General features: G+C 42.9%; 45 protein-coding genes, 1 pseudogene and 2 riboswitches (2 of these 48 running past the window's edge). Of the genes and pseudogenes, 36 read left to right on the top strand and 10 right to left on the bottom strand.

Annotated features, from left to right (window positions below):
- From BM294_RS03390 to queF, 22 genes are all read left to right on the top strand, one after another.
- On the top strand, nucleotides 1–254 hold the end of the coding sequence (locus tag BM294_RS03390) for a LacI family DNA-binding transcriptional regulator (RefSeq protein ID WP_091204912.1). It extends 808 nt beyond the left edge of the window; the window shows 254 of its 1,062 coding nt (coding positions 809–1,062); the start codon falls outside the window, past its left edge; it ends in the stop codon at nucleotides 252–254.
- A gap of 80 nt (nucleotides 255–334) precedes the next feature.
- On the top strand, nucleotides 335–1,672 hold the full coding sequence (locus BM294_RS03385) for a type 2 periplasmic-binding domain-containing protein (RefSeq protein ID WP_091204911.1): 1,338 nt from the start codon (nucleotides 335–337) through the stop codon (nucleotides 1,670–1,672).
- 65 nt (nucleotides 1,673–1,737) lie between these two features.
- Nucleotides 1,738–2,670, top strand: a complete 933-nt coding sequence (locus BM294_RS03380) for a carbohydrate ABC transporter permease (RefSeq protein ID WP_091204909.1) — start codon at nucleotides 1,738–1,740, stop codon at nucleotides 2,668–2,670.
- A gap of 138 nt (nucleotides 2,671–2,808) precedes the next feature.
- Nucleotides 2,809–3,663 (top strand): carbohydrate ABC transporter permease, encoded by an 855-nt coding sequence (locus BM294_RS03375; RefSeq protein ID WP_091204908.1) that lies wholly within the window; start codon nucleotides 2,809–2,811, stop codon nucleotides 3,661–3,663.
- 176 nt (nucleotides 3,664–3,839) lie between these two features.
- Nucleotides 3,840–5,849, top strand: a complete 2,010-nt coding sequence (locus tag BM294_RS03370; RefSeq protein ID WP_091204906.1) for a glycoside hydrolase family 3 protein — start codon at nucleotides 3,840–3,842, stop codon at nucleotides 5,847–5,849.
- A gap of 254 nt (nucleotides 5,850–6,103) precedes the next feature.
- The gene (locus tag BM294_RS03365; RefSeq protein ID WP_091204904.1) at nucleotides 6,104–8,029 is read left to right on the top strand and encodes a sialate O-acetylesterase; all 1,926 of its coding nucleotides are present in this window, start codon (nucleotides 6,104–6,106) and stop codon (nucleotides 8,027–8,029) included.
- A gap of 384 nt (nucleotides 8,030–8,413) precedes the next feature.
- Nucleotides 8,414–10,393 (top strand): alpha-glucuronidase, encoded by a 1,980-nt coding sequence (locus BM294_RS03360; protein WP_091204902.1) that lies wholly within the window; start codon nucleotides 8,414–8,416, stop codon nucleotides 10,391–10,393.
- Nucleotides 10,394–10,521: 128 nt separating this feature from the next.
- A complete protein-coding gene (locus tag BM294_RS03355; RefSeq protein ID WP_091204900.1) occupies nucleotides 10,522–11,880 on the top strand; it encodes an ABC transporter substrate-binding protein in 1,359 nt (452 codons plus the stop codon).
- Between the two features lie 155 nt (nucleotides 11,881–12,035).
- The gene (locus BM294_RS03350) at nucleotides 12,036–12,905 is read left to right on the top strand and encodes a carbohydrate ABC transporter permease (protein WP_091204898.1); all 870 of its coding nucleotides are present in this window, start codon (nucleotides 12,036–12,038) and stop codon (nucleotides 12,903–12,905) included.
- Nucleotides 12,906–12,909: 4 nt separating this feature from the next.
- Entirely contained in the window at nucleotides 12,910–13,827 is a 918-nt protein-coding gene (locus BM294_RS03345; RefSeq protein ID WP_242944404.1) for a carbohydrate ABC transporter permease, read from the top strand.
- A 7-nt stretch (nucleotides 13,828–13,834) separates the two neighbouring features.
- Nucleotides 13,835–14,635: an AraC family transcriptional regulator gene (locus BM294_RS03340; protein WP_091204896.1), complete on the top strand. Its 801-nt coding sequence runs from the start codon at nucleotides 13,835–13,837 to the stop codon at nucleotides 14,633–14,635.
- Between the two features lie 57 nt (nucleotides 14,636–14,692).
- The gene (locus tag BM294_RS03335) at nucleotides 14,693–16,699 is read left to right on the top strand and encodes a right-handed parallel beta-helix repeat-containing protein (protein WP_091204894.1); all 2,007 of its coding nucleotides are present in this window, start codon (nucleotides 14,693–14,695) and stop codon (nucleotides 16,697–16,699) included.
- 48 nt (nucleotides 16,700–16,747) lie between these two features.
- Nucleotides 16,748–18,214, top strand: a complete 1,467-nt coding sequence (xylB, locus tag BM294_RS03330) for a xylulokinase (protein WP_091204892.1) — start codon at nucleotides 16,748–16,750, stop codon at nucleotides 18,212–18,214.
- A 157-nt stretch (nucleotides 18,215–18,371) separates the two neighbouring features.
- The gene (locus tag BM294_RS03325; protein ID WP_091204890.1) at nucleotides 18,372–19,862 is read left to right on the top strand and encodes an L-fucose/L-arabinose isomerase family protein; all 1,491 of its coding nucleotides are present in this window, start codon (nucleotides 18,372–18,374) and stop codon (nucleotides 19,860–19,862) included.
- A 63-nt stretch (nucleotides 19,863–19,925) separates the two neighbouring features.
- The gene (locus tag BM294_RS03320) at nucleotides 19,926–20,789 is read left to right on the top strand and encodes a transketolase (RefSeq protein ID WP_255407180.1); all 864 of its coding nucleotides are present in this window, start codon (nucleotides 19,926–19,928) and stop codon (nucleotides 20,787–20,789) included.
- A complete protein-coding gene (locus BM294_RS03315; protein ID WP_091204887.1) occupies nucleotides 20,777–21,718 on the top strand; it encodes a transketolase family protein in 942 nt (313 codons plus the stop codon). The genes BM294_RS03320 and BM294_RS03315 overlap by 13 nt, the downstream gene beginning before the upstream one ends.
- A gap of 79 nt (nucleotides 21,719–21,797) precedes the next feature.
- Complete coding sequence (locus BM294_RS03310) at nucleotides 21,798–22,847, top strand: aldose epimerase family protein (protein WP_175494476.1); 1,050 nt, start codon at nucleotides 21,798–21,800, stop codon at nucleotides 22,845–22,847.
- A 246-nt stretch (nucleotides 22,848–23,093) separates the two neighbouring features.
- Entirely contained in the window at nucleotides 23,094–23,513 is a 420-nt protein-coding gene (gene queD / locus BM294_RS03305; RefSeq protein WP_091204884.1) for a 6-carboxytetrahydropterin synthase QueD, read from the top strand.
- A gap of 1 nt (nucleotide 23,514) precedes the next feature.
- Nucleotides 23,515–24,168, top strand: a complete 654-nt coding sequence (queE, locus tag BM294_RS03300) for a putative 7-carboxy-7-deazaguanine synthase QueE (RefSeq protein WP_091204883.1) — start codon at nucleotides 23,515–23,517, stop codon at nucleotides 24,166–24,168.
- Nucleotides 24,169–24,741, top strand: a complete 573-nt coding sequence (gene folE / locus BM294_RS03295) for a GTP cyclohydrolase I (RefSeq protein ID WP_091204881.1) — start codon at nucleotides 24,169–24,171, stop codon at nucleotides 24,739–24,741.
- A gap of 367 nt (nucleotides 24,742–25,108) precedes the next feature.
- Nucleotides 25,109–25,792, top strand: a complete 684-nt coding sequence (gene queC / locus BM294_RS03290; RefSeq protein WP_091204880.1) for a 7-cyano-7-deazaguanine synthase QueC — start codon at nucleotides 25,109–25,111, stop codon at nucleotides 25,790–25,792.
- Between the two features lie 54 nt (nucleotides 25,793–25,846).
- Nucleotides 25,847–26,329, top strand: coding sequence for a preQ(1) synthase (gene queF, locus BM294_RS03285; protein WP_091204878.1), 483 nt, complete (start codon nucleotides 25,847–25,849; stop codon nucleotides 26,327–26,329).
- A gap of 228 nt (nucleotides 26,330–26,557) precedes the next feature.
- Here the strand turns inward: queF and BM294_RS03280 are convergent, their stop codons facing one another.
- The gene (locus BM294_RS03280; RefSeq protein WP_242944403.1) at nucleotides 26,558–26,941 is read right to left on the bottom strand and encodes a VOC family protein; all 384 of its coding nucleotides are present in this window, start codon (nucleotides 26,939–26,941) and stop codon (nucleotides 26,558–26,560) included.
- 236 nt (nucleotides 26,942–27,177) lie between these two features.
- Here BM294_RS03280 and BM294_RS03275 point away from each other — a divergent pair, with 236 nt between their 5' ends.
- The 11 genes and pseudogenes from BM294_RS03275 to BM294_RS03220 all read left to right on the top strand — a co-directional run bounded on the left by BM294_RS03275 (nucleotide 27,178) and on the right by BM294_RS03220 (nucleotide 43,761).
- On the top strand, nucleotides 27,178–27,939 hold the full coding sequence (locus BM294_RS03275) for an alpha/beta hydrolase family protein (protein ID WP_091204876.1): 762 nt from the start codon (nucleotides 27,178–27,180) through the stop codon (nucleotides 27,937–27,939).
- Nucleotides 27,940–28,146: 207 nt separating this feature from the next.
- Complete coding sequence (locus BM294_RS03270) at nucleotides 28,147–29,319, top strand: iron-containing alcohol dehydrogenase (protein WP_091204875.1); 1,173 nt, start codon at nucleotides 28,147–28,149, stop codon at nucleotides 29,317–29,319.
- Nucleotides 29,320–29,445: 126 nt separating this feature from the next.
- Entirely contained in the window at nucleotides 29,446–31,944 is a 2,499-nt protein-coding gene (locus tag BM294_RS03265) for a bifunctional diguanylate cyclase/phosphodiesterase (RefSeq protein ID WP_091204872.1), read from the top strand.
- 380 nt (nucleotides 31,945–32,324) lie between these two features.
- A pseudogene (locus BM294_RS16200) lies at nucleotides 32,325–34,052 on the top strand (carboxylesterase/lipase family protein).
- A gap of 85 nt (nucleotides 34,053–34,137) precedes the next feature.
- A complete protein-coding gene (locus tag BM294_RS03250; RefSeq protein ID WP_175494474.1) occupies nucleotides 34,138–35,808 on the top strand; it encodes an amidohydrolase in 1,671 nt (556 codons plus the stop codon).
- 21 nt (nucleotides 35,809–35,829) lie between these two features.
- A complete protein-coding gene (locus BM294_RS03245; RefSeq protein WP_091204865.1) occupies nucleotides 35,830–37,479 on the top strand; it encodes an amidohydrolase in 1,650 nt (549 codons plus the stop codon).
- A 7-nt stretch (nucleotides 37,480–37,486) separates the two neighbouring features.
- Nucleotides 37,487–39,457: a carboxylesterase family protein gene (locus BM294_RS03240; RefSeq protein WP_091204864.1), complete on the top strand. Its 1,971-nt coding sequence runs from the start codon at nucleotides 37,487–37,489 to the stop codon at nucleotides 39,455–39,457.
- A gap of 46 nt (nucleotides 39,458–39,503) precedes the next feature.
- Nucleotides 39,504–39,731 (top strand): response regulator, encoded by a 228-nt coding sequence (locus tag BM294_RS03235; RefSeq protein ID WP_091204862.1) that lies wholly within the window; start codon nucleotides 39,504–39,506, stop codon nucleotides 39,729–39,731.
- A gap of 370 nt (nucleotides 39,732–40,101) precedes the next feature.
- On the top strand, nucleotides 40,102–41,733 hold the full coding sequence (locus BM294_RS03230; protein ID WP_175494472.1) for an amidohydrolase: 1,632 nt from the start codon (nucleotides 40,102–40,104) through the stop codon (nucleotides 41,731–41,733).
- A gap of 15 nt (nucleotides 41,734–41,748) precedes the next feature.
- Nucleotides 41,749–42,108 (top strand): amidohydrolase family protein, encoded by a 360-nt coding sequence (locus tag BM294_RS03225; protein WP_091204857.1) that lies wholly within the window; start codon nucleotides 41,749–41,751, stop codon nucleotides 42,106–42,108.
- A gap of 48 nt (nucleotides 42,109–42,156) precedes the next feature.
- Nucleotides 42,157–43,761, top strand: a complete 1,605-nt coding sequence (locus BM294_RS03220) for a carboxylesterase/lipase family protein (protein ID WP_091204855.1) — start codon at nucleotides 42,157–42,159, stop codon at nucleotides 43,759–43,761.
- On the opposite strand, the gene BM294_RS16775 is transcribed toward BM294_RS03220, so the two are convergent.
- On the bottom strand, nucleotides 43,754–43,996 hold the full coding sequence (locus tag BM294_RS16775; protein ID WP_242944402.1) for a TetR/AcrR family transcriptional regulator: 243 nt from the start codon (nucleotides 43,994–43,996) through the stop codon (nucleotides 43,754–43,756). The genes BM294_RS03220 and BM294_RS16775 overlap by 8 nt on opposite strands.
- Nucleotides 43,986–44,375: a site-specific integrase gene (locus BM294_RS15635; RefSeq protein ID WP_139225843.1), complete on the bottom strand. Its 390-nt coding sequence runs from the start codon at nucleotides 44,373–44,375 to the stop codon at nucleotides 43,986–43,988. The genes BM294_RS16775 and BM294_RS15635 overlap by 11 nt, the downstream gene beginning before the upstream one ends.
- Nucleotides 44,376–44,851: 476 nt before the next feature.
- Nucleotides 44,852–44,929, top strand: a riboswitch (Fluoride riboswitch).
- A 48-nt stretch (nucleotides 44,930–44,977) separates the two neighbouring features.
- On the opposite strand from BM294_RS15635, the gene BM294_RS03205 reads away from it, so the two are divergent.
- A complete protein-coding gene (locus tag BM294_RS03205; protein WP_036609092.1) occupies nucleotides 44,978–46,174 on the top strand; it encodes a cation:proton antiporter in 1,197 nt (398 codons plus the stop codon).
- A 353-nt stretch (nucleotides 46,175–46,527) separates the two neighbouring features.
- On the top strand, nucleotides 46,528–46,842 hold the full coding sequence (locus BM294_RS03200) for a hypothetical protein (RefSeq protein WP_036609095.1): 315 nt from the start codon (nucleotides 46,528–46,530) through the stop codon (nucleotides 46,840–46,842).
- Between the two features lie 470 nt (nucleotides 46,843–47,312).
- Here BM294_RS03200 and BM294_RS03195 read toward each other — a convergent pair whose 3' ends face one another.
- The 3 genes from BM294_RS03195 to BM294_RS03185 form a co-directional block, all read right to left on the bottom strand.
- The gene (locus tag BM294_RS03195) at nucleotides 47,313–48,296 is read right to left on the bottom strand and encodes a P1 family peptidase (protein WP_242944401.1); all 984 of its coding nucleotides are present in this window, start codon (nucleotides 48,294–48,296) and stop codon (nucleotides 47,313–47,315) included.
- A 78-nt stretch (nucleotides 48,297–48,374) separates the two neighbouring features.
- Complete coding sequence (locus BM294_RS03190; RefSeq protein WP_091204853.1) at nucleotides 48,375–48,719, bottom strand: DUF5684 domain-containing protein; 345 nt, start codon at nucleotides 48,717–48,719, stop codon at nucleotides 48,375–48,377.
- A gap of 22 nt (nucleotides 48,720–48,741) precedes the next feature.
- Nucleotides 48,742–50,544 (bottom strand): S41 family peptidase, encoded by a 1,803-nt coding sequence (locus BM294_RS03185; RefSeq protein WP_175494470.1) that lies wholly within the window; start codon nucleotides 50,542–50,544, stop codon nucleotides 48,742–48,744.
- A gap of 354 nt (nucleotides 50,545–50,898) precedes the next feature.
- Between BM294_RS03185 and BM294_RS03180 the strand changes: the two genes are divergently transcribed.
- Nucleotides 50,899–53,064 (top strand): clostripain-related cysteine peptidase, encoded by a 2,166-nt coding sequence (locus BM294_RS03180; RefSeq protein WP_091204850.1) that lies wholly within the window; start codon nucleotides 50,899–50,901, stop codon nucleotides 53,062–53,064.
- 131 nt (nucleotides 53,065–53,195) lie between these two features.
- On the opposite strand, the gene ribH is transcribed toward BM294_RS03180, so the two are convergent.
- From ribH to ribD, 4 genes are all read right to left on the bottom strand, one after another.
- Nucleotides 53,196–53,669: a 6,7-dimethyl-8-ribityllumazine synthase gene (gene ribH / locus BM294_RS03175; protein ID WP_091204849.1), complete on the bottom strand. Its 474-nt coding sequence runs from the start codon at nucleotides 53,667–53,669 to the stop codon at nucleotides 53,196–53,198.
- 170 nt (nucleotides 53,670–53,839) lie between these two features.
- The gene (locus tag BM294_RS03170) at nucleotides 53,840–55,075 is read right to left on the bottom strand and encodes a bifunctional 3,4-dihydroxy-2-butanone-4-phosphate synthase/GTP cyclohydrolase II (protein WP_175494468.1); all 1,236 of its coding nucleotides are present in this window, start codon (nucleotides 55,073–55,075) and stop codon (nucleotides 53,840–53,842) included.
- A 138-nt stretch (nucleotides 55,076–55,213) separates the two neighbouring features.
- Nucleotides 55,214–55,915, bottom strand: coding sequence for a riboflavin synthase (locus BM294_RS03165; RefSeq protein WP_091205049.1), 702 nt, complete (start codon nucleotides 55,913–55,915; stop codon nucleotides 55,214–55,216).
- 144 nt (nucleotides 55,916–56,059) lie between these two features.
- The gene (gene ribD, locus BM294_RS16190; RefSeq protein WP_242944400.1) at nucleotides 56,060–57,337 is read right to left on the bottom strand and encodes a bifunctional diaminohydroxyphosphoribosylaminopyrimidine deaminase/5-amino-6-(5-phosphoribosylamino)uracil reductase RibD; all 1,278 of its coding nucleotides are present in this window, start codon (nucleotides 57,335–57,337) and stop codon (nucleotides 56,060–56,062) included.
- Nucleotides 57,338–57,599: 262 nt separating this feature from the next.
- Nucleotides 57,600–57,671, bottom strand: a riboswitch (FMN riboswitch); it runs 42 nt beyond the window's last position.

Raw genomic sequence — 57,671 nt, 5'->3', positions numbered from 1 at the left:
GGATACCGGAGGACATATCTATAGTAGGTTACGATGGTATCGAACTTGCCAGAAGGATAAGCCCAAGACTCACAACTCTGGTTCAGGACACCAGAAAGCTGGGATCTCTTGCCGCCGAAAAGCTGATTGCTCTTATCAACAATCCAAAGGGAACACTTATAGAACACCTTTTGGTGGATGGCAAGCTGGATGAAGGCGAGTCAGTGGCAAAAATTGAAAATCAGAACACGTCAGGGCAACCTGATGAAATATAATGCAGAGACATTTCTGAAAAGGAATCGGATATGTCAACGCAAAGGATAACGTTAAAAAAATAATGGAGGCAAATGTAGTTATGAGAAAAACAACTCTCGGATTGTTACTGTCAACAACCATGGTACTGAGTGCACTTTCAGGATGCGGAAGCAAAAGCACACCTGAAGTCGCAGGAACAGGAAAGGTTCTTAATATCGCAGCCTGGAATGAGGAATTCAAGTCACGTCTCATTGATCACTATCCGGGATATGAGGAAGTAGACGGAACAACAGGTAAGATCGGCGATATTACTGTTAAGTGGCATATCACTCCAAATCAGGAAAATGCTTACCAGAACAGACTTGATGAAATCCTTCTTGCCCAGGACAAGGCAGCACAGGATGAAAAGCTTGACCTCTTCCTTGTTGAAGCTGACTATGCGGTTAAGTACACAGATACACCATTCACAGTTCCTCTTACTGATCTCGGCATCACGGCTGATGACATGAAGGATCAGTACAAGTACACACAGGATGTTGTAACCGATTCAAAGGGTGTCATCAAGGGAACCTCATGGCAGGGCTGTCCGGGTGTTATGATCTACAACAGAAAGGTAGCGGAAGAGGTATTCGGTACACAGGAACCTGAAGAAGTTCAGAATTACTTCTCTGACTGGAGCAAGTTCAACGAGTCAGCAGCAAAGCTCAAGGATAAAGGCTACCATACAGTTGCTTCTATGGCTGATACATTCAGAATCTACCAGAACAACGCAAAGCTTCCATGGGTTGATGATGATATGAAGATCCAGGTTGATGACAACCTTATCAAGTGGGTAGAGGATTCCAAGAACATGGTTGACTCAGGTTACTGCGATACATTTGATCAGTGGACAGATGACTGGACTAAGGGATTCTATCCTGAAGGAAATGTATTTGCTTACTTCGGACCGGCATGGCTCATCGACTTCTCAATGGCCAAGGATGTTGAAGGTTCAATCGCTCATGATGGCGGCTGGGGTGCTATCGAAGGTCCTCAGGGCTTCTATTGGGGTGGTACATGGATCTGTGCTGCAGCCGGAACAGATAATGCTGATCTTGTTGCAGATATCATGAAGAAGATGACTTGTGATCCTGAAATCATGAAGGACATCGTTCTCAAGGACAATGATTTCGTAAACAACAAGCCTGTTATGGAAAAGCTCGCAAACGATGATTCTTACAAGAACGAAGTTCTCGGCGGACAGAATCCTCTTAAGATGTTCTGTGCAGGCGCTGACAAGATCGACATGGCCAACCTTACAGCATACGATCAGGGACTCCTTCAAGACTTCCAGTCAGCTATGGGTGACTACATCAAGGGCAACTACAAGACCATCGATGAAGCTATGGAGCAGTTCTACACACTTGCCACAACAAGATATCCTGATCTTAAGAAATAAAAAATCATTGCCTGTCGGTTATCCGGCAGGCAATTCTAAAAAATGCTATTACATGGAGGTTTCAAATGGTTAAGAAGAAAGCCGGCACGGTACAAAGGTATAATCGCTGGGGATATATATTCCTCATACCTTTCTTTCTGGTATATGTGATTTTCAGTTTCATTCCTTTGATGTCAACTATCTTTAACAGTTTTTTCGAAAACTACTATTCAGGTCTGCTTCAGATAGGCCCCAGATTCATCGGTATCGAAAATTACATTAATCTTCTTACCGCTCCTGAAATCTGGAAATATCTCGGAAACACACTTATCATGTGGATCGGTGGTTTCATTCCACAGATAACTGTGGCACTTATCCTTGCATACTGGTTCTCAGATCCAAGTCTGAGACTCAAGGGACAGAGATTTTTCAAGACAGTAATCTACATGCCGAATCTTATCATGGCATCAGCATTTTCCATGTTATTCTTCGCACTCTTTGCAGATGCAGGTCCTATAAACCAGATCCTCATCAGTCTTCACATTCTTAAAGAACCTTTTAAGTTCATGAACAGCGTTGCAGCATCAAGAATTCTGATAATGCTTATGAACTTTCTTATGTGGTTCGGTAATACCACCATACTTCTGCTTGCAGGTATGTTGGGAATCGACGGTTCTCTCTATGAAGCGGCAGAGGTTGACGGAGCAAGTGCTTCTCAGATTTTCTTCCGTATAACAATGCCTATTCTTCGTCCGATCTTCATATATGTGCTTATCACATCTCTTATCGGCGGTCTTCAGATGTATGACGTTCCTCAGATTCTTACAAATGGTAAGGGTACACCGGCAGGTTCAACTACAACAGTTATCATGAACCTGAATCAGTATCTGACAAGTAAAAACTTCGGAATGGGCGGCACTCTTTCAGTTTATATGTTTATCATTACATTAATACTCAGTCTCGTAGTATTTAAGATAAACAGTGCAAAAGACGAAAAGCCTGCTAAAAGATTTTATTAAAGAGTACCCTGATACAGTCAGATCCGGTCTGAAGATATCTATCTGATCCGGTTCAATAAGAGAAAGGAGTTTAGTGTGACTAACAGTAGTTCTATAGCCATCAGGCTTAAAGAGAATTCGCACGGAATGGAGAATAGTATGGAAACTCATAAAAGTAAAGGTTTGCCGGTTGGGACAAGACGAATCATAGCATATACTGTGCTTTCAGTATTCACTTTCCTGTGTCTCATCTGGTTTTACATCCTTCTTATAAATGCAACAAGATCTCACGCTGAGATGACCAGAGGCTTCACCATGCTTCCAAGTACTCATGTATTTGAAAACTGGGAGAACCTTATAAACGGAACCATCCCTATAGCTATGGGTTTTGTTAACAGTCTTACGGTTTCCGTATTCGCATCAGTTCTTTGCGTTTACTTTTCTGCTATGACTGCTTACGCTATCAATACCTACAGATTCAAGGGAAGAGATGCTATCTCAGCATTTATACTTGCCATCATGATGATACCTGGACAGGTAACCATACTCGGTTTCATCCAGCTCATCAACAATATGGGTATGGATGATTCGCTGCTTCCGCTTATCATTCCTTCGGTTGCTTCACCTGTAACATACTTCTACTTCAGACAGTATATGGCCAGCAATCTTCCTATGGAACTGATTGAGGCTTCGAGAATTGACGGTTCCGGCGAGTTCAGAACATTCAATACCATCATACTTCCGCTTTTAAAACCGGCCATCAGTGTACAGGTTATATTCAGTTTCGTCGGAAGCTGGAACAACTACTTCACACCTGCACTGATACTTCATACAGATTCCAGAAAAACGCTTCCTGTACTTATCGCACAGCTTCGTGGTGCAGACTGGTTAAGATTTGATATGGGTCAGGTATATATCATGATTGCCGCATCTATATTCCCTGTAATCGTTATCTACCTTATCCTTTCAAAGTATATCGTTGGCGGAGTTACTGCCGGTGCCGTAAAGGGTTAATATAGATTTATTTTAAATTAAGTATACGTGCACATATGTGCAGGTTGGTTTAAATCAGTGAGTAGCAGAAATATATGATACTCACTGATTTACTTAAGTAAACAAGAAGTATGAAAATCAGATATTCGCCATGATGTTTCAGTACATTGGTGATATGACAAAGTAAGGATAATAATATGACAAAAGAACAGTTACTTGAAATTGTAGATAAAATGACTCTGGATGAAAAAATCGGCATGGTCCACGGAAGCGGATTCTTTCATAACGATGGAGTCGATAGACTTGGAATCCCGGACATTATGACATCAGATGGACCTATGGGTGTAAGAGGAGAGTTCTTCGACAGCAAATGGATATCTCTGAACTATCAGGATGATCTTGTCACATATCTTCCCTGTAACAGCGCTCTCGCTGCAACTTTCAATCGTGAAATGGCTCACAGTGAAGGTTCGGTTCTCGGAGCCGAAGCCCGTGGCAGAGGCAAGGATGTGATACTTGCTCCGGGCATAAACATTAAGCGCAGTCCGCTTTGCGGCAGAAACTTCGAGTACTTCAGTGAGGACGGATATCTCACAGCTGAACTTGCGATAGAGTTCGTCAAGGGTGTTCAGGAAAATGATGTTGCCTCATGTGTCAAGCATTTTGCGCTTAACAATCAGGAAACAGAGCGAATGGCTGTGGACACCGAAATGGACAGGGACATTCTGAAGGATACTTATCTTGAGGTATTCAGACGAGTCCTCACAGAGGGTAATGCCTATTCCGTTATGGGTGCCTATAACCGAGTATTTGGCGACTACTGCTGCGAAAACAAATATCTCCTTGATGATGTCCTGAGAAAAGAGTGGAACTACGATGGTGTAGTAATATCCGATTGGGGCGGAGTACACGATACATACAAGGCGGCTGTGGCAGGATGTGATCTGGAAATGTCTGTGACAGATAATTTCGATGAATACTGCTTCGCTGAGCCTCTTAAGAAGATGGTATCAGAAGGAAAAATCCCTGAAGATGTAATAAATCAGAAGGTATACAGACTTCTTCTTATGATGGACAGGCTTCATATGCTTGACAAAAAGAGACAGAAGGGTTCATATAACTCACGCTCACATCAGGAAACTGCCTATAATGTAGCATCCGAGTCCATTGTTCTTCTTAAGAACGAAAGCAAAGTCCTTCCTCTTGATGCTGAAAAACAGAAGAGAATACTTGTGATTGGTGATAATGCTATCAGACAGCACTCCCTGGGCGGCGGCAGCGCTGAGATAAAGGCACTTTACGAGATAAATCCGCTTCTCGGACTTAAAGAATATCTGGGAGGCAATACAAAGATAGACTATATCTCAGGATATGATGCAGATATAGCTCCTGACAGTACAGAAATCAACTGGCAGGAAAACAGTCTTGAAAAGGTTAATGTTGAAGAGAATGAACAGCTCAAGAAGGTTTCCATCGAACGCCGTGAAGAAGTTCTCAATGCTCTTCGTACAAATGACTATGACAGCGTCATCTATGTAGGCGGTCTCAACCATGTACTTGACAGGGAGGGCTTTGACAAGCCTGATATGAAGCTTCCTTACGGTCAGGATGAACTGATAAGTTCTATACTTGATATCAGAAAGGATGCTGTAGTCATTCTCATCAGCGGAAGTTCTGTTGAGATGAGTTCATGGATAGACAAGGCTGATACTGTTCTCTGGTCGTATTATAACGGCTGTGAAGGCGGCAGAGCCATAGCTCATACCCTGTTCGGAGACAATAATCCATCAGGAAAACTGCCTGAGACCTTCTATTTGAAGCTTGAAGACTGCTCTGCATTCAGTGTGGGTGAGTTTGGACGAGAGGACATAGTTCATTATAATGAAGGCTATGAAATCGGTTATAAATACACTGATAAGCATGGAATCAAAGTTCAGTTCCCGTTCGGATACGGTCTTTCATATACAAGCTTTGCATATGAAGATGAAAAAATATCTTCGGACAATGTTCTGACTGTCACTGTAACAAATACAGGTGATATGGATGGCAAGGAAACTGTTATGGTCTTCGGAGATAACCTTAAGAGCAAAGTGAGAGAACTTATCGGATTCGAAAAGGTCGCTATCAATGCAGGCGAAAAGAAAAACGTAACTGTAAGCTTTGTTTCCGGCTATAAAAATGTAAGCACACAAAGGATACCGGAATAATTCGAAAAACAAGACAGGGAAACGTGTTCTGACGTCTCCCTGTTTTTTATTTTGAGGAGATATGATGGCAATTATAATATTTCATAAAAACATGACAACTTTTTCACACAAAAACTGATAACTGTTATATAGAGTGCTACAATACAGAACATGGAATAAAAATTTCTTCCGAAATTGTCGCGTCTGCTTTTCGTTTATGATGCAACACATCAGTGAGTTACAACGCACACATTATAATAGCAAGAGGAATCATTATGGGACAAAAAATGAATGAATCTGGCACAGGCGAAACGATACCTTTAAAACTATCAAGATTTCTAAGTGACGGTGCCGTGCTGGAACATAAAAAGCCAATTCATATCTGGGGATACGGTACACCTGAATCAAAGATAACTGCAGTTTTTGACGGAATGACAGAAACAACGGAAATCAATACCGAAGGTCGCTTTGATATCGATTTTCCCATTCATACAGCCGGGGGACCATATATACTCACAGTATCTGATGATCAGAATCACAGTATCACTGTCAAAGATATCATGGTAGGCGCTGTCTGGTACTGTTCCGGACAGTCCAATATGGATCTCATGATGGAACGTGTCCGTGACAGCTATCCGGATATACTTTCTGATTGCACAGACGATGGCATCCGTAATTATAAACTTGCAACTTCCGTAAACTATCATGGCCCGCTTGAGGAACCGGAAAGCGGAGAATGGAAAAAAGCGGAACCAAACAATATCATGGCTTTTTCAGCTACTGCTTATTTCTTTGCAAGAAAACTTCGCGAGAAAACCGGGCTCACCGTAGGAATCATACATTCATCTCTGGGTGGTTCCAGAATCCATGGTTGGCTTTCCCGGGAAATGCTTGATGGCTATGATGAACTGCTTTCGGAAGCTGAACCCTATGCTGATGATGATTATCTGGCAGGTCAGATAACCAAAAATGAAACTCAGTCTAAGAAATGGCATGAGGAATTGGATTCCAAAGATGAAGGTGTGAAAAAATCCTGGCAGAACGGTTTTCCGGATGGTTCAGAAAAATCCCTAATGCTTCCTGCAGTGTTTGAAGATACTGAACTAAAAGATTTCACAGGAAGTATCTGGTTTGAAAAAGAATTTACTGTTCCCCGAGAGATGGCAGGACAACCGGCTCACTTGTGGATGGGGACCATGGTCGACTCCGATACCGTGTATCTGAACGGTCAGAAAATCGGAGAAACGGGATATCAGTATCCACCGAGAAAATATCTTATTCCGGAAGCTACGCTTCATGCAGGTACGAATACACTTGTAGTCCGTTTAATCGTAGAAAACGGTAAGGGTCGTTGGACTCCGGGAAAAGGGTACTTCCTGTTCAATGATCAGGGAGTCATCGATCTCAAGGGTGAATGGAAATATAAAACAGGCGCGGTAAGTAAAGCTATTCCGGAAACAGATTTTGTAAACTGGAAAGCAACCGGTTTATTTAATGCCATGTGTGCTCCATGTACACATTATCCCATCGAAGGTATCGTATGGTATCAGGGAGAAGAAAATGCTCCTCTTAAGTGGGATTATCTCGACCTCACGAAAAGGCAGATAAAAGGATACAGACGACTTTGGAAAGACGATAAGCTTCCTTACCTTTTCGTACAGCTTCCAAACTTCACTGAAGATCTAAGGGATCTTCCCGGAAAGTGGCCTGCACTTCGTGAATGTCAGAGAATGGCATCTACAGAGCCATATACAGGAATGATAGTAAGTATGGATCTTGGTGAGGATAATGATCTCCATCCTCATGGAAAACGTAGAATAGGTGAACGTCTTGCATCTCAGGCACTTCATATGGTTTATGGAAGAGATGAAGAATATACAGGACCTGTTCCGGAGAGCTACAGCTTATCCGAATGTAAAAACGGAACTGAGATTCTGATTACATTGGCTCATGCAGAGGGGTTACATTCATCATCTCTGGATAAAGGAGACGAACTGATGGACTTCTCTGTGATTGATATCTCAGGAAATGAAGTACAGGCTGAAGCGGCAATTGAAAACAAAAACATAAGATTAAGGGTACCGCTTCATACGACGGATATAAAAGAAATCAGATATCTTTACAAAAATACAAATCATGGCGGATTGGTATATAACAGAGATAAGTTCCCGATGAGTCCATTTGTTCTAAGAAAACACTGATTATATCAGTGCTTCCTTAGAGTCTCCGGCGGGTGGCATGGATTTTCAAATGAAATTGATGCTTCATATCGAAAGAGCGGCCGGAGAAACGCTTTAATCAGAGTTTTCCCAAAGAAACACTGGGCAAATTAAGCCGTTTGTGTATTTACATGAATATGCCATAACGTAACATGAAAATGCTTAAACGGCTTTATTTTTTTGCGTATTTCACGAGCATATATTTGGACAAATCAAAGTATTTTTAAGTGTGCAAAACAAGCATAAAAAAATCTTTGATTTTTACAAATGAACATTGTTTTTTCCATTTATCATAGAGACTTCATTAGTTATATTATAGTAAAAGTAAACGAAATGCAGAAACATTTAATCGAGGTTTTGTGAAAAATGGAGACAGATTTTACTACAAAAAGGGATAAGTGCTGGCTAAGTCAAAAGATCACAAGCGGATTTCCGACATTTTCCATAAATGATTTTTCAGGTAGAAAATCAAAGCTGATCCACCAGACTATATGTTCGGAATTATCGAGATTATTTCCAAATTCAAAAGAATCAAAGACGGAAGATCCGGCACTGCAATTTGCAAAAACAGAAGATGATCTCAATGAAGGCTTCTGCATTCTGCGATCAGAGGATGGAAAGATAAAAATACTTGCATCGGAAGAGATCGGATACTTACATGGATTATTTGCTCTTTATGAGATTCTTGCAGGAGGAAGAAACGTAAGCTTTCCATACGTTTCGGTTCCGGATCAAAGCATTCGTATGCTGAACCACTGGGACAATTTTGACGGATCCATCGAAAGAGGATATGCAGGGAATTCGATTTTCTATAACAACAATGAATTCCGCAACGATTTCGACCTGTTGACTCAATATGCAAGACTTCTTTGCTCGGTCGGAATCAATGCGGTTTCCATAAACAATGTAAATGTTCATCATCTGGAAGCCTTCTTTATCGAGAAGCCTGCACTATCTGACATAAAAAATATAGCAGACATCTTTTCTTCATATGGTATACGGCTGTTTCTATCCATTAATTTTGCAGCTCCGATAATTGTGGGAAAGCTTCATACAGCAGATCCATGTGATCCGGATGTCAGAAAATGGTGGTCCGGTATAGTTGATTCCATATATGAAGAAATTCCTGATTTCGGAGGATTCCTGGTAAAGGCTGATTCAGAGGGCGAACCTGGGCCATTTACATACAACAGAACTCATGCGGACGGCGCCAATATGCTTGCAAAAGCAATTGCACCTCATGACGGCATCATCATCTGGCGCTGCTTCGTATATAACTGCCAGCAGTCATGGAAAGACAGAAGTCTGGACCGGGCCAACGCCGCATACGATCTGTTCATTACATTGGATGGACAATTCGAAGATAACGTTATACTTCAGATCAAAAACGGTCCTATAGATTTTCAGATCAGAGAACCTGTTTCACCTCTTTTCGGTGCACTTCATAAGACAAATCAGATTCTCGAATTTGAGATCACTCAGGAATATACAGGTCATCAGATCGATCAGTGTTACCTTCTCCCTATGTGGAAAGAAGTCATGGACTTTGATACACGGTATGAAGGTGAGTCACTTGTAAAGGATATAGTTCGTGAGTATTCACCTGTAACGAAAAACAGTGGTATTGCTGCGGTTGTAAATGTAGGTATGGATGAAAACTGGACCGGAAACAAGATGGCCCAGGCAAACCTTTTCGGATATGGCCTCATGTGCTGGGATAATACATTATCCTCCGAAGAAATCGCGAGACGATGGGTGAATTTAAGCTTCGTCCTCGATAATGAGGATACAGATGAGATGGTAAACATGCTCATGACCTCCCGTAAAACCTATGAGAATTATACCTGCCCCTTAGGCGTTGGCTTCATGTGCAGACCTAATATTCATTACGGAGTAGATGTTGACGGTTATGAATACGATCGTTGGGGAACTTATCACTACTCAGACCGTAACGGAATAGGACGTGAACGGAGTCTTTCATCAGGAACAGGTTATACGAGGCGTTATTCAGACAGCCGTTTTCTGGAATATGAGAACCTGAATTCATGTCCGGACGAGCTTTTGCTTTTCATGCATCATGTACCATACGATCATGTTCTTCATTCCGGGAAAACAGTTATACAGCATATTTATGACTCGCATTTTGAAGGAGTTGAGGCTGTAGAACATTACATAGAATTTATAAAAAGACTTAAAGGAAAAATCAGTGATTCCGATTACTCAAACATTCTTGAACGTGCAGAACGGCAACTTACTTCAGCTATAGAATGGCGGGATACCATCAACACTTATTTTTATCGTAAATCCGGTATAGAAGATTCAAAACACAGAAAGATATATGAATAAAGTGTATCGTCTGATCTTTAAATAATAATCTGATTTTCGAATCATTGAGAAATAAAATGATCCGATAAAAATAACCTGACTCAAAATAACGATTCTACATAGAACCAATCTAATGGAGGAAAACAAAAATGAAAAGACAAGTAGCAGGATTTTTGGCAGCAGCGACCGCTGTATCACTTTTGGCTGGATGCAGCACAACCAATGAAGTACCATCAGCTTCAACTGCAGGCAGCGGAACACAGGCAGCATCTGCAGGAAACGGCAGCGGTGTTCAGCTACGTTTTTCCTGGTGGGGCAATGATGACCGCCATCAGGCTACACAGAAGGCTATCGATAGCTTTAACTCTACAAATACATCCGGCATAACAGTCAGCGGAGAGCCTTCAGGATTTGATAACCTGCAAGAGACATTTGCAACACGTTATGTAGGCGGTACCAATGCTGAAGTTATGACACTCAACTTCGACTGGCTGGCTACTTTCGGTTCAAAGGGCGACGGATTCCTTGACTTAAGCACCATCAAGGATACATTTGATTTTTCACAGTACGATGAAAACTTCCTTAAGACAGGTATGATGAACGGTGTTCAGGAAGCTATCCCATACGGACAGAATACCATGGGATTCTATCTTAACAAGACAGCATTTGAAAGATATGGCATAACAGAACTTCCGAAAACATTTGAAGATTATGAAAAGGATGCAGCTATCGTAACTGCCAAGGATCCTGATAATTACCTTCTCGTAAGTCCTACCATCCGTTTTGCCGCAACATATTATCTCCAGCAGAAGACAGGCAAAGCCGAATTCAATGATGATTACACCATGAACTGGACAGCAGAAGATTATACAGATGCAGTTAAATGGTACAAGGATATGGCTGATAAACATGTTTTCTGCTCAAGAGAAGACTATGTAGAAAATGTAGGAAACGATCCTGTATCTGTAGCCCAGAATGAAAAGTTCCTTAATGCAGGTTACCTCGGTGTTATGGAGTGGACCGGCGGTGTAGCATCCAATGAAGCAACATTAAAGGAAAAAGGTGATACTCTTGTCATCGCAGAACTCCCGACAATCGATGGTGCTAAGTTCAAGGGCACTATGGCTAAGCCTTCACTTCTTATGGCAATTGACAAGAATTGCAAGAATACAAAAGAAGCAGCAGAGTTCCTTCAGTATATTCTGAATGATCCTGAAGGAGTAAAGATCATGGGTACAAAGAGAGGAATGGTTGCTTCCAAGGCAGCACAGAAGACTCTTGAAGAAGATGGTCAGATCACAGGAATCGTAAAAGAAGCTTATGATTTCACAGCAAAAGCAGATGTCATCAATGAGGTAGCATTCTTTGAATCTGCAGATTTCAACAACGCTTACCAGCAGAATTACGAGCAGTTTGAGTATGGTCAGATTTCAGCAGAAGAGTGCGGTCAGGCAATATATGATGCAAATGTGTCAGCGCTTGATTCTCTTAAGGCTCAGAACCAGTAATTATCATATAACACAACTCGCGTCACATCTTTGCTAAATGCAGGGTTAAACAACCTTCTATACTCCCGGCTCTTACTTAAATAAATACAATAGAGCCGGGAATATAAAAATTAAACTTTAAACGGGTTGATGTTCCCAATCTCAGGAGAATACCTATGAACAAGAGTAAAGTCGGCCTTTTATACATCCTTCCATGGTTGATCGGATTTATATTTCTGACAGCCTATCCATTCTTAAATGCTTTGGCAACAAGCTTTACCGATTATAATCTCATCGGTTCAGCCCACTTTGTCGGCATCGAAAACTATCTTACTCTTTTTGAAAAAAAAGATTTCATGAAAACTCTTAGCAACACATTTGTGTATACACTCTTAACCGTTCCTCTTCAGCTTGCTTTCTCACTTTTGGTTGCTTTTATTTTGAATTTCGAATTGAAAGGTATCCGTTTTTACAGAACGGCTTATTATATTCCTTCAATCCTTGGAGGTAACGTAGCGGTTGCAGTCCTTTGGAGATTTATGTTCCAGCAGAATGGTGTCGTAAACTTCATTCTCAGCCGTTTCGGAATAGCTCCCATCGGCTGGTTTTCCAGACCTGCCGGAGCAATGACCATCATTATCCTTTTGAAGATTTGGCAGTTTGGTTCTTCAATGCTGATATTCCTTGCGGCATTAAAGAATGTTCCCAAGGAACTCTATGAAGCGGCAGATGTGGATGGTGCAAAAAAATTCCGTCAGTTCTTTACTATTACCATTCCACTTATAACACCAACTATTTTCTTCAATCTGGTAATGCAGCTTAATAATGCATTTCAGGAATTTAACGGTCCATACCTTGTAACAGGAAACGGTCCGTTAAATGCAACCTATATGACTTCAATGTTCATTTACGATAATGCTTTTAAATACTACAAGATGGGTTATGCAAGTGCTGCCAGCTGGGTTCTGTTTAGCATTATTGTTTTGATTACACTTGTTCTGTTCTATACACAAAATAAGTGGGTATTCTATTCAGATGAGGGTTAATGAGATGAGAACAGTACAGATGAGAGCCAGAGAGATGAGTACAGTTAAAAACAGAACTATATCCAGAGAACAGCGTAGATACAGAAATGCACAGATCAGTAAAGCCATCCGATACATCGTTCTGACGGCCGGAGCATTCATCATGATCTATCCGATATTATGGCTCATCGGTGGTACATTTAAGGATAACAGTGAGATATTTACATCCATCAATTTCATTCCGTCTCACATAGATTTTAAAGCCTACGCAGATGGATGGCATACAAGAACTCAATATAATTTCGGTCAATACTATCTTAATACCTTTAAGTATGTAATCCCGAAGATTTTCTTCACAATTGCATCAAGTACTCTGGTGGCATACGGATTTGCAAGATTCGAATTTCCTTTCAAAAAGATTCTTTTTGCACTGTTCATGTCAACACTGTTTTTACCTCAGGTAGTCATCAGAATCCCTCTGTATCTCATGTGGAAGAAGTTCGGTCTCCTTGATACCTATGTTCCGCTGATTGCAACATCTGTATTTGCCAATGAGCCGTTCTTTGTGTTCATGATCATTCAGTTCCTGAGATCCACACCAACATATCTTGATGAAGCTGCAACACTTGACGGATGCAATTCATTCCAGCGTCTGATCTTCATCATCCTTCCGGTACTGAAACCTACTATCATAAGCTGTTTTATTTTCCAGTTTATCTGGAGTTTCAATGACTTCCTCGGACCGCTTATCTACATCACAAGTCTTGCAAAATATCCGGTATCCCTGGCGCTCAAAATGTCTGTAGATACATCAAGCGGTGTAGTAGCATGGAATCAGATTCTGGCAATGTCTTTCATTGCACTTCTGCCGGCTATCATTCTCTACTTTGTTGCACAGAAATATTTCACAGAAGGAATCGCTGCTTCCGGTGTAAAGGGTTAATAACAATATGAATGTCTACAATTACAGCAATCTCGTTCCTGAGGTACATTACTTTATTCACAGAAAATGTACTCCGGAATGGTGTATCACACCGATGACCATCCCTTTTACAGATTTCACATATGTTGTAAAAGGTGCAGCGGTCTATCACATCAACGACAAGACCTATATAGCAAAAGCAGGAGATATAATCTACATTCCCAAAGGATCCAGACGACAAGCCGAGTGCGTCGCTGATGATCTGATGGAATGCTATGCTGTAAATCTGATGTTTAAAGATACCGAAGGCCAGGATGTCAAGCTTCCGCTTGATACCATTACAAATATTCGTCAGCAGCCTAAGGTTCTGGAAATTCTTCATGAACTTGAGGAAGTATGGACAGCGAGAGAATCAGGATATCAGTTAAAAGCCCGCGGACTTGCATGTCTTTATGTGGCAGAGGTAATGTCTGTTTATGAAAAAAGGCTTTGTGAACAGGCCGATCCCCGTATCACAGAAACCATCAAATATATGAAACAGCATTATAAAGAGCCGCTGACCATTACAGGTGCTGCAGAGCACTATGGACTTCATCCGAACTACTATGGAAATATATTCAAAAAAATCACCGGTGTAAGTTTCAATCAAAAGCTCATGGAGATCCGTCTTGAAATGGCCAAGAATATGCTTTACAGCGGAGAATATAATGTATCAAAGGTTGCGGCAGAATGCGGGTTTTCCGATATTTACTATTTCAGCAAAGTATTTAAGAAATCTGTAGGTGTGAACCCGTCCATTCTGATTCCGGGCTGGACGGAAGCTGTGTAAGCTATTACGAAAATAATCACTAATCTATGAATACTAACGTAAGAAAGAGGCACTAGAATGACATATTATGTTTCACAGGAAGCATATCGCAGTGGTGACGGTACAAAAGAACGTCCCTTCAAGAAAATATCCGAAGCTGCGAAAGTAGCAAAACCCGGTGATGAAGTTATCGTCGCACCGGGAGTTTACAGAGAATATGTGGATCCTGCCAATGCAGGTACACCTGAAGCACGAATCACCTATCGTTCGGAAAAGAAGGGCGAAGCAGTGATAACCGGTGCTGAAAAGCTCACGGGATGGAAGCTTTTCGAGGGAAATACATACGTAACCCGTGTAGGAAACGGTATTTTCGGTAACTATAATCCCTATACCACGATGGTAAAGGGAGACTGGTATTTTGCAGAACTTCCTGTACACACCGGCGAAGTATATGTAGATGGCGTGCAGCTCTATGAAGTGATGAAAAAGGAAGAGGTTCTGAACCCTGAACCCGCACCTATGTCATGGGAGCCTAAGGAGGTTTCTGTACGTAAATGGTACACTGAACAGGATGGTTCGGATACCCTGATCTATGTCAATATCGGCAGTGATCCGGATAAACACAATATGGAGTTTAATGTCAGGAGAAACTGCTTCTATCCTTCCAAAGAGGGAGTCGGTTACATCACCGTATCCGGTTTCACAATCAAACAGGCAGCAACAACCTGGGCACCACCTACCGCATATCAGGATGGAATGATCGGTCCGCACTGGTCAAAAGGCTGGATCATAGAAGACTGTGAGATAAGTGATTCCCGTTGTTCAGGTATAAGTCTCGGAAAGTATCTCCAGCCGGAAAATGACAACAAGTGGACACGATTCGGACTGAAGGACGGTACTCAGACACAACGTGACAATGTAATGCAGGCTATCAATGAAGGCTGGTCTAAAGAGACTGTAGGTTCTCATATCATCCGCCGCTGTCACATCCATCATTGCGGACAGACCGGTATCGTCGGACACATGGGCGGCGCATTCTCAATAATCGAAGACAATCATATCCATAACATTAACAACAAGCAGGATCTTGCAGGGGCAGAGATCGGCGGCATCAAGATGCATGCTGCGATCGATGTAATATTCAGAAGAAACCATATCCATCACTGTACAAGAGGTATGTGGCTTGACTGGCAGGCACAGGGAACACGCGTATCACAGAATCTGTTCCATGACAATACACCGCCTAAGGGTATCAAAATCACAAGTCTTCTGGGACTTGGAGAGGATATCTGGGTTGAGGTTTCACACGGACCTACACTTCTTGATAATAACCTGTTCCTTTCACCTTTGTCCATGCGAATCAGTGCCCAGGGTATCGCCTGTGTACACAACCTGATCTGCGGAGCCATCACCTGGGTTGATGCCGGAGTAGAAAACGGAGGTGCATACCTTCCTACACCGAGATACACTCCATACCATGTACCTCACAAGACTGATGTGGCAGGCTTTATGACCTTCAACCACGGTGACATGCGATTCTACAATAACATTTTCATTCAGCAGGATATCCTCAAGGATTATAGGGACTACGCAAAGGACACAAATACAGAAAAGGAATATAATTTCGTTTGCGGTCTTTCTGTCTACAACGGTTATCCAACAACAGAAGAGTACCTGAAGAATTTCGGTCCATGGAAGTTTTCCGATGAAGGTGCCAAGGATAAATATTATGAGCACTTCCCTGTTGATGCCGCAGGAAATCTGTACTTCAACGGTGCAAAAAATGGCGACATGGAGACAGATGCTTATGTCGACGATAAGAACAAAGTTACTCTTTCTTTAAGCGGAGATGATAACCCGGTACTTGAAACCAATCTCTATGAAATACTTCCGGATAAAACAGAAAGAACTGTTTCGACCGCTGTTTTGGGTAAAGCATTTGAGCCTGAGATGTGTTTTGAAAATCCTGACGGCAGCGAGATCATCTTCAATGAAGACTACTTCGGAGACCATAGAGAGGCCAGTCCTATCGCCGGACCTTTTACAAACGGGGATCAGTTAAAGAAACAGCTCTTTGCCATTTAATGACGTGAGTGTCAAAAGTGTTTTGTAGTGAAAGAATAGGTTAAATGTATGTATTATATCGGAATTGATCTTGGAACCTCAGCTGTAAAGCTTCTTTTGATGAGGGAAGACGGCAGGATACAGAATGTGGTTTCAAGAGAATATGAACTTTCATTTCCTCATCCCGGCTGGAGTGAGCAGAATCCTGAAGACTGGTACAGACAGACTCTAAGCGGATTAAAAGATCTCATCTCAGTGGTGGATGCAAAAGAAATCAGCGGCATAGGTTTCGGAGGTCAGATGCACGGGCTTGTGGCACTGGATGAGAATGATAATGTCATCAGGCCTGCCATTCTCTGGAATGATGGCAGAACAGAAGAAGAGGTAAAGTACCTTAATGAACAAATTGGTAAGAAAGTAGTTTCAGGGTACACCGGAAATATCGCTTTTGCAGGATTCACAGCACCTAAGATTCTTTGGATGAAAAAGAACGAGCCTGATCTTTTTGCAAGAATAAAAAAGATAATGCTTCCAAAGGATTATCTGGCATACCGCCTGTCGGGAAGTTTCTGCACAGATTATTCCGATGCATCGGGAATGCTTCTTCTGGATGTAAAGAACAAGTGCTGGTCATCTGAGATGCTGAAGATTTGCGGAATCACAGAGAATATGCTGCCAAAGCTTTACGAAAGCTATGAAGCAGTTGGTTACCTGAAGCCGGAAATCGCAGATAGTTTTTCAATGAAACATAATGTAGTGATCGCAGCCGGTGCCGGAGACAATGCAGCTGCTGCGGTTGGTACCGGTACTGTAGGAAAGAACAAATGTAATATTTCCCTCGGTACAAGCGGAACCATCTTTATCACTTCGGACAGTTTCCGTGTTGATACCAACAATGCTCTTCATGCTTTTGCTCATGCAGACGGCAGATTCCACCTCATGGGATGTATGCTTTCTGCGGCATCCTGCAACAAATGGTGGATGGATAACATCCTTTTGACCGACCGCTATAAAGAAGAGCAGGAAGGTATTAAAACACTCGGAGAAAATCATGTTTACTTTCTACCGTATCTCATGGGAGAGCGCAGTCCATGGAACGATCCAAAGGCCAGAGGCGCGTTTATCGGCATGAATCTTAATACATCGAGAGCTGAAATGACACAGGCAGTTCTTGAAGGTGTAGCATTTGCCACAAGAGATATGTATGAAGCGGCCAGATCTGCCGGTGTAAGCCTTGAACGTTCCATGATCTGCGGCGGAGGTGCAAAGAGTCCTTTATGGCAGAAGATGATCGCCAATATCCTGAACATTTCCATTGATATCCCGTCCTGTGAGGAAGGACCGGGAATGGGAGGAGCGATGCTTGCCATGGTTGCAGACCATAGGTATAACTCTGTAGAAGAAGCTGCAGAAGCCATCGTGTCTGTGAAGAGTACATGTGAACCTGAACCTCTGCTGGTGGAGAAGTATGAAGAAAGATATCAGAGTTTCCGTAAACTGTATCCGACATTGAAGGATGTCTATGGGGAGCTATGAGATTCACCCCTGATTCAGAGTATAGAATAGTATAAAGTTATTTTACGTGACAATGAACACTGATAATGAGTTAAAAAATCGATGAATGGAAAAGGATTTTGACATTCATACAGAAATATATGCCGCTATATGAATGGCGACAGAATGGAGATCAATTATGAGTTTTGCAAATATTCCTGAAGTTAAAGTCGGAATTGTTGCGGTAAGCCGTGACTGCTTCCCTGAGAGTCTTTCCGTAGAGCGCCGTAAGGCTCTGGTTGCTGCATACACCACAAAGTATGACAAGAAAGATATATATGAATGCCCTGTATGTATCGTTGAGAGTGAGATACAGATGGTTGAGGCACTTGATGATATCAAAAATGCCGGCTGTAACGCCCTTTGCGTATATCTCGGAAATTTCGGTCCTGAAATCTCTGAAACACTACTTGCTAAACATTTCCAGGGACCCAAGGTATTTCTTGCAGCTGCAGAAGAAACACAGGATTCATTGCTTGATGGAAGAGGTGATGCTTACTGCGGACTTTTGAACGCAAGCTATAACTTAAGACTTAGAAACGTAAAGGCATTTATCCCTGAAAATCCTGTTGGAGATGCAGAAGATCTTGCAGACGAACTCCATAAGTTCATACCTGTCGCCAAGGCCATGATCGGACTTTCAGATCTTAAGATCATTTCATTCGGTCCACGTCCTCAGAATTTCCTTGCTTGTAATGCACCAATCAAGCAACTCTATAATCTTGGTGTTGAGATCGAAGAGAACTCAGAGCTTGATCTCTTTGAAGCATTCAATAAGCATGAATCTAACGAAAGAATCGACGAAGTTGTAAAGGATATGGAGAAAGAACTAGGCACAGGAAACAAGAAGCCTGAAATTCTCCGCAAGCTTGCGCAGTATGAGCTTACACTTCTTGACTGGATAGACACTCATAGAGGCTATCGCAAGTATGTAGCCATTGCCGGTAAATGCTGGCCTGCATTCCAGACACAGTTCGGTTTTGTTCCATGCTATGTCAACAGCCGTCTCACAGGACGAGGTATTCCCGTAAGCTGTGAGGTTGATATCTACGGTGCTCTTTCAGAGTTCATCGGAACATGCATTAGTGATGATGTTGTAACCCTTCTTGATATAAACAACTCGGTACCAAAGGATATGTACAGAGAATCAATTGAAGGTAAGTTTAATTATAAGCACAGTGACACATTCATGGGATTCCATTGCGGCAATACATGTTCTAAGAAGATGTCTTCCTGTGAGATGAGAAACCAGAAGATCATGGCACGTTCTCTTCCGGAAGAGGTTACAAACGGCACACTTGAAGGTGATATAGCTCCTGGTGAGATCACATTCTATCGTCTCCAGAGCACTTCTGACGGACTGCTCCGTGCGTATGTTGCAGAAGGTGAGATTCTTCCTGTCGCAACACGCTCCTTTGGAAGCATAGCTGTATTTGCAATACCTGAGATGGGAAGATTCTATCGCCACGTACTTATCGAGAAGAACTATCCTCACCACGGTGCGGTAGCATTCGGACACTATGGAAGCGCTCTTTATGACCTCTTCAAGTACATAGGTGTTCCTGTTCAGGACCTGGACTACAATCATCCTGCATCATTACCATATCCAACAGAAAATCCATTCAAATAAGTTAAGTATGCCGCACACAAACTAATGTAAGTGTGCATATAGCAGGAATCCTTACATCATTACATTTCAAAGAAGAAAGAGAGACATATGGAAACGATAGATTTACAGAGGATGGCAGTCAATGTCAGAAAAGGTATCGTATCTTCAGTACACAGTGCCAAAGCAGGTCATCCGGGCGGATCACTTTCAGCGGCAGAGATATTTACATATCTTTATTTTGAAGAAATGAATATCGATCCCAAAAATCCAAAAGATATGAACCGTGATCGTTTTGTCCTTTCAAAGGGACATACAGCACCAGGATACTATTCAGCTCTTGCCAACAGAGGTTATTTCCCTACAGAGGATCTTCTCACACTTCGTCATCTTGGAAGTTATCTTCAGGGACATCCTGATATGAAACATATACCGGGCGTGGATATGTCATCAGGATCTCTCGGTCAGGGAGTATCGGCTGCTGTAGGTATGGCTCTGGCCGGAAAGCTTTCCAACAGAGATTATCGGGTTTATACATTAACAGGAGACGGAGAGATACAGGAAGGCCAGATCTGGGAAGCCGCCATGTTTGCGGGCCACAGGAAACTGGATAATCTCGTTGTAATCGTTGACAACAACAATCTTCAGATAGATGGTGAAATTGGTGATGTATGTTCTCCATATCCAATAGATGAAAAATTCAGAGCGTTCAATTTCCATGTAATAAATGTTGAAGACGGTAATGATTTTGACCAGCTTCGTGCAGCATTTAAGGAAGCAAGGGAAACAAAGGGTATGCCAACGGCTATAGTGGCAAAAACCGTAAAGGGCAAAGGAGTTTCCTACATGGAGAATCAGGCCGGATGGCACGGAAAAGCCCCTAATGATGAAGAATTCAGGATTGCCATGGAAGAACTTGAGAAAGCAGGTGAAGCCTTATGTCAGAAGTAAAAAAGATCGCTACCAGAGACAGTTACGGAAATGCATTGGTGGAACTTGGAAAGAAGCATGATAATCTGATCGTTTTCGATGCGGATCTTGCTGCTGCAACAAAAACAGGAACATTTAAGAAGGCATTTCCTGATCGTCATATCGACTGTGGTATCGCAGAATGCAACATGACAGGACTCGCTGCAGGACTGTCAACATGCGGATTTGTACCCTTTGTAAGTTCTTTTGCAATGTTTGCAGCCGGACGTGCTTTTGAACAGGTAAGAAATTCTATCGGCTATCCGAAACTGAATGTTAAAATAGGGGCAACACATGCAGGAATTTCTGTAGGAGAAGACGGAGCTACTCATCAGTGTAATGAAGATATTGCTCTGATGCGCACCATACCCGGAATGACGATCATCAATCCATCCGATGACATAGAAGCAAAGGCAGCTGTATTTGCAGCATACGAGCATGAAGGACCTGTATATCTTCGTTTCGGACGTCTGGCTGTTCCTGTGATCAATGACAATCCGGATTATAAATTCGAGATTGGCAAAGGCGTCGTCCTTCGTGAAGGAAAAGACTGTACCATATTTGCCACAGGGCTTGAGGTTTCTGAAGCATTAACGGCAGCTGAAATCCTTTCCAAAGAGAACATAGATGCACAGGTCATAAATATCCATACCATCAAACCTCTTGATGAGGAGCTTGTGCTATCTGCAGCTTCAAAGACAGGAAAGGTATTTACCGTGGAAGAGCATTCCGTAATCGGAGGTCTTGGTTCTGCGGTAGCGGATCTTCTCTCGGAAAGATGCCCTGTTATGGTCAGGAAGATAGGAATGCAGGATGTATTTGGAGAATCCGGACCCGCAAAGGATCTGCTTCACAAATATCGACTTGACTCAGTTGGTATAGCAGAACAGATAAAGGAAGCATTTAAGTAAGCAGAAAACGTTTATTTCCATCAGGTTTTTCAGGATTCGTCCATTATAAGGACGAATCCTTATTTATAGGAGTATGCATATGCAAAAAGAAAAAATCGTACTGTCTTCCGGCCGGAAGACAGAAAAGATAATCCTTAAGGGTTCAGGCATAACTGTCAGCCTGTTAAGCCTTGGAGCAACTGTAGAAGACATTGTTTTTAATGAAGGAGAAAAGGAGCGTCACCTTACACTTGGCTATGAAGATACTTCTTTGTATGAAACAAATCCCTATTATCTTGGTGCCTGTGTGGCACGTGTGGGAAACCGAATCGGCGGAGCGCGTTTTACATTAAACGGAAAAACTTATGAACTTGAGAAAAATGATGGCAACAATAATCTTCACAGCGGTAAAAACTGTCTTTGTTTCCGTGAATGGGCAGTAAGCGAACTGACAGATAACAGTGTTACTTTCATTATCACAAGTCCTGACGGAGATATGGGTTTCCCGGGAGAGATGCAGCTTGGTGTTACTTATACGGTAACCCCGGACAATGCGTTGATCATCGATTATATGTGCAAGTGTAATGAAGATACTATTTTCAATCCTACAAACCATTCCTATTTTCATCTTGGAAACGATACAACAATTCTTTCAGAAAAGTTACGAGTTGATGCAGACTGCTTTACTCCGGGAGGAAAAGAGTCTATTCCGGACGGAACAATCTGCCCTGTTGAGGGTACTCCGATGGATTTCAGAAGTTGCTGCAGAATCGGTAAACGTATTGATTCTGATTTCGATGAGCTTAAATATACCGGAGGATATGATCATAATTACGTATTGAATAGAAATAATTTAAGCGAAAAGTATTCTTCCGAAAAGCTTAATGTATATTTTGCTGCAGAACTTTCTTCTGAGGATACAGGACGTAAAATGGAAGTATATACTTCGCTTCCCGGACTTCAGGTGTATACAGGAAACTTCCTGAAGGGTGATGTTTCCGGACACACAGGTGAGGTGATCCCGCACCGTGGCGGTGTCTGTCTGGAAAGCCAGTATTTCCCGAATGCCATCAATATTCCAACCTTTGAACAGCCTCTGGCAAAAAAGAATGATGTCACAAGAAGCAGAACAGTCTATCATTTTTCCTGAAAACAGGTTAAACGGATTGACTAATCGTTTTTTAGGTGATACGATGTGCAGGCAATTAAATACGACAGTTCATTTGTACCTTCCTGTCGCTAAACAAAACCAGGACTACACATTATGATTCTTTTGACCCTTACATCATCATATCATTTTGATTTTGTAGCTCTGCGTTTGCAGAGCTTTTTTTTATCTAAAAATCACCGATAGGCTAAAGACTAAAAAATCTACATATAGATACGGAGTAAATACATGTTTTATTTGAAATCAGAAGCAAGCTTTGATGCTGCACATTTTTTAAAGGACTACGAAGGAAAATGCAGAAACATTCACGGACACAGATGGAGAGTCGTAGTTGAAATAAAAGGTGACAAATTAAGTGAAGATACCCAGACACGAGGTATGCTTATAGATTTCTCTGATCTCAAAAAGGCTGTAAAGGACATGTGTGATTTCTTCGATCACAGCCTGATATACGAAAAGGATTCATTGAAAGAAGCGACCATTGCTGCGCTTACAGATGAGCATTTCAGACTTAATGAGGTTCCCTTCAGACCTACAGCCGAGTGCTTCTCAAAATATTTCTATGAAACCCTGTCTGATAAAGGTTTTACTGTTCACAGAGTAGAAGTATATGAAACTCCGACAAACTGCGCATGTTATGAGGGATAAGATGAAGGTTGTAGAAAAATTTGTAAGCATTAACGGAGAAAGCACCAGAGCCGGCGAGCTTGCAGTGTTTATCAGATTCAAAGGCTGTAATCTTTCGTGCAGCTACTGTGACACCATGTGGGCAAATGAAAAGAACTGCCCATACACAGAGATGTCGCCGGAAGAGATACTTAACTATGTTCGTGAAACCGGAGTTACAAATGTAACTCTTACAGGTGGTGAGCCATTGCTTCAGGATCAGGTGTCAGAACTCATAGAGCTTCTTCTCGATAATGGAAACCGGGTTGAGATAGAAACCAACGGCAGCATAGATCTCAAACCTTTTATTACAGAAAAAAGACCTGTATTCACTATGGATTACAAACTTCCGGGAAGCCGTTGTGAAAAGTCCATGCTGATCGAAAACTTCAGTCTTCTGGAGGAACAGGATACAGTGAAATTTGTATCCGGAAGCATCGAGGATCTCGATAAGGCAAGAAGCATCATAGAAACCTACGATCTCTGCAGAAAATGTCATACATATATCAGTCCTGTTTTCGGAAGCATCGAGCCTTCGGAAATCGTTGATTACATGATACAGCACAACATGAATGAAGTGAGATTACAGATACAGATGCATAAAGTTATCTGGGATCCTGACAAAAGAGGTGTTTAAATGATAGATAAGAAAGCCATAGAAGAGCATATCAGAGGTATCCTCATTGCTTTAGGTGATGATCCCGAAAGAGAGGGTCTTAAGGATACACCTAAACGTGTTGCCGAAATGTATGAAGAAGTTTTTGAAGGCATGAACTATTCCAATCATGAGATAGCAGAGATGTTTGGCAAGACATTTGAAGCAGAGATGGATGAATCTATCGATACAGACCGTGTGGTTGTCATGAAGGATATAGACATTTTCTCATACTGCGAGCACCATCTTGCCCTTATGTACGATATGAAGGTCAATGTGGCATATCTGCCTAAGGGGAGAGTTATCGGCCTTTCCAAGATCGCCAGAGTCTGTGATATGGTGGGGAGACGCCTTCAGCTTCAGGAAAAGATCGGTAAAGACATCGCTGACATAATCTGCGAAATAACCGGCAGCGAAGATGTTGCGGTAACCATCGAAGGCTACCACAGCTGTGTAACTGCAAGGGGAATCAAGAAGACAAATACAAAGACATTTTCCGCCGAGCTGCGCGGAAGATTCAAGACTGATGCAAGTCTTCAATTCTATATTAAATGATGATGCAAGGGCCAAAAGTCGATATCGGACCGTTTCGTGCTATGCGACGTTTGGAGCACCGTTTCATTGAAAAGTCGTGTTCTTCCCGCATTATGCACTCACGGGTCGTATAAGCGTCCTTAGGCCACTGTCAGACAGGATATGACCCTATAAAGATTTACATCCCTTTAACATATAACGTGAGTGTCAAAAGTATTTGCCACTCACCGATGATGAACATTGCACACATTTGTGTGCATAGAGCAGGAATCCTTACAGATTCCTTTGAAGCGCTCAAAGCCGCGTGGCTCCTTCGATTAAAAATCGAAGGCAGTTGTGCTGCTGAACACTTATACAATACAAGCATTGTATTAGAATTGGAGTTAAAATGAAAGTAATGGTTCTTTCCAGCGGCGGTGTTGATTCAACCACAGCACTTGGCCTTGCTGTAGATAAATACGGAAAGGATAATGTCATCACCCTTTCCGTTTCATACGGACAGAAACACTCAAAAGAGATCGAAGCAGCTGAAGCTGTAGCAAAATTCTACGGAGTTGAGCAGCTTTTCCTTGATCTCAGCACTATATTTCAGTACAGCAACTGCTCACTGCTGAAACATTCAACTGATGATATTCCCGAATCATCATATGCGGAACAGATCAGGGAAACTGAAGGAGAAACTCCTGTAAGTACCTATGTACCATTCAGAAACGGTCTCTTCCTGTCAACTGCTGCAAGTATTGCTCTCAGTAAAGGCTGCAGCATCATATATTACGGTGCGCATGCCGATGACTCTGCCGGTTTTGCATATCCGGACTGTTCACCGGAGTTCAATGAAGCCATGAATAAGGCTATCTGGGAAGGTTCAGGACATCAGCTTAAGATAGAAGCGCCATTTGTTAACATTAATAAAGCTGAAGTTGTAAAGCTGGGACTTTCACTGAAGGTACCTTACGAGCTTACCTGGTCATGCTATGAAGGTGGCGATGAGCCATGCGGAAAGTGCGGAACATGCATTGACAGAGCAGCTGCATTTGCTGCAAACGGAGTAGAAGACCCGGCACTGGCATAACAGAATCATTTAAATGTTGCCGATATCAAATTGCTATAAACGAACGGAGAGAATATGAGAGAGAACGAAGATCTTACACTTCTTGGTAACCAGAACGTAAAATATAAATATGAGTATGACCCGTCAGTGCTTGAAAGTTTCATTAACAAGCATCCTGATAATGACTATTTCGTCAAATTTAATTGTCCTGAATTCACATCTTTATGTCCAATCACAGGTCAGCCTGACTTTGCAACCATCTATATTTCGTATGTTCCGGATCAGAAGATGGTTGAAAGCAAGAGCCTGAAGCTGTATCTTTTCTCCTTCAGAAACCACGGAGATTTCCATGAGGACGTTGTAAATGTCATCATGAAGGACCTTATCAAACTTATGGATCCCAAATACATAGAGGTTTGGGGAAAGTTCCTACCAAGAGGCGGTCTTTCAATTGATCCGTACTGCAATTACGGAAAGAAGGGGACTTCATGGGAAAAGGTTGCCTGGGACAGACTTACTCAGCATGATATGTATCCGGAAAAGATAGACAACCGATAAACATGACGTATGTCAATAATTCTGACTCATAAGGATGATGCACATACAATCCAAACGCCGCTAAAAGCAGCGACGTTTATCGGTCGGCTCATGGTTTAATGTCTAAACATTTTGCGGATATAATTCTCTGATATGAGTGTCTAATGTCGACATAAAATAAAAAACTCTGAAGCAAGCCCCCTTGATAAGGTCTTACTTCAGAGTTTTTTTATGTTAATGCCTTTTATATCAATACTGCTTAAGGTGGATAGCGAAGCCTGCGATCATCTTGTCAAGATAGATGAACATCATGCTTCCATCTTCATTATACTTGGCTGTTTCCTTCTTGAGTCCCATACCTCTCTTCTCAAAGAATGCTGCTGCCTTTGCAACATCATGAGTTCCGATAGCGATATGTCCCTTTTCTCCCGGGCCGTCTTTCTTCATGATCTCAATGAGATCCGATGAAAATATAGAACTGTTGCCTACACGTGGAAGAAATCCCATAAGTGTCTGAAACTCATTAGCGATTCGTAATGCATCTTCCTCGCCATCAGCATTGATACCTACATGAAGAACACAAAGTCCAAGTTCCTTAACTGCATCAAAATCCATTGACATTTCATCTGCCATAATCAGACCTCCTAAGTATTGATATTATTTTATCCTTTAAAGATTCATTTAACGTTTGAAACCGTGCTGTTTCACACATTGAAACAGCACCAAAAGGCCAACGATGTAAACTAGTTTACCACTATATAATTCCATTTGCAAATCCATTAATCGCAAATCATACAAAAATGTGCTATAATCCCCTCGATTTTTGATAAGGAATTAATGTTTTTTAGAATGAAAGATGAGTAGAACCAATGGAAAAATACTTTGACATTAATGAACAGAGTCTCAGCATTCGCTGCAAAATTTACTTTGATAAGGATCCACATGACTTAAAACATATAGTTCTTGCAACCTACGGATTCGGCGGAAACAAGGACAATAAAGCTATAGAAAAATTTGCAGAACGCATAACCACCAAATACAAGGGTTACGGAGTTGTCTGCTTTGATTGGCCATGCCACGGAAAAGATGCACGTAACAAGCTGATACCGGAAGAGTGTCTCCTGTATATGAAACTTGTAACAGAACATATAAAAAATGAGTTACATGCAGAGGATATTTACAATTATTCTTCAAGCTTTGGAGCGTATGTAACTCTTCGTTATCTTCATGAATACGGTAATCCTTTTAAGAAAATTGCCTTCAGATGCCCTGCCATCAGGATGTATGATTCGATGACAGCCCACATCACAGATGATGACTGGACGATTCTTAATAAAGGAAAAGAGATACTTCGTGGCTATGACAGAAAGATAAAGATTTCAAAGGAATTTCTGCAGGATCTTCATGATAATGACGTAAGCTCCTATGACTATATGGATTATGCGGATGACATCATCATGATCCACGGAACTAAGGATGAAATGGCTCCGCTAACTGTAGCAGAAGAGTTTTCCGAGAATAATGTAATCGAACTTATTAAAGTAGAAAATGCGGATCATCCTTTTTCAAATCCAAAATACATGGACTTTGCCATTCAAAAAATTCAGGAGTTTTTTGCTCCCGAGGATTGATTTGAAAATATCTTTTATACTAAAATCAACATCAGTGAGTGGCAATACATTTGACACCCACGTCCTGATATTACACTAAAATTCACACCAGAGGTTTCTATGCGAGCTGAATATACAACTGAACTTATGGATCCGTGCGGATTTGTATTGCTGTCAGATTTTGTTCCACATATCATTCAGGAAATACATTAAAAAGGAGATAAGAAGATGAATGATTTTAAGTTTTACACACCCACAGAAGTTGTTTTCGGAAAAGATGCCGAATCAAAAACCGGTGAAGTAGCTAAGCATTACGGAAAAAAGGCTCTTCTTGTATTTGGAAAAGGCAGTGTTGTAAAGAGTGGCTTACTGGACAGAGTTAAAAAGTCACTGGATGAAGCTGGAGTGGCATATCATGATTTTGGTGGTGCAAAGCCGAATCCCACACTTGCTCATGCAGAAGCCGGAGTTGCGGAAGCTATATCTGCCGGAGCTGACATGGTCATAGCCGTTGGTGGCGGAAGTGCTATAGATACAGCCAAGGCTATCGCTCACGGAACTGCCAATCCAAACGAAAAACTCTGGGATATATGGACAAGAAAGGTACCTCTTGAAAAGTCACTTCCTGTAGGTGCGGTTCTCACTATAGCAGCCGCCGGCAGTGAAATGAGTGATTCCGCTGTTCTGACCAATGAAGAACTCGGTAAAAAAGCAGGAATCAATACAGACTTCAACAGATGTCATTTCGCAGTTATGAATCCCGCCCTTGCTGCAACACTTCCAAAGAATCAGGTTGCCGCAGGCGTTACGGATATCATGATGCATACTATGGAAAGATATTTCATACCTGATATCAAGGCCGATATGACAGATGAAATCGCAGAAGGTCTGCTCCGTACAGTTATAAAGAACGGTGCTATCGTGGTTGCGAATCCTGCTGACTATGATGCAATGTCAGAGATTTTCTGGGCTTCAAGCCTTTCTCACAATAATCTGACTGAATGTGGAAGAGGAAAGGATTTCTCAGTTCATAAGATAGGTCATGCATTGTCAGCAAAGTATGATGTCACTCATGGCGCTTCACTTTCTGCTGTATGGGGTTCATGGGCAAGAACTCTTTATATGGATGCTGTACCGCGTTTTGCAGGATTTGCAAGAAAGGTATGGGGGATTTCAGAAACTGACGATGAAAAGGCTGCTATTGCAGGAATAGAGAAAACCGAAAACTTCTTTAAGTCTATCGGTATGCCTGTAAGTCTCAAAGAACTCGGAGTCAATCCAACTGATGAAGATATACGAGAACTTTCACTGGATGCCACCATGCAGGATACTGTAAAGCTTTCACGTATCAGACCGCTTTCAGCCGCGGATATTGAGAAAATTTACAGGGCAGCACTGTAATTCCTTCATATAAATTCTTATACTACTTTGATTTTTGTTCGATATAGTGTAAGTACGGGAGTATTTTCTCTTGTACTTACACTGTTTTTATGTATTCGGATTCTATCAAAACAATGATATTACTTTATGAAAAAAAGAGACCACTTCCTTAATATAATCCGATATTTTTTTGTGGCAATGGGAATTTCATGCTTCATTGCGTCTCTTTTTGTGTTTTCATATCATTTTCAAAAAGAAAATCACTCACCTATCGAAAGACCTAAGATGGTTGATCACAAGGTTCTGTTCCTTTCTTCCTATGACCCGCTATATTTTACGTATCGTGACCAGATAAGAGGACTCGAAGAGGTATTGTTCTCTAACGGAATAGAATTTGATGCAACATTCATGGATGCCAAATATTACCACACAGAAGAAGACATCCGTGATTTTTACGAATTCTTCAAAAAAAGATATTTCAAAAAAATCAATAATTATGAAGCCGTTCTTGTAGGGGATGATGATGCGCTGACTTTCGTTCTTGATCATCAGGAAGAGTTCTTTAAAGGACTTCCTATAGTATTCTTCGGAATCAATAATCTTGAGCTGGCAAATCATGCTCAAAAACAGCCTGATATAACCGGATTTTACGAAGTTGATTATTTCCATAAGACATTGATGTCTGCAATGAAAGCTCTCCCTGACAGAAAAATACTTGTGTCTATCCATGACGAAACCACAACAGGAATGGAAGATATGCAACATTTCTATTCCTTTGCGGATAAATATACAGATTATACCTTTAGAGATATCAATACTTCCACATGCTCAAAAGAAGAACTGATAAACCAATTAAAGGCATTATCTTCAAATACAATACTGTTTTACATGAACTGTTATGACGACCGCAATGATGTAAGACATTCCATGCACGAAACCACCTGCATGATTGTGAATAATACAGATGTTCCTGTTTTCAGAAATTATTCGGGCGGACGAGACTATGGTGTTTTGGGTGGAACATATATGGATTTTACCGCTCAAACCAGAAGTGCCGCTGAGATAATTGTAGAAGTATTAAATAACGGTTCAGACATTTCTTCATATAAACTATCTTTTGATACTCCTCCAATAACAGAATACAGTTATCCGATTTTAAAGAAATATGGCATTAAGGAAAATTTGCTACCTGAAGATACACGCTATGTAAACAAACCAGTCAGTGTATTTGAGCTTTACAGAAGGATGCTTCCGTTGGCAGTACTTATGACTGTAGCACTCATTTCCTGTATAGCTGCTTTGGCGGCAACTCTTATCAAGGAAAAAGCCCAAATCAAAGCACTTATTGCATCCAAAGCAGAGATTCTTGATTCCCAGAAAAAGATCATTTATCAGGCAAAGTATGATGACTTGCTGGGTCTGTATAACAGGCGAACCATAGTTGATTACCTGAATGATAATCTGTCTCTGGATGACAAATATTCCGTTGTCATGGTAGATATAGACGGTTTTAAAGATATCAACGAAAACTACGGGCACGACACCGGAGATAAAATACTCCAAAAAATATCCGAAGAAATCAAACAATATGCATATAAAGCGCATATGTCTATTGGACGTTACGGCGGAGATGAATTTTTGCTGCTTTTGAAAGGTCACTGGCTTGACGAAAAGGATATGATCGTAAAAGGACTGGCATCTTTGTTTGATAAACCTTTCTGCACTGAGACTGTCAATGTTGTTATGTCTGCAAGTATAGGTATTTCCAATTCGGACGGTGTCACAGCACCGGATCAGCATGTGATTAATGCTGAGATTGCAATGTACGAAGCCAAGGTCCGTGGCAAAAATATGGTATTTATCTATGCCGATGACATGAAGAACAAACTCACTGAAGAGTCAAAGATCAAGGCAGCATTCCTGGAAGCGTTTGAAACAGACGGTTTCTATATAAAGTATCAGCCTAAGGTAAATGCCAAAACCAAAGAGCTCGCCGGCTATGAGGCACTTGTCAGACTTAAATATTCAGATTACGGTCCGGGTGCATTCATTCCTGTAGTAGAAAAAAGCGGATGGACTACGAGGCTTGGACGTCTCATCACAAGACTTGTTATAGCTCAACAGGCAAGCTGGAGAAACAGCGGAAAAAAGATTTATCCTGTTTCTATAAATTTCTCAAGCAGACAGATAAATGATACAGGCTACTGTGACTACCTTCAGTCCTTGTTAAATCACTATGATATTCCGTCAGAATATATTCAGATAGAGATAACAGAAAGCCTTCTTGTGGAGGAGTCACCCAGAACAGAGGAATTGTTTAAACGATTCGCCATAATGGGAATAAAACTTTTGCTTGATGATTTCGGAACCGGATATTCTTCATTGGCATACCTTACCTATGTGCCTGTAGACGATGTCAAGCTTGATAAATCTCTGGTAGATACATTCCTTATCGAAGGAAAGGAAGATTTTATCAAAGATGTTATATTGCTGGTTCATGATATGGGCAAAATAATATCTATAGAAGGTGTTGAACACGAATGGCAATATAATAAGCTTGTGGAGTTAAACGCCGATATCATACAGGGTTATTACTTCTCGAAACCATTAGATCCTGACGAAGCTATTGATTTCAAGGTTTTGTGATATACGAAATAAAAAATATCTATCAGAACGCTGATAGAACATAGTCTATTGGTTTTATTATGGATTGTGCTTCTTGTTCAGGCTAGTTTCAATAAAGAATATGAAGAGGAACCTTAAAGCTATAGAAAACTGCTTATTTATATAGGGTTGATAAAGGATGTGGTTATTAGCCACATCTTTTTTTAGTCTTAGTTTTGCAATGGTAAACGCTCATGTATGCATTAAGTCTTACAATTAAGCATTTACCTTTTCAATTAACGCAGAATTCATGGCAATTCTTAGGGCAGGTGTAGCAATACATCTTGCCCCTGTCTGCATCATCAAGAACTTAACTATTAATAAATAGTTGTCGATAAATTGAAAAGGAAAGGAGACGATATATGAAAAAGAAACTTATAGCATTGATAAGCATTGGTTTTATAGTACTAAATCTGGTATGCTGCAGTTCTCAATTATCAGTGCCCGAAATAACTTTTCCGGCAACGGAGACCGAAACTGATTCTGAGGAGAGCAGAACACAGAAAGAAGCTACCCCGACTACAAGCGCTTTGAGCGGAGATAATCAGGATAATCAGTCATTGGCAGTCAAATGCAACAATGGCACCTTCGTCGGCAAGGAGACAGATGGGCTGATCATCTGGAAGGGCATCCCTTACGCAACTCAACCGGTAGGAAATCTTCGTTGGAAGAAGGCACTTCCTGCCGCAGACGATGACGGCGTGTACGATGCAACAAAGCCCGGCCACATTCCCATTGGACTCAAGAACGATTCGGAGGGAACGGCGGAGTTCGGCGAAGACTGCCTGGTTCTTAACATATATAACAATACTGACTGTGCTGATATCAAGAAGCCGGTCATGGTATGGATTCACGGCGGCGGGTTCTGCGCCGAATCCCAGGCGGCACCCCTCTACGACCTTTCCAACATCGCCAAACAGTGCCCAGACATCCTGTTCGTATCGATTGATTACCGCCTCGGCTTCTTAGGTTTTATGAACTTCGAGCGGGTTCCTGGAGGAGAGAACTTCAAGGAGGCTTGAAATCTTGGCCTTCTTGACCAGCTTGAATCCCTCAGGTGGATACAGAAAAACATATCCGGGTTCAATGGAGATCCGGACAACGTGACGATTTTCGGCGAGTCAGCAGGTTCAGCAAGCGTCACATTCCTCCCGCTAATCGAAGGAAGTGAGGGACTCTTCAAGAGATGCATCGCACAAAGCGCCAACATCGCCTACTGCGACACGATGGAACACGGCATTCATGTAACACAGAGCTTCCTTAGTGTAACGGGTTGTCAGACCATGGACGAACTGATGGAACTCACCACCGAGGAGATTATAGATGCCTATCTGAAAGCAGCTGCCATTGATGGGAACTGCCTTTTGGGAGCTGCCAACTTCCCGCTTCTCGATGGCATCACCCTGCCCGAAGATCGAGCGGTCATGTACGAGATGTGGGGAGACGAGAAGCGGTCCAAGATCGATTTGCTGATTGGGTCTAACCAGGACGAAATCAGATACTTCCTTCCGCTTGAGGGCGGCGAAGAAGCCTTTGCGAATACGCTGAGTTGGATTGCGAAGAGGGATCGCGCGATGCTTAACGATCAGGAGAAGGTCATGTACGACGAGTTCATGAATACACTGGCAAACGAGAGCGAATTAAGCAGGCTGGAGCAATACTGTAATGACATCAACTTCCGCGCCGGCAACACAAATATAGCCATAAGGCATTCTGCCGCCGGCGGCAATACATATATGTATTTTATCAAGAAACCGGTGACAACGCCCTACCTTGGCGTGATGCATGCGGCCGAGCTCCCGTATCTGTTCGACACTCCATCAACGGATCCTATGGGGAGCGGAGAGATCGTAAGTGCCGAGGATTGCGAGTTCCGCCATGTCATAAAGGAGATGTGGACCAATTTCGCACGGACAGGTAACCCATCCACCGATAAATACGAGTGGAAGAAGTTCTCTGGAGACGACCGTCAGACGATGGTCTTCGATGATGACATCGGCATGCAGAAGGATATATTCGGAAGGCGTGAGGACCTGATGATGTCCTGGGCAGAGCGCCTTGGAAACGGCTCATCCAAGAGAGTCTGCTAATGCGGCGTGTAGCCTACACGGCTATTTCCAACATACGTAACCCATCGTTTTTAATATCAGGTTTGGCTTAATGAAAGGAGGCCCTATGAAGGCAGACATAATCATAAGAAACGCAAAAATCTTTACATCGAACACGAAAACTCTGCGGGCTACAGCCCTTGCGGTAAAGGATGGCAAATTTGTTTATGTCGGCAATGATGCCGGTCTTTCGGATTATGAGGGCGAGGTGACGGATCTTGACGGGAAATTCATAATGCCGGGAATCATCGACAGCCATGTCCATGTTACCATGCCCGTCGGATTTGAGTATAAGGATATGGGCGAGTATATCGTGTGTGACAGCAAAAAGGAAGCCCTTGGCTTTATTGCTGATCATATTAAGAACAATCCGGGCAAGGAGAGCTACAATTTCCTTCTGGAGCGTGTTTTTCTGCACGGTGAAGAGATTACAAAGGAAGATCTTGATGCTGTCTGTGCCGACAGTGAGATCATGATCTTAGAGGGTGAGGCACACAGCATATGGGCAAATTCAAAGCTTCTTAAGCGTCATGGCATTACGGATGATATCATCGATCCCGTGCCGGGACTTAGTTACTATGTGCGTAAGGATGGACATATAACAGGAAATATATTTGAAGCGGCTGCGGAAACCCGCTTTCTGATCGATGGTGCGGAAAAACTGACAGATGAACAGATAGATGCCGCCTTAAAGCGTTGGTTCGATTTTTCTGTCAATGCAGGGGTCGTGGGTGTCTTTGATGCCGGTATTCCGGAATGCAATGATTTTCATGAGAGGGTTTACAGACGATTAAAAAAATTTGATGAGGAAGGAGAGCTTCCCGTTTATATAGACGGCTGCTATGTGATCACACAGCCCCGCCAGGTGCCGGAGGCGATAAAAAAGCTTAAGAGCTTTAACAGTGAATTTAATACGAAACACCTTAAGGTGCATACCTTAAAGATTTTCAATGACGGTACCTTAAAGATTGAAACGGCAGCACTTGTGACACCTTATGAAGATACCGGGGACAAGGGAACGGCTGCTTTCAATAAGGATCAGATCGCAGAGCTTCTTATTCAGCTTAATGAGGCAGGACTTGACCTGCACCTGCACACTGTAGGTGAGGGCGCATCCCGTAATGTACTTGACGGTGTGGAGATGGCTAAGAAGGAGCTTGGGGATAAGTACCATGTGAAAGTCACCTGTGCACATCTTGAGATTCAGGATGACGCGGATATTGACCGTTTCGCAAAGTTAGGTGTTAACGCCAATTATACGCCTTGGTGGCATGCGGGAAACATGGGCGGAGATCCTTATAAGACATGGTGTAAGCTGCTTGGCGAGGAGCGTGCGGGTAAGATGTACCGCTGTAAGTCGGTCTGGAAGACCGGTGCCAATGTTACATGGTCCAGCGACGATATCCACTATGGTGATTTTAACAACTGGAGTCCATACCTTGGCATGGAGGTCGGCATGACAAGGTGGATAAACGAGAAGACCAGAGCCGCCGAAACAGACTGGACCGTCAGAGCAAATCCTTCCGCCGATGAGCAAATGAGTATAGAAGAAATGATACTCGGATATACGATAAACGGAGCAAAGCAGCTTGGTATAGAAGACAGCAAGGGCTCTATTGAAAAGGGTAAGGATGCTGATTTCCTTATTTTTGATACTGACCTGCTTACTGCCAAGCATGAGGGCTTCAGCTATAACAAACCGACGGATGTGTATTTTGCGGGAAAGAAAGTAAATTAACAATACGAGGAGATACAGATAATGAAGGCAAATAAGGTCATTTACGGTAATATCTACACAGTTGATAAGAAAAAGCCCAAGGCTGCGGCACTTGCGATTTCTGACGGAAAGTTCGTCTATGTGGGAGACGAAGAAGGCGTTAAGGAATATATTGACAAGGATACGGATGAGATTCGGTATGATAAAGGTATCATTCTTCCTGGATTTGGAGAGGGACACGGTCATATCGCACCCGGAGGAACGGAATCACTTTTCTTTGTACATCTAAGTCCCATGGGTACCTTACAGGAACATCTTGAAGCGTTAAAGAAGTTCATTGAGGAACGCCCCGAGCTGGATGTTATTCAGGGCTCAGGCTTCATACCCACACCGGATATGGGACCAAACGGTCCCACTGCTGATCTGCTTAACGGTTTGACAGATAAACCGATCGTTCTTGCGGATATAGGTCATCATTCTTATTGGGTGAATCATGCCGCAATGGATCGTCTGGGAATCGACAAAAACACGCCGGATATAAGTGACGGAATAATCACGCGGGATGATCAGGGGAATCCCACCGGTTATTTCCGTGAGGGTGCTATGGATCTGCTAAAGGAGCTTACCGTGTTCTCGGTTGAGCAGTATAAGGAGGGATTCCTGCACTATCAGGAGGAATATCTGGCTCATGGAGAGACCCTGATCCTTGAACCCATCATCAACTGGGATACTACAGACAATGCCGCACTTGCCTGCCATGAGCTTGATATGGAAGGAAAGCTTAAAATGCATGTCTATGCCGCTTATCAGGTATTTCAGGCGGAAGGTCATGATACGATGGCAGAGATAGAACATGCGGCAGAGCTTAGAAAGAAGACCAAGGGGCGCATGTTCGAGCTTAGCAATATCAAGATACAGATAGACGGTACGATGCCGGGGACACCTTCGACAGCATATATGAAGCAGCCTTACACAGATCCGTGGTCTGTCGAGCATAAGCATCATGGGCAGCTTCGCTTTGACATAGAAACCCTTATTAAAATATACAAAAAATCTCACGAGCTGGGATTTACGGTACATGCTCATGCCATAGGAGACGGGGCACTCTGCATGGCTCTGGATGCCATAGAGAAAGCATTGGAGCAGACAGGACCTCACGATTACAGGGATGCCATAACCCATCTTCAGGTGGTAGACAGGGCGGATATCCCCCGTATGGCTAAACTAAACGTTATAGCTTCTACAGATCCCCACTGGTTTGATTTCGAGCCGGAATATTTTCAGATGATGGTCGCTGTTCTTGGCGAAGAACGTGCTGAAAATCAGCTTCCGATGAAGGCATTCTTTGATGCCGGAGTTACGGTAACCTCTGCCAGTGATTATCCTGTTACAAATCCGGCCTATCCGCTTACAGGCATACAGAAAGGTGTGATTCGTCAGCTTCCCGGACGTCCGGACACACTGCATAATGCGAGCGAGCGCGTAACGATAGAGCAGATGATCGAAGCGACCACCATTAATGAGGCTTATCAGATGCTTTGTGATGACAGGCTGGGCAGTATTACTGTCGGGAAGGAAGCAGATTTGGTGGTACTTGGTGATGATATTACCAAGTGCGATTCGGAGCATATCCAGGATTCGCCCGTGCTTGGAACCATGGTGGGCGGAGAGTGGGTCTACACTCACGCTTAAAAAAATCATGAAGAAGTTATTTACAATCGATGATTTTATGGTGGCTTTCATCTCGGCGCTGGGCTATGGCTTTGGCTATACGATTCCGATGTATCTGGGCTGGACGCAGCCTGCGTGCATAGCGGTCTGCTTTGCCCTCGGAATTACGCTGGAGGAGCTCATCAGCAGGATCGTTTTCAGCAAGACCGTCCAGCAAAAAACGGTCAACCGGGTATTCACTTATGTGGCGATCCTGCTTATTTTCCTGATCGCCGAGTTTGTTTCGAGGCATTTGCTGGGCACGTCCCTGATAGAAGACCTGGAGGAAGAGTTTGCGTGGGTTGTGGGTCTTCCCATTGTCGGCTTTTTGGTGAATCTGTGCATACGTGGATATCGTGTCAGAAAGATTTGCAAGCTTTACGGGGACGGAAGCGAGGGCTATGTGTTCGACGTGACGGACAGGGACATCGAGGAAGTGAATCAGCGGAACCGGGCTGTTCACGGTGAATATGATGTCGAGTGTGCGGTCAGGACGCGAAACGGCATCTACGTCGGGAAGAAGTACAAGGAGACACGAATCTTTTGGGGGATTCCCTACGCAAAGTCTCCGGTAGGCGAACTGAGATGGAAGGCACCCGAGCCGCTCCCTGCGTCGGAGACGGTGTTTGAGGCCAAGAGCTTCGGCGCCTCGGCCATACAGGTGGAGCATAAGGGCTCGATCATAAGGCATCACCGGCAGAGCGAGGACTGCCTGTACCTGAATATAGCCACCGGGGACGAAAAGACGGAAGCGAAAAAGCCGGTGCTTGTGCTGTTCCACCACGGAGATTTTACCTACGGCGGCTCGGTCGATCCGCTGCTGTACGGTGAGGATTATGTAAATGCGAATCAGGATGTAGTGCTTGTCAGTTTTAATTATCGCCTCGGTATCTTCGGGTTCATTGATTTTTCTGAGGTTCCCGGCGGGGAGGCCTGCCCGGACACCCTGAACCTCGGGCTGCTGGATCAAATCGCGGCACTGAAGTGGATCAGGGAAAACATCGGAGCCTTCGGGGGTGATCCCGAGCGGATCACGGTGCTGGGCTTCGAGTCCGGCGCGACCTGCATCTGCCTGCTGGCCGCCAGCGAGCAGGCGAGGGGTCTGTTCCGGAGGGCCTTCGTGTTCGACGGCAGCCCGGAGTCTGCCTGTGATACGCCGGATGCCTCCAGAGCCCTGGCAAAAGCATTGTTGAAAGAAACAAACACTTCGACGATGGCGGAGCTTTTGCACCTGGATACGGAAGCTCTAAAAGACGCTGTGCAAAGGCTTTGGATGAGCATGTGCACACCGACCTGTGACGGAAAACTGATCCCTAAGCAGGTGTATGAGGCATATCGAAACGGAGCCGCTTCGGGTATCGAGTTTATCGTCGGCATTACCGGCGGGGGAATGCAGGTGATCCGATCCTCCGTCGGCAGTAAGAACTACAAGGACGCGGTAAAGGCGGCTGTGGACGACCTTCAGGGCGATATAGACGGTTCCGTCGCCGAGGCGATGCGGGCGTATATTAAGGCTCAGACATTGACTTCATCCGAGCTTGAGGCGAAATCAGAGCTGTACGGGCAATGGACTGCGTTGGGTATTTATCGTGTTGCGGCAAAGCTGTCGCAGGGTGGAAACAAGGTGCATCTGATGTACTGGGACGAAAAGGCACTGATCGAGAATCTGGGTTCGGGTACCGCAGACGTTCTAGCAACATTGCTCGGGAACAGTGAAGCACTACAGATGTATGGCAGCGTAATGAACGCGGATCTGTCCGAGATGCTCCGGGCTTTGTTGCTGAAATTTGTCAGCGGAGATGCCCTGCAGCTTTATCGCAACGAGATTTCGGGCTTCGATGGTCTCGACTGGGAGGCGTTTCCACAGGCACTTATCGTTGAAGACGGGAAATTAGCGTGCGATACGATTGAAGACAGAATAACAGAGGTCAAAGGATTGTTGGACTATATGTTGAAATGACGCGGACTTTCTTCTTATCTCCTTAACTATAGAGGAGAAATACGATATGACCACCCGGCCCTCTGAGGCCGTTGAATACGCGAAAACAAATCGGATCGCCTTGGCTTTCCTAGATATAGAGATGGGAAAGACGAATGGACTGGAGCTGTGCCGCACACTGCTTGAGATCAATCCCCGAACCAATGTGGTGTTTCTGACTTCTTATATTGGATATGCCCTTGATGTATGGATCACCGGAGCATGTGGTTTCATGAAAAAGCCGCTGACTCCATAGGGCGTGAGGGAACAGCTCAACTATTCCCTAAGTCATGCAACCCTATGTAAACGACAGTCTGGCAAATAATCTGGGGCTTTTCCTGCTGTCGGTGCTTACCGCAGATCATTGATATAGTTATTACTGCAGCTGCTCTTTATTATTGATATGGCAATTGCCGGACTTTACAATTACGTGATTTATATCAGTCCTATCAATGAATATACCGACTATTTACTTACGGAAATATGGATCAGCCCAACGATCATTTACGGACTGGTAGCCTGCTTTGTGTCAGGCAAAGAGGATCAGGTGTGAATAATTACAGGAAACGGATTAAATAAATTCGTTTCCCGATAAATATAAAATAATGAGACAGGAGGTTTTACAGATGAAACAGACAATTGTTCTCGGCAACATCATCACCATGGATGAAAAGAGGCCTACTGCAAAAGCGGCACTTGTTAAGGACGGCGTGTTCGCCTACATCGGTGATGCGGAGGAAGTAAAAAAGCTTGCCGGTGCAGATGCCCAGGTGTTGGATTACGGTGAGAACTTCATCTATCCCGGTTTTTTGGAATCCCACTGCCACTGTTACCTGGCAGGCGACCGCGCGATCGGGCAGGCTAATCTAGCCAAGGTTATCCCAACTGACTACGACAAATACCGTGAGATCATCAGTGATTTCATAAAAAAGAATCCGCAGCGCGAGTTCTATCTGGCAGCAGGGTGGATCGAAAATGACGAATATGTTTCCAAAGCGTATCTAGACGAGATCTGCAGCGATAAGCCGCTGCTTATGCAGACCGGCGGCGGTCACTCCATGCTGCTCAATACAAAGGCGATGGAATGGGCGGGCATTGATGCGGCTTATGCAAAGAAAATGGGCTACGATCTGGTTCACGTGGATGAAAATGGGGAACCAGACGGCTACATCTGTGAAGCACCTGTGTTTGAAGTGTATCCCAAGCTCCCGACTACACTCAAGAATGCCAAGGACTATCTGCTTGCATGGCAGGATATGGCACTTGCAAACGGCTATACAGCAGTGGCCGATGCCGGTACGGAGGTTACCAATGAGATAGCTGTTCAGGCTTTCTATGAGCTGGAGCAGGAGGGCAAGCTTAAGCTGCGTACCTATGCGTATCTTATGTGTCCGGACAATCCGGAAGATCCGAAGGCGGAGGTCGCCCGCATCGCCGCGACCCGCGCAAAATACAGCGGTGAATACTTCCATGTAGTCGGTGTAAAGACGTTCTTAGATGGTGTGACCGAAGCGCACACAGGCTGGCAGAACCAGGATTACGCCGATCAGCCGGGCTACCACGGCAATGAACGCTTCAATGATCATGACAAGATGGTAGAGCTGATCACAGCGGCAGATGCCGAGGGACTTTCGGTACACGTTCACTCCGAGGGCGGCGGCGCGACCCATTTCATGCTGGGCTGCATCGAGGACGCGAAAAAAATTACCGGTGATATGGATCAGCGCAACATTCTGGCACATCTACACTTTGTCACGGACGAGGATATCCGCCGCATGGGCCAAACCCGCTCCATTCCGGCAGTTCCTCCGCTGTGGACTGCGAAAATTCCGGGCTTCTATGAGATTGAGGAATCTTACGTCGGTAAGGAACTGGCAGAAAACTCATACCCGATCAAGTCCTTCTTTGATGCGGGCGCATGTACCGTGTTCCATTCGGACTATCCTGTTTCACCGTCCTTCAGTATCAGAAACAGTATTTACATGGCTGAAACCCGTAATGCGCCAAAGACATTGGGTATAGAAACGTTACCGCTCAATGTCAAGGAAGCGATCACACGTGAACAGTCCCTGCGTGCCCTGACCATAAATGTCGCGTACGCCTGGCACCAGGAGCATCGTCTGGGCTCCATCGAGTTCGGCAAGATCGCCAATATGACTGTTTATGATTGCGACTTCCTCCATGACGATATTGAAAAGGTTGCACAGGCAAATCTCATAGCAACCATTGTGGACGGGGAAGAGGTATACAAGCCTTGAACGAAGGGAGCACGATTGGTTACATGGTCAAGTGACAACATCACTTTTGAAGATTTTACAACATGGAATCCGTATCTTGGCATGGAAGTCGGCATGACACGGAAGATTACCGAAAAGACCAGAGGTTATGAATGGACCAGATGCGATACGGTATTTCCGCCTGAAAATGAGAGGATGAGCATTGAAGAGATGCTTTTGGGCTTTACGATCAATGGCGCAAAGCAGCTTGGTATTGAGGATAAAAAGGGTTCTATCACGGCCGGTAAGGATGCTGATTATCTGGTATTCGACAAAGACCTGCTTACAACAGAGAAGGAAGGCTTCAGTTACAACAAACCGACTGATGTTTATTTTGCAGGGAAGAGAGTTAATTAGCGTTTCGCAAACGCATAGATTTACGTATGAGAGAAAGGAGATCTGAAAATGGGTATGTTGGATAGTGTTAGTATAAGTGAAGCCACATCCAGGATGCAGGCTTTGTATGGCGAAAACAATAAAATAACCAATGGTGATTATGACAAGTCGCTGGCGGTCAAATGTGTCAACGGCACATTTGTCGGAAAAAAGACTGAAAATATCATTGCCTATAAGGGTATACCCTTTGTCGGGAAGCAGCCTGTCGGGGATCTGCGGTGGAAGGCACCGGTTGACGTAGTTCCAGATGATGGCGTGTACGAAGCGTATTACTTCGGGAAGATTCCCTGCCAGATAGGCAATGTCGGGCAGATGGGTTCACTCTACCCTCAGGGTGAGGATTGTCTTCATCTGAACCTGTGGAAGGCTGATGATGAGGGATCCGGGAAGAAGCCGGTAATGGTGTGGATCCACGGCGGTGCCTATGAACTTGGAGCTACAACCGAGCCACGGGAGGAGGGAACCAACTTCGTGCATGAAAATCCGGATATAATCCTCGTCTCCATCGAGTACCGGCTTAACGCACTCGGGTTCCTTCGCCTGTCGCATCTGCCTGACGGAGCGGATTACCCGGACGCTCAGAACTTAGGGCTAATGGATCAATTGGCAGCGCTGAAATGGATTCATGAGAATATTGAGGGCTTCGGTGGTGATCCTGATAAAGTGACCATCTTCGGCCAGTCTGCCGGGGGCGGTTCAGTTTCTCTGCTGCCTTTGGTGAAGGGTTCGCACCGGTATTTCAAGCGTGTCATCGCCCAAAGCGGATCGCCCGCTTTTTGCAGATCCAAAGAGCAGTCCATCGCCTGCACGAACGCCCTACTGAAGGCACTGGACTGCAAAACAGTAGCCGATCTTCAGAAGATTGAAATTAACAAGATCGTAGAGGTGGCATCCCAGGTAATCTCAATGCCACTTACAACTCCTGAGCGCGACGGCAGTTTTCTTCCACTGGAGGCATTCGACGCCTACGAAGCCGGAGCTGCCAAGGACCTCGACTTCATGCAGGGCTGCACTAAGGATGAATGCAGCTATTTCGTGGCCGGTTTTGGAGTAGAGGGCTTCATGCCTTGGGCAAAGAACTGTAAGGCCGAGAAGCTCGCACAGTGTACGGATGAGGAAAAGGCATTGGTAGAAAGCTATTTCGAGAACAGCCGGGGAGAGGATTATGAGAAACTCAGCAGCTTTCTTGACCAGTACTGGTTCAATGCACCGCTTATCAGAACGGCAGAGAATCAGGTCAGGGGCGGTGGCAAGACATATGTCTATTACTTCAGGGTAGAGTCCGCTGTTCCGCTGTTGAAGAGCGGGCATGCGGTAGAACTCTCGGAACTGTTCAACCATGCGGAGGAAACCTTAGTTACAGGAAGGGAATTCGATAAGAAATTCTCCAAAATCATGCGAAAAATGTGGGTACAGTTCGCCAAATGCGGTAATCCTTCCCTTTCTGGCGACATCTCGCCTGACGGGAAGGCTTATGATTGGCCGCTCTACGATCTTAAGGATAAGCAAGTGATGGTTTTTGACGAGCATGACATCCGTGCTGAGAAGGAGTCAGCCATGAATATCGTCGATTGGGACAGAACCTATTTCCTGACTAAGTATTATGTCAGCTAATATAACAAATCAAACAGACATTGCAGGACCGGTAATCAGCTTCCATTACGGGGCAAAGGGTCATGGATTGAAAGATCATCCATGCCATTAGGTCATATTTGTCCTTGAAATGATAGTAGAATGTAGGGCGCTCAATCTCAGCTTCCTTACAGATCTCGGGTCCACCATATGAAACTGCTGACGGATATTTGCAGACGACAGAAGTCTGTTCACACAACCATTGCCTATTCTGCACTTACTTTAAGGATCAGAAATTCCGTAAATCTACCATTGAGGAGATAGAGGAAGATATTAAGGAAATCTTTTACTGACGGCGTAATCTGATATTGTTTCTTAATTCTGGGTGGCGTTACTTTTGATACTGGATTCCTATCTATCATATCCAGCTTGTAATAGTAATTAAAGAAAGAGGAGAGGGAGCTGTATCTGCGCTTTATGGCTGCTTCAGACCGGGTCTTTATTACGCCCTTATCAGTGTATTCTCTACTGTAATCAAGATAATCTTCAATGACCGAAGAAGTAAGCTCATTAAGGTCTAAAAGAGTCATCCTGGCTACGTCAAATGAATCTGGCTCGCGGTATTTTAAATACTCAAAGAAAGATGTCAGATCCAAAGCATATCCATACAGTGATTGTATTGATTTGGTTTCCATATTTGCTTTGAAATATCTTGACGCAAACTTTGGCAGCTTATCCCGAACAATAATATTAACTTTGTTTTTTAGCTTAAATGAAAAACTTAACGAGACCTTTTTGGGGGTATATTACGAAAATCCCTTAAAAAGGTCTTTTTTCATGGGTTTAAATAATCAAGATTTTACGTGTTTTCGCGAGTTTTTGCATACAGGTTTCCTAAAGATGCGCGAACTTAATAGACGGATCACGACTTTTTTGAAGAAGTTAACGAGACCCATCTGCATCACGATTCTATGGATTTGGGGAGTGAAATTTAGATCTTTCCAAAATTATCCAATATGATTGTATTTTCTAAAAATAATATACTCGATATTATAATCTATACAAAATATAGGCTGTTCTTAATTATTACCTCTCAATTATATTGCTATCCGGTAAAAGGAACTATATAATACATAGACAAGGGAATGAAGTTCTCCCGTAGTATGATTACTAAAACCGCTATTTAAAAGCTGATGACTTCTGCGAATTATCAACGCAGAAAGTGTCAGCTTTTTCTGCGTCTTTAGGAGGATAAATTATGTTATTTAGTGTTGCTATGATGATGCTTTTGGGTCTTGTTCTGAGCTTTATATGTAAACGGGTAAAGCTCCCTGGGTTAATCGGAATGCTGATCACAGGAATTGTGTTAGGTCCATATGTTTTAAACATTATCGACCATTCTGTTCTTTCAATATCTTCAGATATCAGAAAGATCGCACTCATTATAATTCTGACAAGAGCCGGTTTAAGTCTGGATATTTCCAGGTTAAAGAAGATAGGACGTCCGGCACTTATGATGTGCTTTATACCAGCCAGCTTTGAGTTGATTGGTATGCTGTGTTTTGCTCCAGGACTTATGGGTATTTCAATGTTGGAAGCAGCCATCATGGGAGCAGTTCTCGCGGCTGTTTCTCCGGCAGTAGTTGTTCCTAGAATGGTGAAACTCATTGAGGAAGGCTATGGAGTAAAAAAGCAGATCCCTCAGCTCATACTTGCCGGTGCCTCAGTGGATGATGTATATGTCATTGTGTTGTTTACAACATTTTTGGGAATAATCCAAGGGGAAGGTATATCGTTTGTTCGTTTTGTAAATATCCCGGTCTCTATCGTACTTGGAATCCTCATAGGTCTGTTCACCGGACGGATGCTGGCTCTTCTTTTTAAATATTTCCACATGAGAGATACCGTAAAAATCATGATAATACTATCGGTTTCCTTCATTCTGGTTCACCTGGAAGATATGCTTCATACACCTATTACTTATTCTGCGCTGATTGCTATAATGTTTATAGGGGTAGGCCTTACGAAATACAGAGCAGTAGTGTCTGAAAGATTACAATCCAAATATAATAAATTATGGGTTATCGCAGAAGTTTTCCTCTTTGTCTTAGTTGGTGCAACTGTTAATATAAGCTATCTTGAAAGCGTTGGCGTAAAAGCTGTTTTACTGGTCGCCGGAGCTTTACTTTTCAGAATGCTAGGAGTGTTTGTCTGCCTCATCGGTACTGATCTGAATACCAAGGAGAGATTGTTTACTATGATGGCATATACTCCTAAAGCAACGGTTCAAGCAGCAATCGGAGGTATCCCTTTAAGTGCAGGATTATCCTGCGGAGACCTGGTTCTTACTGTTGCAGTACTGGCAATTGTGATCACCGCGCCTTTGGGAGCTTTTGCGATTGATAATACTTATAAAGTGTTTCTCAGAAAGAGTCAGAACGCTCACATGGAATAAGCATAAAACCACAACGACATATAGCAACAAAGAGCCAATTAGATTGGCATCTGTAAGTCTGATATTAAGGCAGAAAAAGGCATTAATAGAAGTCCTAAATGCAACTGACGAAATTTCCGAAACTACTTGAATATCTCATCATGACCATACTTTGTATTTTGTTGTTAATCGAGAATTTCTAACTCTACTAATCAATATGTGTGCAAAAACTCACACAAAAAAAGAACCCTGAATCCATGAAGCACTCGCCATGTCATCTAAGGTTCTTTTAATCACGAATCGTTTTGGATCTGTGAAGCACTCGCCACATCTCTTTAACTTGCACTGAGGCTTCAATAAGTGAAACTGAAGCTGTGAGTAGCGAAACAACTGATGAGAAAACAAATATTAATGCTGGTTTGGAGCAGACAGAATCAACTGCAAAAGATACAGAAATCAAAAAGGTTGGCATTCTGACAATGCTTAACATGACAGAAGAAGAAATGACTAAATTCAGAGAGACCGGAAGATATATAGGAAGAATAATGAATGAGGAAGGTTATTTTGAACGTAATTCTCAGCAATTAAAGGGCGCAAAAGATGCCACGTACTATGATACCTTAGATTCAATGCTTATGGCATTAAATTCCGGAGATATCATATCCAAAGCGTATCCATACAGGGATTGAGGTGATTTAACATCCATATTTGCTTTGAAATATCTTGAAGCAAATGAAGGAAGGTTATCCTGAACAATCTTTTTTATTTTGTTTTTTGTTTCTAATTCGTTTTTTTATCTATCCATATATCCATTATATGAATAGACCTACATCACGGCAATTGAAGAGGTTAACGAGACCTTTTGTGGTATAATATTTCCAAAAAGTCTCGTTAACTATTTCATTTTAGGAACGGAACAACATTTAATTGTTTATATTATTGCGCTAAACTCTTGTTTAACGAAAAGATAATGACGCATAGTGATAGGTCGTTAATTGAAATGTTAAATGCTTAATTGCAACAGTTAATGCTCAAATGAGCGTTTAACATTGCAAATTTACTGTTATATAAAAGGTTACAGTTATTGCAGACTTTTTATTGTATGACTTATATAACGATAGATGTTTTTAAAATCATAAACATTCATTTCAATTAAGTATTATAGTTCCTTCATAGAACTTGCGGAAGGATAGCCATAGGCACTCTCTGCACTGTACACTGCGCGTTCAATGGCGGCACTTATAACTTCAGCTGCCCAAATCCCGACGAGATCATGATCGGCTCTGACATCACCTACAGAAACCGCATAAATGCTGTCACCATCAGCACTTGTATGTACCGGTCGTATAGACCTTGCATATCCGTCATGAGCCATTCCCGCTATTTTGCATAGATGAGATTTATCAAATGCTGCATTGGTTATCACAACTCCCAATGTTGTATTGCCTGTAAATCTGTTGTCAACTACATCACTCTTATGTGACATATATTCCACTGTATCTCTGAAGCTCTTTTTGTTTTCAGTCAAAAGACCTGCTATCTTTTTACCGGATTTATATTCAAATACGTCGCCTAATGCATTGAGCGCAACAACTGCACCTATCTTTAATTCGTCTATCTGAACCGCATAGCTTCCTATACCGGTCTTCATGCAGGTTTCCATTCCGGCTATCTTTCCTACCGAAGCTCCGCACCCTGCTCCTAAGTTACCATCACGGTAATTCGGTGCTTCCATAGCAAGTCTGGCAGCCTCATATCCCATCCTCTCGTCCGGCCTTACCCTTGGATCTCCAACAGTAAGGTCGAACAAATCAGACTGTACAACAAGAGGGACCTTTGCAACTCCGGTATCAAAACCTATACCTTTCTCTTCCAGATACTTCATCACTCCGGTTGCCGCACTAAGGCCATAGGCACTTCCGCCTGCAAGCACGACTCCATGAACAATCTGTGTTGAAGCGAGAGGCTTCAATAGCTCACTTTCTCTTGAAGCCGGTCCGCCGCCTCTTACATCAAGTCCGGCAGACATACCTTTTTCACTTATAAATACAGTGCAGCCTGTAGCGGCCTTTGTATCTTCTGTCTGTCCAATATGGATATCGCCGATTTCTGTAACTTTTATCTCTCTGATATTTGTCTGCATTTATAAAACCTTTCCCTCTGTTAAGATATGTCGCCATGTATCAGAAGTTCATTCCCTAAGAAAACAAACGCACGTAACCTACTGCGGGCCGATATACTGTGATCCTCCGAAGCCGATAATCAACGTACCCAGATTCGGAATAAGCATCGTAAGTATGCGCATACCTACGCCAAACCCAAAGGACTTTGCCAGTTTCCAAAACATTATATATATTATCACAACATTTATAATCGGAATAAGCATCAGCAGAAAGAGCCATCCATTTCCCATGGCAATTTTGAAAAGGTAATAAAAGTCAACGATCGGAATCAGACTCTTCCAGCCTGCCTCACCGGCTTTAACAAAGATCTTCCACATTGCTATAACTAAAAGAAGATATATGATAAATGATACCAATAAATTAAAATTACTCTGATCTTCCATTTCAAATCCTCCATACTGAATTTTAATAAATAGAATTAATGTATTCTGTCAGGGCTTTACGATCATAATACTGTTCCGGTGTACTGATTGAGTAATCCGGTTCAGCACCACGGTCAACGTCATAGAACGCACCGTTCATTACGAAAGAAATACGTCTGATTCCCGACAGCTGGAATGATGTTCCCCATGCTGATGAAACAGGTTCAACAACGCAACTTCCGCCGCCTGATGTTCTTCCCAGAAGAGTAACCCTATTGGATTCCTTAAAGATACAAGGAACCAGATTTCCGCAAGAAAAACTTACCGGAGATGTCAGACAGAACAATCTCCTGTCTCCAAGTTCATCCTTCTCATCGAACTCACGATCACGGTTTACATCGCAGCGATATGTGGAACTGCACATCGCACCGGTCATAGTATTCTTCATACCGATGGAAGCCTCTCCAAGGAACCAGCCAAGAGTGAATACAGCTGTATCGGCTACACCGCCCAGATTACAGCTTAAATCGATAACTACATTTTCGATAGGGCTGTTCTCCCTGGTGATCATGGAGTGTGCTTTCATGATAAGCTCAATGGTATTTTCGTCAGAGAAATCCTTAGGATCCTCTACTTTATAATAAGCTTCTCCGTCCGTATCATCCATATAGAATTGATCGAATGTGATATATGCGGTGTTACCCACCTCCTCATATCCGGGTATTCCGTCAGGATAAAACTTCTCACGAGCCTTTAAATATCTTTCATAATGATTACCCCATCTGAACTCAGAAGCTCCCTTAGGTGGCTTATAATCTGATTTACCACTTAAATAAGAATAGCCTGTGAACTGAGAATGCCCATCATCGAGGTAATCATTTATCATACGATATATTGCCCTGTCTGCATTTTCGGTATCAGTCATCTTTAATACCGGTTCAAGTCCATTTTCATGGAAAAGTTCAGCAAAGTGTTTGATTTCATGAGGCTCCTTAAGACCATACAGATAGTCCAGCATGAGACACAGCTCGTTATATCCATATTCTATAAGGGCATCACTTCTCTCACCGGTTTCTCCCGCATAGTAAAGATCTTCACATTCGCTTACTTTGGCTGTTAAAATCAGACTTTTTCCGTTGAAAAAGAGGTTTGCACCACATGGGGCAGCGATAAGAAAATCATTAACAGTCTGAAGCGGCACAAGATAGAGACCATCCTGCATTATCATATCTATGCCATAATCCCCCAGCGAAAGTACCAGACTGTCACCGTAACGGTCCAGTGACCCTCTGTCTACCTTTTTAAATACAGCCGGTTCTCCCTTCTCGTTAAAAACATTCATTGATGTCATATCCAGCAATGTAGAGCTTTTCGGACTCTTGCAAAACAAATCAAAGTCCATGAAATCGATGGTTTTTTTATCAAAATCAAATGTTAAAGGAATGTCATTATCAAAAGCATTCTCATCCTTGTTATGACGGGTGTAAGTCACGATGGAACCATCCTTTTCCATAGAAAAGCTTATGCCCGCTTCCTCATCGCCAAGAACGGCATCATTAATCAGGAAATGAATATCTTCAGACTCAATATATGGAAGATCCTTCACTCCATCAAGGAAATAAAGCTTCAGATCCATTCCCATGGGATCGTTGTTCATATAGAGCGGATAGGATTCACTTGTGATTTCGTGTTTTCCCTCACTGTTCTTCTCTTCCGACGCCGAAGATTCCGTTGTTTCAATGGTCTCTGCCTTAGATTCTGCAAGTGGAGTATCAAGAGCTGCATCACAGGAAACAAGACCTGCACCCAAAGCCATTACCAATGCTAAAGAAATCAGTTTTTTCATAGTGCTCCTTTCGTAAATAATCATCATTAATGATTTTTCGACAGAAAAGCACATCGATATAATGACTTTATTATTATGACGACCAGGAAAACGCTTTAATCAGCGTTTCCCTATAAACATCATCAAACATTTTCTAATCCATTTACCTGTTCCTGCCGATATAAAACTAAATAGGCTGTTGTTGAAAAGGCTAAGTATGACACCTTTTCACGCGGAATGATATTTTTTAACATGCGCATTTTTAGGAGGGACAAAACAACCATGAAAATCACATCATTTGGACCTAAAGCTATGGTGGCAGCCATCCCTGAAGAAATTAAGCATTTAAACAAAATTCACAGGAAAGGAGCGTAAATGAAAAGGCTTTCTAAAATCTTATGTCTCATTTTGGTACTGTGTATCATAAGCAGCATTACGCTGTTTTTTGCTTATGCAGATAATGAGAAAAAAGAAGAAACAACACAGACGGAAGAAACCAAGGCAGAAACCAAAACAGTAGCCAAAGCTGAAGTGACGGCAAAAGTGCATGATGAAAAAAAGGCTTCAGCCAACGAACTTTACAAGTTGACGGCTGAGTGGGATGTAATGATCTATCTTTGCGGAACTGATCTGGAATCTGCAGGTGGAATGGCAACCACCAACCTTGAAATGATTAAAAGCACCATTCCGGACGACAAAGTCAATGTCCTGATTCAAACCGGCGGAACCAAAAAATGGGATACCAAGGAACGAATCGGCATAGACATTGCCACAGACAAATTACAACGCTGGAGCTATGGTGATGAGGGATTTGTCCTTAAGGATGAACTGGACAATGCCTCCATGGCGAAATATACCACATTATCTGACTTTATCACCTGGGGCGCTGAGAACTACCCTGCAAAGAAGCATCTGCTCATTATCTGGGATCATGGCGGCGGAAGCTCCTCCGGTCTGATAGTGGACGAACTGCATGACAAATCCATCATGAGTCTGGAAGGTCTTGAAAGAGCCTTGAAGGACGCCGGTTTACATTTTGATTTAGTCATGACGGACGCCTGCCTTATGGCTTCACTTGAGACAGCACAGGCGATTCAGTCCTATGCAGACTATCTGATAGCATCAGAAGAAGTACTTCCGGGATACGGCAGCAATTACGCAGAGTGGCTCCAGTCACTTTATGATGAGCCGGAGTGCGAAGCACCTAGGCTTGGATCTAATATATGTAATGCTACTCAGATCATGTACGCTGAAATGGCAGATGACGGCAGTCTGAAAGGTCTTACCTTCTCTACTATAGACCTTAAAAAGATAGCTCCTGTAGCAGAAGCTTTTGAAGCATATATGAAAGAAGTAATTGCACTGATTCCTGACCCTGTTGCTTTCGGACAATATCTTAGCGCTGTAAGCAAAACCGACAGATATAAAGATCGTGATATGTGGGATCTGTATGATCTGGCACGGAGAGGACGAAATGGCGGCATATCAAAGGAGACCGTTTTGAAACTCGAAAATGCAGTTGACGATGCTGTAGTGACCTGTGTCCGCGGTTCCTATCATCCGTATTCTCACGGTTTATCTGCATTTATCACCTACAACGGCACCACAGATAAGCTGGATCGTTTTGCCAGAACCTGTAAGAATCCATGGCAGATGGCTTTCCTCGATGCTGTAAGTCTGAAATGGGATGCCCCGGAATGGGCTTGTGAAATTTCAGGGGAGATACCTCAGCTTAAGCCGGAACTTTATACGGTGAAGTTTGAAACTGAGAATTCCGAAGATAACAGCCAACAGCTTATTCACATCTATTCAGGCGTGGATAGCGGAGGCTCGATATGCTACGAAATCCAGAGTTTTGATGAGCAGTATCAGGAGTGGCACGATCTCGGTCAAAGTGAAGATCTGAAGTTTTTGGGTTATACCGACAACATTCTTACATATACTGCAGATTTCACGGGAAAATGGCCTGCAATAGATGATAAATTCCTTCATGTGGCCACTAAGGATATTCAGGGTAATACTGTTCTCATGCAGGCGACAGTACGTGTTCCGGAGATCAATAGTGAAAGACTGATGAAACTCAGAATCCTGGCAGAGTACCCTGAAGGTCTGACAAATACTATTGAAGATGAACCTGAAGCAGATACATTGGAAGAACATATAGTGCGTTATCAGCTGGCAGGAATCTGGGACGGTTATGATTCTTCATCAGGTCTTTCGGATAGAAATGCTTATTCCATGGCAGATCTTTTGGGAGCACAGATGGAAATATGTACCCCTATATACAGTGATTATCTGAAGAAGATCGGTGACATGCGATACAATGATCCTGTGACTATAGACTATAGCCTCGATGTTCAGGATACTGTACTTCCTAAAGGAAAATACAGAATGCGCTATACAATCACTGATATGCTGGACAGAACCTATAATACAGAATTTGTAAACTTTACATGGGACGGCAGTAAAGCTGTGTTTGAAGCTCCTGCAGAGCCAGAAGATGACAGCGACACAAAGAAAACCATCATAAGAAAGTCATAAAACGTAAGGGACCGGAATCAAAACCGGTCCCTTTCACGCGAATCCTCACATCAAATCCTATATGGCATTTTACCGAAAAAAATTTCACAGTCCCGGCAAACACTTTTGACACTCACGTCTTCAAATATAAATCAAAGCTGCTCCATGACATTAACCATTTCAATGGCACCGACGGCACAATCATAGCCCTTATTTCCTGCCTTGCTGCCGGCTCTTGATATTGCCTGCTCAATATTATCCGTTGTGAGGATACCGAACATTACAGGCTTACCTGTCTCAAGAGATACCTGAGCGATTCCCTTTGAAACTTCATTGCAAACATAGTCATAGTGACTTGTCTGTCCGCGGATAACAGCTCCAAGGGCAATGATGGCATCATACTTGTCGCTCTTAGCCATTTTCTTTACAACTGCGGGTATTTCAAATGCTCCAGGAACCCATGCAGCAGTGATATTTTCACTTTCAACTCCGTGACGTACGAGTCCGTCAACTGCTCCACCCAGAAGTTTATTTACTATGATTTCATTGAATCTTGCAGCTACGATTCCTACCTTCATACCTTCTCTGGCAACAAGCTTTCCCTCTAAAACATTGATTTCCTTCATTTTCTTTTCTCCTTAATCAGTAATATATAAATCACATGAGTGTAAAAAGTATTTGCCACTCACTAATCAGCTCCAACGCACACATTCGTGTGCAATGTGCTGCATCATGTTAATTTGGATTTTCATTATTTCTGTAACTATCCTGCACCAACGTCATAGGATACTACATCTTACGCCGGTTCCTGTGAACCTTCAGTCAAATCTATCGCCTTGAATATATGCCCCATCTTAGTCATCTTCGTTCTGAGATAGCGTCTGTCATAGATTTGAGCAGGTATCTCTATGGGAACTCTTTCGCTTATCGTTAATCCGAAATCCTTCAGTGAATAAACCTTGTCGGGATTGTTGGTGAGAAGTCTAAGAGACTTCACGCCCAGATCTCTCAGTATCTGCGCACCCACCCAGTACTCACGCATATCGGGAGCAAAACCGAGCTTTACATTGGCCTCAACCGTATCGTACCCCTCTTCCTGAAGTGCATAGGCTTTTATCTTGTTGATAAGACCTATACCACGACCTTCCTGACGCATGTACAGTAAGATACCTCTACCCTCCTCATTTATCATCTGCATGGATTTTTCAAGCTGAAGACCGCAGTCACATCTGAGTGAACCGAAGGTATCCCCTGTCAGACATTCTGAATGAACTCTGCATAATACATTTTCGCCATCAGCGATATCACCCTTTACAAGAGCCACGTGATGCTCACCTGTGATGTCATTTATATATCCATACATCTGAAACTCACCGTATTTCGTCGGAAGCTTTGCTGTTGCCTCTTTTACAACATGTTTCTCATTGATTCGAATGTAGGTTTGCAGATCTTTTATCGTGATAAATGTAAGTTCATACTCATCTGCCATCGCCCAGAGATCTTCATTTTTCATCATGGTACCGTCTTCTGCCATTATTTCACAGCAGACTCCGCACTCTGTAAGTCCTGCCAGTCTCAGTAGATCAACTGTAGCCTCTGTATGACCGTTTCTGACAAGTACACCGCCATGTCTTGCTGTTAGCGGAAAAACATGACCCGGTCTTCTGAAATCAGTACTTTTGGAGCTGCCTGATGCAAGCTCACGCATTGTGAGGCCTCTTTCCACCGCTGATATTCCGGTTGTTGTGTCTATATGATCCACCGATACTGTAAATGCCGTTTCATGATTGTCTGTATTTTCCGAAACCATGGGTGCCAGCATAAGTCTGTTGGCGATCTGCTGACTCATCGGTGTACAGATAAGCCCCTTTGCGTGACTCGCCATAAAATTGATATTTTCCTGTGTGGCAAACTCAGCCGCACAGATCATATCGCATTCATTCTCTCTGTCCGGGTCATCAGAACAGAGTATTATCTTTCCGTTACGAAGATCCTCCAAAGCCTTCTCTATACTCGAATATCTGTGTTCCATCTCTATATTTCTCCTCTCATCTATAAACAAAGTTTTTTTGCTGTTAATTTCTGACATACAAAAGACAATCTAACTGGCTGTAAATATATGTATTCATCCGTTTATCTGTTGCTTGAGATGTCTATCTGACCGGCTCCCTTAAAAACCATATCTTTCAAGAAATTCCATCGTTATCCCGCCTTCATCCGGGGATTTCATGACTGATGGTTCAATATCTTGATCCGCACTATCTTCACTCCCCGTAAAAGATCTTTCTGTACGGAGAAACTTAGCCACATACTTCGCTAAAACATCATTTTCAAGATTCACCTTATCTCCCGGTTTCTTTGCTGCCAATGTTGTCTCCCTGATGGTATGCGGAATTACCGAGACTTTGAAAACATGTTTGTCAACATAGGCCACCGTAAGACTAATACCGTCTATCGCAATGGATCCCTTTTCTATCACATAACGAAGTATCCGTTGAGGGGCCTCAATAGTAAACCATACTGCATTTTCTTCTTTTTTTATCTCCCTGATATGCCCTGTTCCGTCTATATGTCCCGAAACTATATGTCCTCCGAATCTGCCGTTCATCGCCATTGCCCGCTCAAGATTCACAGGGTCGTTAAGTCCTGCTTCAGACAGTGAACTTCTTCGTACAGTCTCCGCCATGACATCTGCGGTGAATGCATCTTCATACAATTCAGTGACGGTCAGACATATCCCGTTTACCGCTATACTGTCTCCTTTTTTGGTATCCTCCAGGACTTTTCGACAGGCAATGCGGATCTTACCGGAACTTCCATTTAACCTTAATTCCCTGATAGTTCCTTTTTCTTCAACTATTCCGGTAAACATTCTTTTCTTGTTTCCTCCCATTTTTACTTCATCACATCCGGTACAACTCAATCATCCCGAACTGATGTAAGGATTCCTGCTCTATGCACACGAATGTGTGCGTTGGCGCTAATCAGTGAGTGGCAAATACTATTGATACTCACGTCACAGTCTACAAGGCACCTGCCTGACATCATCTCTGATATACCTCAAAAGTACATCTTCACCTGTATGTTCAATGTTTTTAAGGATGAATCTGTATGCCTCATCAGGATGCATCACTCCCTCACCTCCAACAGGAGATTTCGCATTTCCACCGAAAATCTTTGGTGCCATGAAAACATTTATTTCATTTACTATGCCTGTTTTTAATGCCTCTTCATTTAACGTGGCTCCTCCTTCGAGAAGTATGCTGTCTATGCCCTTTTCACCGAGAAGCATCATAAGTTTCTTTAAGTCAACCCTGTTACCATCACCCTCCGCCGGACAATTGATGATCTCGACTCCCGTATTGATAAGCTCCCTGATCTTGCTGTAAAGCTGATCAACACTCGGCTCTTGCAGATTTTTCTTATCGGAAAGTGCTTTATCATTCTGCATATAGCCATTTTGTGAATCGTACTTTATATCCTGTACATCACCGTATGTACTGTCTTTTAGTGAACTGTACTTTGTATCTTTCACATCACCATATGCCATTTCCTTCTGTGCACAAACCAGAATAGTTCTGTATTGCTTTACTGTATTAATGATCTGAGAACTCATTGGTATCCTTAGATTACTGTCACAGATTATCCTTACGGGTGATTTTCCGTTTGGAATCCTGCAGTTTAACAGCGGATCATCAGTAAGCACCGTGCCTATACCCGCCATGATACCCATTGAAGCATGACGCATTTTATGAACACGTTCTCTTGCCGGTTCTCCCGTAATCCATTTGGACTCACCGGTTTTGGTGGCTATCTTTCCATCCATGGTCATGGCATATTTCATTTTCACATAAGGAGTTTTCTCTGTTATGTAATGGAAGAATACAGGATTTAATTCATCGCATTCCTCTCTAAGAAAATCCTCCACAACCTCGATTCCATGTGATCTAAGGATTGATACACCTTTTCCTGCAACCAAAGGATTAGGATCCCGGGAGCCTATAACCACTTTTCCTATGCCATGTGAAATGATGGCCTCAGTGCATGGAGGCTGCTTTCCGTGATGACAGCAGGGTTCCAACGTGACATAAATAGTGGCTCCCTCCGCCGATTCGCTGAGATTACCAAGAGCATTTCGCTCAGCATGAGGTTCTCCGTATCTTTCATGATACCCTTCGCCTATAATGCTTCCGTTCTTCACAATCACAGCACCTACCAGTGGATTCGGATGGCACCATCCTTCACCAAGTCTTGCAAGTGCTATGGCTCGTCTCATATATTGTTGTTCATCCAAGTGGACTCCTCTCCGATCAAGAGAAAGAAAAATTCTAAGGAAATTGATGCTTCGCATCGAAAATCCGGTCAGAGAAACGCTTTAATCAGCGTTTACTAAATATCCTTGAAAGACACCGGATAGAAAATAATACTGACAGTATCTGTTTCGATACTTTTTACTGATTTATGTTTTAACCGATAAAGCAAAATAAAAACCCTGAAACATAATGTTTCAGGGTTCAGCTTCATACAAAAGCAAAAAATCGAATCATCGATCTGTCACACATCTTCTTTCATCCAGACTTTACTGTCGGCCCCGGAATCAAACCGGATCATGCCAAAAGGCTCGCGGG

Source organism: Oribacterium sp. WCC10 (assembly GCF_900113415.1).
Taxonomy (GTDB): domain Bacteria; phylum Bacillota; class Clostridia; order Lachnospirales; family Lachnospiraceae; genus Oribacterium.
This window is presented reverse-complemented; position numbering and strand designations above follow the sequence as displayed.

What these genes read in the sequence shown, in the direction of transcription:
- BM294_RS03385 (WP_091204911.1), top strand. Translation starts at nt 335, where the DNA reads ATGAGAAAAACAACTCTCGGATTGTTACTGTCAACAACCATGGTACTG.
- BM294_RS03380 (WP_091204909.1), top strand. Translation starts at nt 1,738, where the DNA reads ATGGTTAAGAAGAAAGCCGGCACGGTACAAAGGTATAATCGCTGGGGA.
- BM294_RS03375 (WP_091204908.1), top strand. Translation starts at nt 2,809, where the DNA reads ATGGAAACTCATAAAAGTAAAGGTTTGCCGGTTGGGACAAGACGAATC.
- BM294_RS03370 (WP_091204906.1), top strand. Translation starts at nt 3,840, where the DNA reads ATGACAAAAGAACAGTTACTTGAAATTGTAGATAAAATGACTCTGGAT.
- BM294_RS03365 (WP_091204904.1), top strand. Translation starts at nt 6,104, where the DNA reads ATGGGACAAAAAATGAATGAATCTGGCACAGGCGAAACGATACCTTTA.
- BM294_RS03360 (WP_091204902.1), top strand. Translation starts at nt 8,414, where the DNA reads ATGGAGACAGATTTTACTACAAAAAGGGATAAGTGCTGGCTAAGTCAA.
- BM294_RS03355 (WP_091204900.1), top strand. Translation starts at nt 10,522, where the DNA reads ATGAAAAGACAAGTAGCAGGATTTTTGGCAGCAGCGACCGCTGTATCA.
- BM294_RS03350 (WP_091204898.1), top strand. Translation starts at nt 12,036, where the DNA reads ATGAACAAGAGTAAAGTCGGCCTTTTATACATCCTTCCATGGTTGATC.
- BM294_RS03345 (WP_242944404.1), top strand. Translation starts at nt 12,910, where the DNA reads ATGAGAACAGTACAGATGAGAGCCAGAGAGATGAGTACAGTTAAAAAC.
- BM294_RS03340 (WP_091204896.1), top strand. Translation starts at nt 13,835, where the DNA reads ATGAATGTCTACAATTACAGCAATCTCGTTCCTGAGGTACATTACTTT.
- BM294_RS03335 (WP_091204894.1), top strand. Translation starts at nt 14,693, where the DNA reads ATGACATATTATGTTTCACAGGAAGCATATCGCAGTGGTGACGGTACA.
- xylB (WP_091204892.1), top strand. Translation starts at nt 16,748, where the DNA reads ATGTATTATATCGGAATTGATCTTGGAACCTCAGCTGTAAAGCTTCTT.
- BM294_RS03325 (WP_091204890.1), top strand. Translation starts at nt 18,372, where the DNA reads ATGAGTTTTGCAAATATTCCTGAAGTTAAAGTCGGAATTGTTGCGGTA.
- BM294_RS03315 (WP_091204887.1), top strand. Translation starts at nt 20,777, where the DNA reads ATGTCAGAAGTAAAAAAGATCGCTACCAGAGACAGTTACGGAAATGCA.
- BM294_RS03310 (WP_175494476.1), top strand. Translation starts at nt 21,798, where the DNA reads ATGCAAAAAGAAAAAATCGTACTGTCTTCCGGCCGGAAGACAGAAAAG.
- queD (WP_091204884.1), top strand. Translation starts at nt 23,094, where the DNA reads ATGTTTTATTTGAAATCAGAAGCAAGCTTTGATGCTGCACATTTTTTA.
- queE (WP_091204883.1), top strand. Translation starts at nt 23,515, where the DNA reads ATGAAGGTTGTAGAAAAATTTGTAAGCATTAACGGAGAAAGCACCAGA.
- folE (WP_091204881.1), top strand. Translation starts at nt 24,169, where the DNA reads ATGATAGATAAGAAAGCCATAGAAGAGCATATCAGAGGTATCCTCATT.
- queC (WP_091204880.1), top strand. Translation starts at nt 25,109, where the DNA reads ATGAAAGTAATGGTTCTTTCCAGCGGCGGTGTTGATTCAACCACAGCA.
- queF (WP_091204878.1), top strand. Translation starts at nt 25,847, where the DNA reads ATGAGAGAGAACGAAGATCTTACACTTCTTGGTAACCAGAACGTAAAA.
- BM294_RS03280 (WP_242944403.1), bottom strand. Translation starts at nt 26,941, where the DNA reads ATGGCAGATGAAATGTCAATGGATTTTGATGCAGTTAAGGAACTTGGA.
- BM294_RS03275 (WP_091204876.1), top strand. Translation starts at nt 27,178, where the DNA reads ATGGAAAAATACTTTGACATTAATGAACAGAGTCTCAGCATTCGCTGC.
- BM294_RS03270 (WP_091204875.1), top strand. Translation starts at nt 28,147, where the DNA reads ATGAATGATTTTAAGTTTTACACACCCACAGAAGTTGTTTTCGGAAAA.
- BM294_RS03265 (WP_091204872.1), top strand. Translation starts at nt 29,446, where the DNA reads ATGAAAAAAAGAGACCACTTCCTTAATATAATCCGATATTTTTTTGTG.
- BM294_RS03250 (WP_175494474.1), top strand. Translation starts at nt 34,138, where the DNA reads ATGAAGGCAGACATAATCATAAGAAACGCAAAAATCTTTACATCGAAC.
- BM294_RS03245 (WP_091204865.1), top strand. Translation starts at nt 35,830, where the DNA reads ATGAAGGCAAATAAGGTCATTTACGGTAATATCTACACAGTTGATAAG.
- BM294_RS03240 (WP_091204864.1), top strand. Translation starts at nt 37,487, where the DNA reads ATGAAGAAGTTATTTACAATCGATGATTTTATGGTGGCTTTCATCTCG.
- BM294_RS03235 (WP_091204862.1), top strand. Translation starts at nt 39,504, where the DNA reads ATGACCACCCGGCCCTCTGAGGCCGTTGAATACGCGAAAACAAATCGG.
- BM294_RS03230 (WP_175494472.1), top strand. Translation starts at nt 40,102, where the DNA reads ATGAAACAGACAATTGTTCTCGGCAACATCATCACCATGGATGAAAAG.
- BM294_RS03220 (WP_091204855.1), top strand. Translation starts at nt 42,157, where the DNA reads ATGGGTATGTTGGATAGTGTTAGTATAAGTGAAGCCACATCCAGGATG.
- BM294_RS03205 (WP_036609092.1), top strand. Translation starts at nt 44,978, where the DNA reads ATGTTATTTAGTGTTGCTATGATGATGCTTTTGGGTCTTGTTCTGAGC.
- BM294_RS03195 (WP_242944401.1), bottom strand. Translation starts at nt 48,296, where the DNA reads ATGCAGACAAATATCAGAGAGATAAAAGTTACAGAAATCGGCGATATC.
- BM294_RS03190 (WP_091204853.1), bottom strand. Translation starts at nt 48,719, where the DNA reads ATGGAAGATCAGAGTAATTTTAATTTATTGGTATCATTTATCATATAT.
- BM294_RS03185 (WP_175494470.1), bottom strand. Translation starts at nt 50,544, where the DNA reads ATGAAAAAACTGATTTCTTTAGCATTGGTAATGGCTTTGGGTGCAGGT.
- BM294_RS03180 (WP_091204850.1), top strand. Translation starts at nt 50,899, where the DNA reads ATGAAAAGGCTTTCTAAAATCTTATGTCTCATTTTGGTACTGTGTATC.
- ribH (WP_091204849.1), bottom strand. Translation starts at nt 53,669, where the DNA reads ATGAAGGAAATCAATGTTTTAGAGGGAAAGCTTGTTGCCAGAGAAGGT.
- BM294_RS03170 (WP_175494468.1), bottom strand. Translation starts at nt 55,075, where the DNA reads ATGGAACACAGATATTCGAGTATAGAGAAGGCTTTGGAGGATCTTCGT.
- BM294_RS03165 (WP_091205049.1), bottom strand. Translation starts at nt 55,915, where the DNA reads ATGTTTACCGGAATAGTTGAAGAAAAAGGAACTATCAGGGAATTAAGG.